Origin of the sequence: Psychrobacter pygoscelis (assembly GCF_004335015.1) — a bacterium.
Taxonomy (GTDB): Bacteria; Pseudomonadota; Gammaproteobacteria; order Pseudomonadales; family Moraxellaceae; genus Psychrobacter; species Psychrobacter pygoscelis.
In genome coordinates this window covers 1-57,671 of sequence record NZ_RQRU01000008.1, presented here as the reverse complement: position 1 = coordinate 57,671, position 57,671 = coordinate 1, and the positions used below count along the sequence as shown (strand labels likewise).

The window sequence follows — 57,671 nt, the reverse complement described above, 5'->3', positions numbered from 1 at the left end:
GGCGAGGCGGTGACACGGTTTGGGGCGTTACTGTTGCCTCGATACCACCCCAAAGCCTAGTCACCGCAGCCCGCCCAGTCGAGCAGGATAACCGCTTCAGTCAGGGCTAAAAAGCATTACGTAAGTTGAGCTATAGCTAATTTTTACTGAATCAGTAGGGTTGGGGTGGTAGGCTAGTGTGGGAGCCCAACGTATAAGTTGAGACCAAAGATTCCATTCTTAGGAACTCTTTTGTGCTCTAGTAAATATTTTCCTCCTATAACAAGCGTTTAGTAGGCAGCATGGAAATAAATAGAGATAGTCAAATTTACGACGATGTTTAATATTTTGTATCAAATGCAAAAAATATTGATGTAAAATATTTTAAGTTATAAAGAGTGATAATGTGAGTCATTTATGAATGAGAAAGATATCGAATTGGCTGCTGAAATTCAACACCTTTCAGAAGTACAGATTGAAGAGTTATATCAAAAATACCTTAATGGTGCAAAGAATGCTGATCTTATAGAAGAGTATGGAATTAACGTTACTCCTAATAAGCTAATTACAGTATTTCCTCCAAGGAAGCTTTTAAATGAGTTATGTCCTTACTGTAGTGTACCTATGTATTCAAAGCGTAAAAGTAAAAGCTACTCTAGTTGGGATACTATACCAATTGAATGTTACAAATGTGAGCATAAGCTTTTTATAGACACTAATGACTACAATAGAAGAGAGTGTAGGTGCGAGAATTGCTTAACTATTCGGCATCGAGAAAGATTAGCTAAAGAAACGAGACAAAGAAATGCTATTCGAGAGGTTTATAATTTAGATAGATACGAACCTGTTCCATATGATGATTTGACGTTCTTTCAAAAAATAGTACTTCTTACTCTATTTAGAATGCAAACGGATGAAGAGTTTGACTATATTTTATCTCTAGATGACCCTCGTAGGACTATTCAACTTTCACCTACATCTCTTATGGATACGGAATGCATCAAAAATCTACTCAAGTCAAGAGTGATTGTTGTAGATCCAGATTCAAGTATAACTGCATTTTGTGAAGAAGATGATTTTCAGAAATTCTATCTAAGGCAGGTACGTTGGGTCGTTAATATTTCATTAGAAGGAACTTATCGTAGTAGTCTAAGTGAGGTTTATAATAAGACCTACACTGAACTTAGAGAAGCAGTACGGATTGAATGGGAGCATAACTTACATGATTTAATTTATAAATTGTCTGTAGAAGAAGTTTTACAGTATTTATATGTAAAATCTGACGAATTGCGATTAAATTTTACTGCTGAAAAGAAAACAAGAGAGGTAGTTAATCAATTATTAGAGAATTTTGCAGTAAGCGAGATTTATTACTTTGTTAAAAAATCAGTAGAAGACGCGCATATTTTTTATACAAAGGGTCAGGCCCAAAGCAAAAAACATGCAGCTAATATTATACCAAATAAAATGCTTACTTTAGGCGAAAGAGCGATTAACGAAAATTGGTCTACATATAAATATAATCGCGACTCTCGAGCACCAAGATCTTATTTAAGCCAAATATTATTTGATTTTGTCTTACAAGATAAGGATGCAGGATTTACTAAAGCTATTGGTAAATATTGGTCTGAAGAATTATACCCTAGATATTTTTTTCAAGAAGAATTAGAAAATAGTAATAGCTTATATTGTTTAGATTGTGGTTCTACACTTATAGATATAGCTATGGAGGATGCGGTACTTAAAGCAAAGTGTAAGAGTTGTGGTATAACTAAGGAGTATGTTTCTCACAGTTGAGTCATCTAAATCACATGAAGAGAAGCATAGATGTATCAAAGTGAAATCTCAAGAATAGTTCGATAAAATAAGGGCAGGTTACGCTATCGCTAACCCACCCTTGTATCTAGGCTTCTTGCAAACGGTTCTTGCAAATATAGTCAATTAAGCTGACTGTCTTCTTATTACATCAACCAAGTTATTTCTTTTTAGTAAAGTTGGCATAGCAAGACTGAAGCGACTTCGCCACGACTTTGGTAACTAGCTTCGCGCGGTATTCTTTATCGATAGCGGCATTGGTCATATCGACGATAGTGACTTGTTGCAGCGCTTGCTCGCTGACGCAGCTACATACCTTGGTTTTTAAGGCTTCTTCTTGTTCTGAGTTCATCGCAACGCGGGCAATACGCCAAGCGTTGTTCTTTTCAATCTCACTTCGGCAAGTGTTATCGACAGCCGCTTTGAATACATTCATGCCAATATTCGATGCTGTACCGACCGCATCGCCTGCGTTGGGTGTGCCGCCAGTCGTAGTACAGCCAGATAAGACAAGGGCGGCAAGCATAGCGATTGAAGCAGAGATTGAGGTTAAGCGCTTGTTCATAGGGTAATCCTTGATTATTCATTAATAAGTGTGGCGAGTTGGACAATGTAATCCGTCTATTTAACCTTCGGAATTATACTACTTTCCACTGGTCTATGGCGTAAGCATAGGTTTTAAGATAGCGAGTGACGGTATTAGCGTTTTCGTCGTATAGGGTGGTTTCGCATTCTGTAGATAGCTTACATCGCCACAAAGTTGGGAAGGGCTTCAATGCGGTTAAGCCAATCGAGTAGATTTTGATATTGAGTGAGCGCCAGTCCACCGTCTGCTGCACTATGGGTGTAGGTATAGAGGCTAATGTCTGCCAAACTTGGCGCATCGCCTAGCACTCCCAAACAAAAGTAGGGTGGGATAATAGATACATTTGGCCGTTGATGCCTACGGAATGCCTATTAGAGTCTTGTAATGACACCTTCTAAGACTGAATTGAACCGCAAATGGTTTATCCGATAAAAATACATAAATAATCATAAATGCTAATGATATTGACAATAATTATTATTTTAACTATGCTCCCACAACATTTTATAAAATCTAAAAATTTGCGCCAATACTTGAATATCAAGTATATCTTTAAAATAAATTTATTAAAAATTCAAGTATAAATAATACTTTTTAAAGGTTTTGTGGGCTTTTATATATTAATAATGTTGTTCAACAATAAATTTTACTAACAATTCATTTAAGGCTTCTATATGCAATCAAGATATTTTAAGTATTCACCGTTAATTGTTGCTATTAATACAGCGCTATTTATGGCGATGCCTACACATGCAGCAGAAGTAAGTACTATAGCTAACTTAGATAGTTTAGATAACTTAGATACTATTGATAGCACAGATAAGGAAAGTGAAGATATTCCTTCGGTCACTTTGCCTGCCGTCGTCGTCACATCCAACCTTGCAACTGATATTACTGAAAATACAAATGCGTATACCATACCTATTACTAGCACTGCGACAGGATTAGCATTATCAACCAAAGAAACACCACAATCATCTAGTGTTATTACCAATCAGCAGATCAAAGACAAACAATTAAACACTTTAGTAGATGTACTAAATAATACACCAGCCATTCAAGTGAGCAAATTTGATAGTACACGGCAAGGATTCTCTGCTCGTGGTTTTGAGATAAATCACTTCCAAGTTGACGGTATGAATGTCAACTTTATCCAACAAGCAGCCATGAGTGAATATGGTGCTAATACAGCGATGTATGATCATGTTGAAGTGGTACGTGGTGCGACAGGGCTTATGAGTGGAGCAGGCGATCCTTCTGCTAATATTAATTTGGTACGCAAACATGCCAACAGCACCGTACCATCCACAGAAGTATCCGCCACTGCCAATCGCTTTGGTAACTATGGTGTGTCTATAGACCATAGTAGAGCGCTGACCCAAGATGGTGATATACGTGGGCGTGTCATCGCCAGTTATTCAGATGGTGACACCTTTATTGAGCGTGAAAACAAAGGAAATACGCTTGCTTATGTGACTATTGATGCGGATATTGGTGATAATACCACTGCCAATATTGGCGCAGCTTACCAACATAATAAAAATCATAACGTCATGTGGGGTGGGCTTCCAAGCTATCTAAGTGACGGAACACATGCTGACTGGGATGTCAGTAAAAATGATAGTCCCAATTGGGCAAGGTGGGACTCTGATGTTATGCAGTACTTTGCAAATATCAACCATAATATAAATGATAACTGGACTGTAGCTCTAAAAGGCAGCTATCAAAATGCCACAAGTTCGCCTAAGCTGTATTATCATTATGGCAGTACCGTCGATGCCGATACTGGCATAGGACCTCGACCCCACGTATATTTTGCTGATACAGAACGCACTCAAACCAATCTTCAAGGCACACTGACAGGTGACTTTGAAGCTTTTGGACAACCACAGCAGGTTATCGCTGGTGCATCTTATAATAACAATGATCTAGAGTCCTACGATTACCAATTTGATAAAGAAAAATTAGCACCAGCCAGAAACTTTTTCACATGGGACGGTAGTTATCCTGAACCCGCATGGGGCAATACTAAGCAAAGCTCTGATGCTACCTTTAGAGAATCAGCAGTCTTTGCGGCGGCTAAAGTCAGTTTAGCTGAGCCAGTATCGTTGATTTTAGGTAGCCGACTGTCTAACTATACCGCTAAGGGCACTCAGTTTGATACAGATGTCTCAACGGAAGCCAAAAATGTAGTAACACCTTATGCAGGGGTTAACTACAAACTTAATGATGCTCACACACTATATGCCAACTACAGTGATATCTTTAAACCACAGACACAACGGGATATCAATGGTCACTACCTCGATCCCATCACTGGTAAAAATTATGAAATTGGGCTAAAAAGCAGCAATGCTGATGGTAGCTTAACCAGCCAAGTAAATATATTCAAAATCCTACAGGACAATGTCGCCCAAGCAGATGGAGATAAGAAAATTACAGGTACAACGCCACCTGAGCAAGCTTACTATGGGGCAAAAGGCACAACCAGCACAGGGGTAGAAGTTGAAGTCACTGGTAAGCTTAGTGATAATATTAATTCGACCTTAGCCTATAGCCACTATCACGCTAAAGATAACAAAAATCAGCCCATCAGCACCACTATTCCCAACACCAATATCCAGCTATTCACCTCTTATGACTTATCGGACAAAATAAGTGGACTGACTGTGGGGGCGGGGGTAAATTGGCTAAGCGAATATCACTCATTTGGAACCAACCCAAAAACTCAACAACCAGAAAAATATAGTCAAAGCCCTGTCACATTGGTCAATGCCATGGCTCGTTATGCTATATCTGATAATTTGGGCATTCAAGTTAATGTTAATAATTTACTTAATAAAAAATATGTTGTCAGCAACCCTTGGGGACTTGATCAAATTTCCTATGGCGAACCAATCAATGTGATGGGCAAAATCACTTATAAATGGTAGTGACTCAGTCTTATTAAGCGACAAAGAAGGTAAATAGACAGCTTCTATTTGCCTTTTTTCTGCCGTTTTTGAGTCTTAACTTTAATAATCTTAGCTCTCAACCACCATTAGCCTGATTATGATACATTCCTCCCGTTTACTTATCTATAAACCTTACCTAAGACTCGCTAGTCGTATTATCCTAGCGATCGTAGGTAGCTATGGTATTGCCACCCTAACAGCACTTGCCTTTTTGGGGCTACCCATAGACCGTGTATCTGCTATTTATTGGGGGCAAATAGCCAGTGTCATTATCTGTGCTGCCATAATTATTTTAATATTTTCGGTGCAGCGTTTATGGCTTGCATGGGCAATTATCGCCGCTATTGCCAGTATATTGGGGTTGTTTTGTTACCTCACCATTTAGTCCTGTATTTAACCCTTTATTTAACTTTCATTTATTCTCTCTGGTTTACACTTTATATAAGCCTCTCTAGGTAGTCTCATGACAAATACAGTACCCTCGCAAAGATCTCAAGCCAAAAAAGCCAAAAGACAGCCTAAACCTAAAGGCTATCGGCAAATTATGGCTGAGGTACATACGTGGTTTGGTTTATTGCTGGGCTGGCTGTTATTTACTATTTTTATCATGGGGACTGTCAGCTATTTTAATGATGAGATAACGGCATGGATGCATCCTGAAATCCCTTCTGTTTCACAGTCTACCTCTAACACTTCCTTGTTTACTTTAGATAGACAAGATAGCACCACAGCATTTACCCATACCGTCAATTATTTACAACAGCATTATCCCACTGCCAAAAGCTGGTATATCAAGAAGGATGCGCGACATTCATATCTGGATCTTTATATAAAAACCGCTACAGATGATGTCAACTTGCAATTTAATCCCACAACGCAGACTGCTTATATAGCCAGAGCAAGCGAAGGGGGTGATTTCTTCTATCATATGCACTTTGATTTACGCTACATACCTTATATTTGGGCACGGCTTATCGTGGGCTTTGCCGCCATGATGATGTTGATTGCCATCATCACTGGCATCATCGTCCATAAAAAAATCTTCACCGACTTTTTTACCTTTCGCTGGGGCAAAGGACAACGCTCGTGGTTAGATGCACACAATGGGTTATCGGTGCTACCGCTACCGTTTCATATCATGATTACCTTTACCGGTATCATCACTTTAATTAGTTTATATATGCCTTGGGGTCTGCATTTATCAAAGATTGATGAAGATAAATTGTCTGATCAGCTTTATTCTTATCGTTCTGCTGACGCCACCGAATGGCAACCTGCGCCTCTGGTAGACATTGCACCTTTAATCACCGAAACCAAAGCGGATTGGCAACAACGCAATCCTAATTATGATATTAGCCGAATACGTATTAACCATCCTAATACAGATCAAAGCGTCATTATCCTTGACGGTGAAGCGAAGCAGCAGCTATCAACTTTAAGGATCTTTCGTATTTATAACGGTATGACTGGGCAGCTTATGCAGCAAAGTGATCCACCGCCACTGGCAGTGACCACGCAAGCGGTTATGATTGGCTTACATGCAGGACGTTATTCCGACGACTGGTTACGGTGGTTGTATTTTTGTTTAGGGGGGTCGGGCTGCGGTATGATTGCCTCAGGGTTGATATTATGGACGGTTAAACGTCGTCGTCAGCTCCCCAATCCTGATAAACCTTATTTTGGCTTTTGGTTGGTTGAAAAGCTTAATATCACCGCTTTGGTGGGGTTGCCACTAGCCATGGTAGGCTATTTATGGCTCAATCGCTTATTGCCTGTGCAGATGAGTGCCCGAGCAGACTGGGAAGTACATGGATTTTTTATCATTTGGGGGTTCGGTTTTTTATTGGCATTAATCACGCCCAGTCATGACGCATGGCACAGAGGTTTGGCACTGGTAGCGGGGTTATTATTACTCACACCTATTATGAATGCCATTACTACCGATCAAGGGTTGTTGCATAGCATCCGGCAATACGATGTTTTGTTTATTAGCTTTGATGCGATGTTTGTTGTATTGGGGCTATTATTTGCTTATATGGCGTATAGAGTATCGTTAAAACAGCGTATAACGGCACAAGTTAAGCCTAAAAGCAGTCAATATAAGCACAGGCAGCGTCAGCCAAGGGGTGAAAACAATGTCTAGCATAGTGGCTTATGTGTTGTTGCTGTTATTAAACCTAGGTGGCATGTCATTGTTAATGATGACCAGTAAACGCCATCGTGCTAAGTTTTTACCAAAGCTACAGTGTATATTGCCGTTTGGGTCACTAGCTCTGCGTAATATGGGGCTGTGTTTGTGTTTGCTGGCTTTTGTACTTACCTACTTTACCAGCCATACTGGTTATTTTGTAGTGGTATGGTTTGGCAGTTTGAGTCTGGCAGCAGGAATAGTCTATTTATATATGGTGTTATATGAGTTGTCAGGGGTGAAATAAGAGAGTCGTATAGCGTTACTTAACAATATTCATTTTTTTGTTCTGACATAGCATCTAAAACTTTAACTTAGCGAATTTGCCTCATTTCACCCAAATTATTCGTGAGTGGTCTTTTAGTAGTACAAAGTCTATATCTGGTTTAAAAGAATCAGCCGGTGTTTGGGAATTAACGCAGACTAATCTTGACGACTCTAAAGTAAATTAAACTTTAACAGTCAATTAAAATACTTGAACCAAATTTGAAACTGGGTTAGGTTTAAGAGGTAGTTGGTTGTCATACAATTGTAGAATCTTACTAATCATTGCTCTTTTTTTTAATAGATGAGCTAATAACAGTCATTGTATTAAGAAGCGCTGAGTATTGCGGTTGTTACAACCATAATCCCTGCAGGGAAGATAGGGATCAATCTAAAGTTTCAAGTATTAGCAAGTCTTGACGCGGTAGTATGCTTGGTAGTTACAGTTTGTTCTCTATCAATAATTCCCAGCACTATAAACTATAAAACTTATTTCAAGGATGAAAAGTATGCTCGGAAAGATGATGCACCGCCCGCTATTAATTAGCCACTTAATCCAACACGCCGCTCGCTATCATGGCGATACTGTGATTACCTCACGCGAGACCGATGGCAGCACCACTGTTACCAACTGGGCTAAGCTGCACGACAACAGTAAGCGCCTTGCCAACGCATTAGCGGCGCTTGGTTTGGAGCAGGGTGATCGAGTAGCCACCATTGCTTGGAACAATCGCCGCCATCTTGAAATCTGGTACGGGGTGTCCGGTAGTGGTATGGTCTGCCATACTATCAACCCAAGACTATTTCCCCAGCAGATTATCTATGTCATTAACGATGCCGAAGATCAGGTGTTGTTCTTTGAAAAAACCTTTTTGCCACTGGTTATTGGGGTAAAAGAGCACCTAAAGACAGTAAAGCATTTCGTCTGTATGACTGCGCCTGATGAAGAGGTTAGAGCGCAGATTCCTGAAGTAATATTCTATGATGACCTCGTGGACAATCAGTCTGCCGAGTTTGATTGGCCGGAGCTAGACGAAAATGCGCCAAGCTCCTTATGCTATACCTCAGGCACCACCGGCAATCCTAAAGGCGTGCTCTACACCAACCGTACCACAGTGTTGCATAGCTTCTGTATTAGTCTACCTGATTCGATCAGTCTGTCGGCCACCGATGTGGTGCTGCCGGTAGTACCCATGTTCCATGCTAATGCTTGGGGCTTACCTTATGCAGCAGCAATGGTCGGCGCGGCTGTCTCCTTGCCAGGGCCTAATCTTGATGGTCATAGTCTGGCAAGCTTAATTGACAAAGATGGCGTGACTTTGGCGGTTGGTGTGCCGACTATTTGGCAGACTTTGCTGGCCGCTGCTAAAGAGACGGGAACGAAATTGCCAAGCCTCAAACGTAATGTAGTCGGTGGTTCATCGTGTCCATCTTCTATGATTCGTACGTTTCATAATGATTTTGACTGTGAGACGTTGCATGCTTGGGGCATGACAGAGACCAGTCCTCTAGGTAGTGCCAACCAGCTAAAAGCCAAGCACAAAGATCTGTCTGATGAAGATAAGTTAAAGGTGCGCTTGTCTCAAGGCCGACCACCGTTTGGCGTAGAGCTGCGTATTGTGGATGCAGAGAAGAATAATAAGCTGCTACCAAATGACGGTAAGACTCCCGGTAATGTACAGATTAGAGGTTACTGGATTGTAGATACTTACTTTAATAAAGAACAGTCAGCGCTTGAGCCTGATGGTTGGTTTGATACTGGGGACATTGCCACGCTTAACGAAGATGGTTACCTAATGATTCGAGACCGTGCCAAAGACCTTATTAAATCAGGTGGGGAGTGGATATCATCGGTTGAGCTTGAAGACATTGCCACCACCCATCCTGCTGTCGCCAGTGCCGCAGCCATCGCCGCCAACCATCCTAAGTGGGACGAGCGCCCCGTTATCATCGCGCAGTTAGAACCTGGCCATGAAGTCACCGAGCAAGAGCTTATCGATCATTATCTGGGTAAGATTGCCAAGTGGCAGATCCCAAATGCTGTGGTCTTGGTCGATGCTATTCCTATAAGTGGGACAGGTAAGATGCTCAAAAAAGACTTGCGTGAACAGTATGGCAATCTTCTTATTGAGCGTGGTTTGGTAGACTAATTAACAAAACGATCTAAGATTAATGCAAAGCAGCCTATCTGTATGATGGGCTGCTTTGGTTTTATATGTCTATGAATTATTAGCAACTTTAGGACTATGGCTGTAAAGTTTCGCCACTTCAACTGTCAAGCTAGCTACCAGCGTCTAGCAGCTATCATCGCAAGCGCTCGCGTAAATGTTATTCCTCTTTATAGCATGATTAATTATTGAAACCAGCAGCTTGTTTGCTATTCTATAAGGCTTATACTTTTAATTTCTAAGGCTATAAAGCTCTAGAGCCGCCCCTAAGTAAGCCTATTAAGATGAATAATTTAATTATAGAGGTACTGCCATGTTATTTATTGAGCTAGATGAAGGTGATGATACTTTAGATGATATCAAGCGTATTTGCCGACATATTGCCGAACATCGAGAGTTAATTTACCTAATGAGCGACAGCCAAGCTGATGATCTTTCGGTCATTCTTGCCCCTACCTTACATGCCGATCAAGACGAAGACAGTAAGCGCGCTCACTGGCAACGACTACTAGCAGAGTTTGAGATGAAAGATGCAAAAGGTGAGCCGATACGCTTTTACCGAGAGCCAACAACCAGACGATTGTACTTTGCTAATCAAAAAGGTATCGAGGCGATTGCTAAGCAAATAGAGGCTGAGCAGCGTACCGCAGGTCACCATGAATCGAATGTAGCTTCACATTAACCAAGCCCAAAATAGCGCAATGCGTAAAACCCAGCCATACTCAAAACAATTACCAGTAGAGTTTGCCGAATCATCAGACTTAAGCCTATGGCCAATATACCTGCCCAAAAGTAGCTACTGCTTAGTAAGGCATTGATATTGGCAAGGCTTAAATCATTATTTAAGCTGTCATTTAAGTTATTGGCTAAACCATCTTGAAACATAATAGGCATCACCATTGCGGTTAAGACACAAGGCGCAGTAAATACCAATAGCCTTTTGAACTGAGGATAGAGCTTTAGATTGATGGAGCTAGCAAAAAAGGCATAGCGAACGGCAAAGGTGATACAAGCCATCATAACAATAGCGAGGGTAAAGTAAGTAGAGGTAATCATGTTGAGGCTCCGCTATCTTTAATTGCTGCCCTACTCAGCATCGTACCTACCGCCATACCGAGTAGGGCAGAGAACATCAAACCGTTGCTGATATGTAATATCTCAAAGAGTAACGCGGCAATAGCGCTGACCACGACAGCGATAAGTAAAGCTTTGCTCTTTACCATTGGTACCACCATCGCGATAAAAGTCGCAACAATCGCAAAATCAAAGCCGAGCTGGTCGATATTGCGAAGCAGGTGTGCTGAGACTATGCCCATCAGGGTGGCAAGGTTCCAGATCACGTAAAATACGAAGCCTGCGACAATGGCATACCAATAGTCAAACCGGCCGGTCTTGAGCTGATTAGCTTGTGCGACGACAAACATCTCATCAGTCAAAAGAAAAGCAAACAATGCGCGTTTATAAAAGGGTAGAGTAATGATGGCGTCTTGGTAAGTAGCAGAATATAGCACATGTCGCACGCTAATCATGCCTGTGCTGTTCACCAGTGATAGCAAACTACCACCAGCTCCTAATATGGCAATACCAGAGATTTGTGCTGCGCCAGCGAACACTAGCAGGGACATTAATTGTGCCTGAAAGCTGCTGAGACCTGCTTCAATACTCAAGGTTCCGCATAATACGCCCCAAGGAATGACCGAGATAGAGAGGGGTAGTATCGCCATAGTCGCTGATAGGGCGCGTTGTCTTTTACTGATTGCTGATTGATAGGACGGCTCAATTGAATAACTCATAATCCCTTATTATTTACAAGATTAGCCAGAGCGGCAATGTTAGCCAAAACGGCAGTGAATGTTAGCAAACACCATCGTCTGCGGATAATATTAGCATTATTAGAGCGGATCGACCCACTTCTTTAGTGATGGATTGGAGAAGGGCTGCTATTATTGTGGGCCGATGATTATAGTATTATGCTGCTGTTATTCAAGAAGATGTTAGATCCTCGTAGAGGCTAGCCATAGACTTTATGATTGGCGTTTAATGATAGTTTAAATAGTGCTAGTCTAAATATACTCATTAACTCATGTTGACTCCGATATGCTCCCTCATTCGGCTAACCCAACCGCTCTACTAACAAAGACTATTCTGTCAATAAGGCAATCTTTTCTGATAAGTAGCTTACTTCTGGCCAGTGGATTTTGCTTAACCAGTAACATGGCAATGGCTCATGATAATGAGCACATACTGCCACCTAAGTTAATCGATGATCTGGTAGAGACATATTGTCCGATAGCTGCCACAAGCATCAAGGAGTCTTCTGCCCTTAGCTATCGATGCTACGAAGACACTGATGCCAATACTGAGTACGTACTGGATTATAGTATAGATTTTATACCGCTAATTTTTACAGACTTCAATAAAGACGGTAATGTGGATCTAGCGTTAGAGATTCGCTCTTCAGGGCCGTTAGGTGGTAGTGCTTATACGACCAGTAGTATTCATTATTTACTGCTGGATGGCGAGCAGCAGCTTATCAGAGACTATCAGGTTCTGTTGTATGCGCCGTTTAGTAAGCATATCGTTAATTATCAAGTAGAAGATGGGCAAATCAATTACCAAGCCGAGCCTAACTTTCGCCCTTCTCCAGAAGCCTATGATGACAGTGGTGAGCTACTAGTAGCGCCATTAGACTTTGCGGTGAATTGGGTGGATGGGGCCCCAATAAGTACGGAATATCAGCACAATTGTCAGTTGGCTAAGGCTGCCGATAAAAGAATCTTTACGGCAAATATAGGCGTGACTCGCTATCGTGATATCGGTATGCACGACTACTTACAAGAGATCACTGAAGAGACGCAGCTTAATAAGCTTATGATTTCAGCGACGATGTCAGGGTGTGACAATCGTAAAGTAAGCTTCTTTATTAAGCCTACGACTGAGCAATCGTTACCGGTATTAGCAGATGTGGTGCAGCAGCTGATACCAATATCTAACTATGCTGGTCAGCTCAATATGCTACTTAGGCTCGACAGACAGTCTCAGTTACGCTTCAACGAGAGAATACCACTATCTGATCAATGGTCAGCTTTGGTGCGCGTAGAGCGCAGCTCGAAGGCAGCGAGTATCACTATTGACTTAATTGAGGGCGAGTAAGGGCTTTGGGAGTAATTGTGATTGTATCTGAGTCTGAGTCTGAGTCTGTGAGGTTGGCCTGCAAATATATAGTTATCAAGAGTATAGAAAAAAATTATAGAAATAAAAAAATCAGCCAAGAGTGTCTTAGCTGATTTTTGAGATGACGGTTAAGTCAGATTATTAAACGTTTTTACCATGTTGCTTTTGCTGAATGTCTTTGGCGAGCTTGTAGCATTCGTTGATATGATCAAAAGCAATCTTTTTGAAGATCATATAGCCCATAGTTGCCGCAACCATCTGACCACCTAGGGGGATGAACTTAGTTACTTGTTTGGCGACAATACGTCCACCAAAGCCTTGAACGGTCTTTTTAACAACACCGCGAGTGGCCATTAATCCAGCAAAGTCAACGGCACGGTTTTTAAGCTCTTTCCAGTGTACATCGCGCGACTCAAGATCAATGGCTGATTCACGACCTTCGATAAGGCCAAAGCGCTCGCTAATCTCAGGTAACAGGCTAGTTAGCAGACCAGCGTCAATTGCCACATCCACAAATGGTACTGGTACGACAGCAGCGCCTGCTGAATATTTAGCACGCTTTTTGACTAAAGCTTGGCACTGCGCTTTTACTTTTTCTAGATCTAAATCTGGGTCGATAGTATTGGGTAATTTTTCAGCAGAAGGGGTAGTTTGCATATTAATTTTCCTCATAAGTTTAAAATGGGATAAATCTAACAATAGTATTGTATAAAAAGCTCAGCTCCTATATTAAGGCTGGCTATAACACCAACTTTAAATTAAACAGCTAAAACTATTAATAATTCACTCATTCTGTTATTTTACTGATTTTTATGCGTCTTACTATCATTGCTTTGTATCAACTGAGCATATTTTGCCTTGCTCGTTATTTATTATGTAAATATGCGTTTTATTTTTTTAGCTAAAACCCGTGCTATAGCCAATATCTCCCTAGTTACAGTATTGAGGCAAGTCTCGCGCTAGCAAATATAATGCTGTGATATTCTGGTGCAAATAGATGATTGAGTACCACTAGTAAAGTCAGTAGAATAGCGCCATGCTAAAATTAACCCCCCGCTTTACCGGCCGCGTGCCTGATGATCTTCCTGAATCTCTTAAATCCCTTGCCAATGAAGCGCCCACTCTAGCGCGGCTTTATGCCGGCCGGGGTATTACGGCCATAGAGGATATGACCACTGAGCTGGCGCGATTGCTGCCTGCCGAAGGGCTACTAGGATTAGATGCGGCTGTCACAATATTGGATGCTGCCATCGACAATGGCCTGCGCATATTGATCGTCGGCGACTTCGATTGTGATGGCGCAACCAGTACCGCTTTGATGATCCGTGTGCTCAGGCAGATGGGGGCAGATGTAGAGTTCATTGTACCGGATCGCTTTAAATACGGCTATGGCCTCACCCCCGAAATCGTTGAGCTGGGTATCGAGACCTATCATCCCGATATCATCGTGACGGTAGATAATGGCATCTCTAGCCATGACGGGGTCGAGCGTGCTAAGCAAGACGGCATTACCGTAATCATCACCGACCACCATTTGACCACTAAGCCGACACCAGCAGCTGATGCCGTGGTCAACCCCAATCAGCTTGGCTGTAGCTTTGACAGTAAGTCTCTGGTCGGGGTTGGGGTGGCCTTTTATCTACTGGGCCGCTTGGCTAAGCTCCGCCGCAAAGCCGGAAAGTCTACGGTACAAGTCAGTCATCATTTAGATTTAGTAGCACTTGGCACTATTGCCGATGTCGGGGTGCTGGATCAAAACAATCGCACCTTGGTCTACCATGGGGTACAAGCGATTCGCCAAGGCCGCTGTTGTCTCGGGATTTTAGCCTTGCTTGAGCAGGCAGGCCGCGACCATAAGAAGCTTACAGCGCAGGACTTTGGCTTTGTCCTTGGGCCACGGATTAATGCCGCAGGACGCATGGATAATATGCGTATTGGTATTGATTGTCTGCTGACCGATGATTTGGCTGAAGCGCAGCGCTTAGCCTATGAGTTAGATGGCCTTAACCGCGAGCGCCGATTGGTCGAGGGTAAGATGCGTGAGCAGGCGGATGAGATATTGGTCTCGCTACAAGGTGGCTCGGAAACTGCGCCGAAAGCAGATGAAACACCGACTGATGACGGACTTATCGTTATCGCAGCAAAAGAGGCGGCCAAAGCTGCCCCCAAAATACCAGCAATGGCTGACAGCGCTCGCAGTATTATCCTCTATCAAGATGACTGGCACCAAGGCGTCATCGGTATTGTCGCTGGCAGACTCAAAGAGTGCTACTATCGACCGGCAATCGTCTTCGCCCCGGCCAATACGGACAAGACCGGTACGGACGATGCGATTAAAGGTTCAGCACGCTCAATCCCTGGTGTGCATATCCGTGATGCTATTGAGCTGGTTGCTGAGACCTATCCGGATTTGATCAGTCATTTCGGTGGTCATGCTATGGCAGCGGGGCTGACTCTAAAGCGTCGCAACTTTGAGCGCTTTGTCACAGCTTTTGAACAGGTAATGGCTCAAGTGGATGCTTCAGTATTTTTAGAAGAAGCCTTTACCGACGGTCAGCTACAAGCCGAGGACTTCAGTCTCAGCTTTGCTGATATGCTGAAGAACGCCAGTATTTGGGGGCATGGTTTTGTGCCGCCCGTATTTGATGGTATCTTTGAGGTTCTTAGCTTTCGTATATTAAAAGATAAACACTTAAAGCTGTCACTGCGCTATCCTGATGTTCAGTACCCGATTGAGGCGATTTGGTTTAACTTCGATACCAGCGTTTGGGATTATCAAGCACAGCAAGTGCATGTCTTGTTTGAGCTTGATATTAATGAGTGGAATGGCAACCAAAGCGTTCAGTTAATGGTGAAAGACTTAGCAATAGTCAATTAATAGTATCTTTTATCTCGCCACCTCCTTCGCTATTTCCTGCTTAGTTAGGAGACGGACAAGGGTAGCTTGAGCGGTTCTCTATCACCTATCACTTGATATATTACTATCTTGTAGTATCGCTATTTTAAAGTATCCATACTGCTGATGCGCTGCTTGTTTTAATGTTTTGTCAGCTCAATCTGCGGAAATTGCCAATCATAGCGAATAGCCAGCATGCGGATGGTAAATATAGTGAGCATCGTCGTAATCTCTGTCACCCATTCAGTGATACCAAGGCTACGCATAATAAAGAATAATATCCCCCCAGCCAGCGCCGCAGTAATATAAATTTCTTGCTGTAATACCAGTGGAATCTCATTACAGATCATGTCGCGAATGATACCACCAACGATGATGGTAATGACCCCAAGTAGTAGCGCTACTGGAATATTTGCGCCCATACTATTGGCGACTTTGATACCAATCAAGGTAAAGGCAGATAAACCGATGGTATCTGATAACTTTAAGAATTTATCGACACGGCGTGAGCTTGGGTGAAAGAATATCTGCATGATGAGTGATGATATCGTAATGACGATCAGATAGCTCATATCGACCATCCAGAATAGGGGGTGCCGATCTAGTATGACGTCACGTACTGTACCGCCGCCAATCGCCGTTACCATCGATACTAGCAAGCAACCAAAGACGTCAAAGTTCTTATGCTTGGCTAGTATTGTCCCAGAAACACTACAGGCAACAATGCCGATCATATCGAATAAAAACAATAACGAGCCTGGATTAAAGGTAGTGATGACCGAGGAATCAAGGACGGTATTAAACATGCGCAAATCTCACTAACAAGTCGCTATCTATGCTTGAATGCTGCGTTGAATTTTAACTGAATGCTGGTTAACTATTAATCAAAGTACAGATTAGGGCTTAAGTCCATCACTTGACGAGACGAATGGACGGTAGGTGCCAATCAAAGCGTAGGGCTAACATACGAACTGCGAATATGGACACCAACATCGCAAACTCACTCACCCCTGTCCTAACCCCCATCTTAATTAACAATAAATATAGGCAGGCACCAAAAACGCTAGCGGTAATGTAAATCTCGCGCTGCAACACCAGTGGAATCTCATTACAGATGACATCACGAATCATCCCACCGATAATCGCTGTCCAGACGCCCATCATCACCGCGATAATAGCAGAAGAGCCCTGAGCTAACGCCACCTTAAAGCCAATGACACTAAATGCTGCCAAGCCGATGGCGTCAAACAGACGTAGTGCTCGGTCAATCTTATGATATAAATGAAAAAACATCTGTAAGGCTAATGAGGTCAAGGTGATGACAATAACGTAGTTTAAGTCAGTCATCCAAAATAGCGGATGCCGATCCAGTGCCATATCACGAAAAGTCCCACCACCAATAGCATTAGCCATGGATACTAAGATACAACCGGAGATATCAAAGCCTTTATGCTGGGCCAGTAGCGTACCTGCAATTGCACAGGCAATAACACCGATCATATCTAGCAAGTAGAGCAAAATATCAGGGAAAAAAAAGTAAGTAGGCATGGCGGATAGCCGTCAGCAAAAAATGGGGTATGGTAACAAAAACTAAAGAGTGATGTCATCGTTATTATAATTTTGAGGGTAAGTTATTCGAGACAGTGAAGGATCATCAATAAGCTGATAGCTATCATAATAACTACGATGCCCAAAAGTTGCTATGGATGAAAGTTGCTATGGATGAAAGTTAGAATGCCTAAAACTACGGAAATACCCCCAAACCTAAAACACCAAATAAGTAGAGCTAAGCTGCCATATTAAGTTTCTGAAGCGGCGTAAAGCCATTATTAGCCATATTAGGTCCTTCGGTACTATAGTGAAGCAACCCAGCTTCGGCCTGCTGTCTTACCTGATCTAAACTATCAAACAGCTCTTGGTTAAGCCAATCCTAACGCACTGTCTTGTTAAAGCGCTCAACACAAGCATTTTGTTGAGGATTACCAGGCTCACTATATTCAATACTTTATAGTAGGGTTGTTATTATTTTAAGTTATAAAAAATTATTCAAAATGATATATAAAATTGTACCGCAAATAACTGTTAGTATTAAATTTTTACTGTAATAGGCAATAAGCAAACAAACTATACTGGCCACTATTTCAGAAGAAAAAAAGATAAAACGCTGTTCCTTTATAAAAATTGCAGGAATAGTAATTGCTCCAACTATAGCAACAGGCAAATACTCAATAATATCTTTTAGCCAACCAGGCCAGTAACTCGAAGATATTAACATTGGTATAGTTCTAGGGATATATGTGACTAAACCCATTAATAAAATAGTAATGAAGATTAAACCTTGTTTTTCTTCCATAATATAAATGCACATCCAATAGCTGTGGCTATAAATATATTTAAATAAGATTCATATGCTAAGCTTAAAATCGACATAGAGATAATGGAGATAATAGCTACGAATAATTTTTCTCGTGTATTTATAAGAGAGATTAGTACATATAACATCATTGCAGTTAAAGCATATTCTAATTTTAAGTCAATTATATTCTCAGATAGAGTGGATATTAATGCTCCTAGTATTGAACCTAGAACCCAAGCTATATGGCAAAAAGTATTAAACGATATTAAAAATTTAGCATTTAGTTGTTCATTGTTTGCCATCATGCTATGAACAGCAAATGACTCATCTGTAAGTCCAAATCCATACCATAAACGTAGTTTTGTACTAATTTTTATATTATCAAGTATATTAGACATATAAACTGACATGAGCATATGTCTAAGGTTAATTAAAAAAGTTGTTAGAACAATTGTTAATGTAGATGCATTACTAGCAATTAAGGCAAGAAAAGTAAATTGAGCAGCTCCTGCATAAACAATAAGAGAAAGTAATATAGGGCACCATATTGGTAACCCTTGACTGACTGCTGTAAGTCCGAAAACAAATGAAACAACAAAGTAACCAGTAATTATAGGAAAGCCATTTCGACCAGCTTGTTTTATACTATTGTCGAATATTATGGACATAAATTAGATATCTCTTTCCATAGTAATTTCATCTACTCGAATTGTAAAACCTGCTTTATGCCAAAATAACCTAGCAACAGAATCATCATTTTCGACAAAAAGAAAAATTCTTTTTACTCCTCTTTTTTTAATTTCATCGTAATTGAGGCGTACTAAATTACTTCCAATATACATTTTTCGATAATTTTCCAATATTGCTATGTGATTTATTGTTACTCTAGTGCCCATAATGCCAGAAGTTATTGCGCCAATAATTTCACTATTATGTTTAGCAATAATAATCACAGGTTGAATCTTTGGATATTATTTTTTTTATCAAAATGAACTGCAGCAAATGGATGTCCATCACTATGAATACCTTCAGGAGTAATTTCTACTTCTTGATTAGCTTCAATTTCTATACGGAGTTTATGGGTTTGGCATTGCCAAGTTGTATTTATAACTCTTTGGGAATTAATGACTTATAAACTGCAAAATTAACTTGAACTAGAGATTCGAGCATAGGATTTTTAATAAAGTCTTTATCTATATCTTCAAAATGCCTCTCTATATCTCCAACATATTCATTCATGGATTTAGATTACAGATGTGCTCTGTGTTCAATCGGTGTTAATTTTTATGTTATAGCATTAAAATTAAAGTCACTATATCTACGATAGCGATTGACTTTAAATTCTACCATTAATTGGAATTATTTTAATAGCATTTTTTTAGTTAAATAATATACAATAAAATCAAGATGATACTTCTATAAAAAATATATTTTATCAATTATAGTTATTTTCACTATTCATTATCTTGCAAATTCACTTGATTATATTCTGTTTGAAATTGAAAACTACCAATAGAGTTTTGATTTTTTTGCTCTACTGGTGGTTGTGCTGAGTTATCAAACTGTTTTTATTGATTTTTTTAGATTCTTAACAAACATACTCATCAACTCTTTATCTATCTCCCTCGTTAAAAATTCCTTAAGATTATCAGTAATAATTTTTTAAGTCTGATAACTTTTCATCATTTTTTCAACTACTCAATTACAAACGCTCTAATGAGAATCTTTTGTCGGGTTAGTTTTTTATCTAACTTCTACTTTTTTGCTTTATTTTGTGTTCAAACTCAGCAATTTGTTGCTCTTTAATGTAGTTTGGCTAGACAATCTATCCTTGAAGTTGCTCATAAGTAGACTGCGGAGCTTATACAATTGAGAACCTCTCAGCGCGTGAAGGTGAGCTTGCAAGTGGTCAAATGAGGCTACTAACTATAGAGAAAAGTTTAAACACTGCTCAGGAGGCATGTAAGAGCGTTTATGAACTTGAGAGTAAAAATGATAAGGAACTTTATGCTAAGTCACTGGAAAATGCAGTTGACGCTATGTTGAATGATCATCGAGTAGTTATGACTCCAAAGCAGTTGGGAAGTTTTAGAGAGCGTCAGAGTGAACTGACTAAACGTAATCGAGAGATGGAAAATCCTAATAACTATGGGTTTAGACCTTAGCTTTTTCACTTATCTGCAAGTAAAAAATAAAAAACTTCCTTTTAGCTTGATATCTTTTTAAAGCTTTTGTCCGTTTTAGGAAAATCAGCATAACCCTTTAATATCAGAGCATAGAGAGGTTTTTTTAATTAAATAGTAGGAGGTTTACAGGGTTATAGTAGGGAAATGCCCTCAAATCCAAATTGCTAGCCACTTCTTGCAAACAGTACCAAACCAGTGATAATTAATAAGACGCCTATTATCCCAATGAGAGAGGGCAATGGGGTTCCTAATAATAATACGCCGCCGATAAGCGCGAATATCACCTCACTGGCTTGGGTGGCATCGACGCTGGCCACTTCTTTGGAGGAGTGGGCGTGCTCACGCGCAAACAAAAAAACACTGGTTGCAATGACGCCTGATAGTAGCGCTACCAAAAAGGTATTCAGGATTTGTGAGGTGCTAGGAAGTGGCGGATGCAGAAAAACCCCCAATAATAGCCAAAACGGTATGCTACCGAGTGTCATTAGCCAGACCTTATTAAAAGCATCGCCTAGCAATACGGTCTTGATCGTAGGGATTCGCTGAAGCAAAGGTGTCTTTTTAGCAGTAGTAGCGCCAGCAGCCATTGCTAATAAAGCGGATGACTGCTCTGCAAGTTGGCTCTGAGATTGACTGTGATTGACTGTTTTGGTGTTATGCGACGCTTGCCAGACCAGCTGATTACCAATCGGATAGCTAAAAGCGGCTATTAAGGCGGGCAGTGCACCCAGTAATAAGGTCGTTACTATAGGCTGAGTAGCAGTGCCTAACGTGGTAGCACTACTCGCAGCGTGAATTGCCTCATTAATATTAACCAGTACCACGCCCAAGAATATCATCAGCGCATAGACGATAACTTGCCGCTCAAAGCGTTGACCAAAAGCGCGTAACACGAAGAGACTAGCGACTACGGTAAACATAAAAGTCGAAGCCACGACCCAGCCGCTAGCATGATCTGCCGCAAAGCAGATACCCGCATAAAAGAGTCCAAAGCCGATACTTCCGGTCAAACACCAAAACAGCCAGTGTTGGATAAAAACCTTGGTAAGCTCATGCAGGCGTGAGATGCCGTGCTGCACTATGATAATGATGCTCAGCATCAATAGCATGAACAAATAGCGCAGGCTCGCTGACCAATACCAATGTCCTCCAGCTGAACTCATTAACTCATTGATAATGAAGGTTGAGCTAAAGAATGCTCCGGCTACTAGGCCCAGTAACACCAGTTTAATCAATATTACCTTCCTTTAAGCTTATTTTAAGTCTTTTATAGTTTGAAGCGCTGTAGCCAAGTGGCGGCCTTGATATATTAGCGCAATCGTCCGCATTGAATTATTTACCCTTGGCATCTGCCCAAATGATCTTATGCAGCTGTAATTGGAAGCGCACCGGAAGAGCGTCTGCCACTATCCACTCAGCAAGCTCACGAGCTAGATTCGGTACAGTAGGAATGTCGCCTTCTGCTACTTGTGAATCATCCACATTGAACATCGGCGAAAACCAAACCGCCGCCACCTTTTTGTCGAGCTTATAATCAGCGACTTTTGCTTTTGACCAGTCGTAATCAGCACGGTTCATAATCACAAACTTAAGCTGATCATGTGCGGTAAGATAATCAAGATTAGACCATAGATTTTTACCAGATTCACCACTACTTGGGGTCTTAATATCCATGACTTTACTGACCGCCGGTGGGACGTTTTGCACCGACAGTGCTCCTGCGGTCTCAAGCGATACTTCGAAGTCCTTAGCGAGTAAGCGCTTGATTAAATGAATAGCGTTGGGCTGGGCAAGAGGCTCACCGCCAGTGACACACACTCGTTTGCAAGGATATTGCTCAATGTCAGCCATAATAGCATCAAGGGACAGACGCTCACCACCGCTGAAGGAGTAGGTAGTGTCACAGTAGACACAGCGAAGCGGACAACCTGTCAACCGAACGAATATCGTCGGCAATCCGGACGTTAAAGCCTCACCTTGTAAGGAGTAGAATATCTCGGTCATTCGTAGGCCTGCTTCAGGGTCAGTAACAGGGATAGCCTGACTGCGAAGAGGGGAGATTGTTGGATTCAAAAGAGTAGCCTTATATAAAAGTGTCTATAAAATTAACTAACTGTCTAAATGTGTGGCTATTTGTATAAAAGGCTTCGATGATAAGGTCGAATAGATAAGTAACAACATTTAAAGATTATCCCTAAAAGTAGCGACATATATAGGGAAAGCTCTGGATGCTATTAAAAAAATTTAGCTTAAAACCATTAGTGGTCTGCTGCCAAAAGTAACATATAGCTACATTTATATAAAAGTATTGGCGAATGAAGGTCTTATTATAACGATTAGTTTATATATAGGGTGTAGTACGCCAATAAAAATGATCTATATAAACGAATAAAAATTAAGTGGTTATTTATAATATTAATAAATAGCTTCTAGTAAGTATAAGTAGTTGTTAGGAGAGAATTATGAAGAAATTTGCAGTCGCATCATTAATCGCCGCGGCGACAATCGTGGCTAGCCCTGTAGTGATGGCAGCTTCAAATAATGGGTCGAGTAATACGTCAAGCGATGCCGCTAAAACGGTATCTGTTAAGTTCGCCAAAGGCGCCAGTTCTGCCAATTATAGTGGCAAGATTAAGGGCAACAAGTATGACTCGTACAATTTTTACGCCAAAAAAGGTCAGAAGCTGAATGTAACGCTCTCTGGAGGCAACGTTGAGCCTTATCTTTTTAACAAAAAACTGAGTGAGTCGGTCAATGTTGGCCAGTACTCTCCGGAAGTCGATAGTAACGGCGCCTATACTCTACCGTATTCAGGTCAGTATGAGCTACGCATATTGCAGCCTCGCTCACAAGCTAACCAAGGTAAATCACCTAAATACTGGTTAAAGATTGCTATTCGCTAAGCTGCTAACTCGTTTAATTATCAAATCCGTGGGTAATGACGAGAGACGAAGAAAGATAAAAACACTATCAATATGATAGTGTTTTTTTATTATATATGCCCGAAATCAACAAGCCAATGATGGCCATCAGTATGGTAGGGACAATCCAACTGAGTCCGAGCTCTGCCATGGGTAGCTTATCCACTAATGCCTGCCAAGGTAGTTTCACAGGTAGAATACTAACTAAAAAGTCGTTAAACGCAAAGAGTATAGCGGTACCGACGCCAAGCTGGTAGGTCAATCGATGTTCGGCTATCAAAGGATGGAGTAATGATAGTATGACGAGAGTAATACTAATCGGATATAAAAATACTAAGATAGGCACAGCGACGGCTAAGATACTGTCAAGACCAAGGTTAGAAAGTAATGCTCCAGCGATTGTGAAGATCAATACATAGTGCCTATAGGCAATATTGGGATAAAGTCGACTGGCAAAATTTGCACAGGCATTGATAAGGCCTATACAGGTGGTTAGGCAGGCCAACATGACGATAACACCAAAGACAATAAGACCAGTACTACCCATTAACTGCGTGGCGGCAACCGAAAGTAAGATAGCGCCATTTTCAAAGCCCTCAGGCCGAAACATTGCCATGCCAATCCAAGCAAGACAAAAATAAATCACGCCCAGACAAAGACCAGCAATCAATGAAGCTTTAATCATAATCTGGACCACATTCTCATCTCTCGCTGAGACTTGGTGGGTATTGTTTTGCTTCAAAGTATCGTTACTATTAGTTTGAGAGGCAGACTGATGTCTTGCTGTAATGGCGTTAGCTAATACTGTGCCAAATGCTAGCGCTGCTAAAGCATCCATCGTAAAGTAGCCTTCGATAATCCCAGTTGATAGTGGGTTTTGGGCGAACTTTTCACTGGGTAGGTGGGTATCAGGACTAAGGTATAAAAATGCCAATCCACACAAGATAGTAATAGTGATTAGTAAAAGGGGGGTCAGTATTCTACCAATCACATCAACCAAATGCTTTGAGTGTAAGGCAGAGAAATAGCAAATACTAAAAAATATTATCACGTACAGTATTAAGCTTAGCTGATCTGGAAGGCTAATAATGTGGCGAAATCCCATCTCATAGCCGACATTGGCAGCTCGAGGAATACCATACATCGCGCCAATAGATAAATAAATCAAGATGGCAAAAATATAAGCAAAAATGGGGTGGACGCGGCGACCCATCCCTAATAAACCATCGTTGGATTTAGCAATCGCAATCAAGGTTAGCATCGGCAAGGCTATGGCCGTAACAATAAAGCCAATCACTGCAGGGGTAAAGTGACTGCCTGCACTCATTCCTAACATCGGTGGAAAAATTAGATTGCCAGCACCGAAGAAGAATGACAGTAGCATAAAGCCATAAAGTAAAGACTGACCTGACTTGGGTTGATAGGATCTGGAAGTAGGGGTAGCGGAGGGAGTGGAGGGCATAACCTGTAGACTCTTGTTGATGGTTAGGGTAAATATAAAGTTGCAAAAAGAGCGCTAGTATACAAAATGGCATAAAAAAATCGTCATGCCATTTGGATAAGTGGCTATGACGAATTAATATTAGAGATTGTAATATATAAATTTTTGAATACTTAGTGCTATAGGACAGTAGTAATCAGCCCTAAATACCGATTTAGCAGGCTCAATATTACATACCGAGTAACCACCTCATGACTATGGTAGCAACTGCCCTATAGCGTACTGATTAAAAGACGACTAGTCTAAACGCAATAGCTCGTTAATGCTGGTTTTAGAACGCGTCTTTTCATCGACTTTTTTAACAATAACCGCGCAGTACAGGCTGTGTGAGCCATCTTTTGCTGGCAAGCTACCAGATACCACGACAGATCCTGCAGGTACGCGGCCATAGTGGACCTCACCAGTCTCGCGGTCATAAATCTTAGTAGATTGACCGATGTAGACACCCATGGAGATGACCGAGCCTTCTTCAACGATGACACCCTCAACGATCTCTGAGCGCGCACCGATAAAGCAGTTGTCTTCAATGATTGTAGGGTTTGCTTGTAGAGGTTCAAGTACACCGCCGATACCAACACCGCCTGATAAGTGGACGTTTTTACCAATCTGGGCACAAGAGCCAACAGTCGCCCAAGTGTCTACCATAGTGCCTTCATCGACATACGCGCCAATATTGGTATAGCTCGGCATCAAGACGACACCTGGAGCGATGAAAGAGCCACGGCGCGCGACAGCAGGTGGTACGACGCGAACGCCAGCAGCTTTGAATTGCTCAGCAGTCCAGTCAGCAAACTTAGTCGGGACCTTGTCATAGAACTGCAAGTCTGCACCTGAGGGCATAGGTAGGTTGTCATTTAAGCGAAATGACAGCAATACTGCTTTTTTGGCCCACTGATTGACGACCCATTCGCCGTCCTTTTTCTCAGCGACGCGTAGGCTACCACTATCTAACTGCTCAAGCACTGAATTAACAGCGTCTTTGACGTCTTGTGGCATCGTGGTGGGGCTATAGTCAGCACGGTTTTCAAAGGCTTGTTCGATGGTTTGTTGTAATTCAGTTGACATAAAAATCCTGATAAATAAAAACGGGTTGAATGAGATGCTAATAGTAAGGTGGGGTTATTGTCGCTAATTTACCAGTATTTGGCAAATTAGCAGCAAAAAATGTCGGACGGATTCATCTTTTTTGCCATTGGCTGGTTATCGCTGCAATAGCCAATCAGCGATGTCTTTATACACCACTTCACGATCGACCTCGTGTAATGGCTCATGGCGCATATTAGTATAGAGTCTCTTGTCGATATGCTTAAAGCCTTGAGACTGCATACGCGTCACCAAAGCACTAATGCCTTTTCCCATATTACCTACAGGGTCATCACTACCACTAATTATTAGCATAGGAAAGTCGCTATTAATGGTCTGTGCCCAGTCTTTTGCCAGACCTTGGCTCATCAAGCTAAATAACGCTAGAAAGCCATTATTGGTAAAGTCAAAGCCGCATAATGGGTCATTCTCAAAGTCAGCAATGTTCTTGGGGTTCTTACTCACCCAAGCGAACTGTGATTTGGCTGTCTTGTCTTTTAGCTTGGCATTAAGAATGGCATTGGTGGTCTTGGCAAATACAGTATTGGTCTGCTTAGGTTTGACCTTATTAAGCACTCGAATGACAGGCAATAGTGCTTTGGCTAGGGGGTCAGTGTCACTGGTGCCCATTAATACGGCACCTGCAAACTCACTACTGTGGTGCTGCAGTACGGTGCGCACGATAAAAGAACCCATTGAATGCCCCATTAAAAAGTGTGGCACGTTAGGGTAGTGGGCTTTTAAGCTATCGGCCATGATAATGACGTCTTTTAGCAAGGTCTGCATGGGGTAGTCACGCTCAAAGTAGCCGAACTCAGCGGTATTATTAACCGTCTGACCATGCCCGAGCTGATCATAGGTCAATACTGCAACTCCTTGACCTGCTAAATACTGAGCAAATGCCTCATATCGGCCACTGTGCTCAGCCATACCATGTACAATCAGTAGGGTAGCCTTGATGTCACCTTCTGGTTTAAAAAAAGTGTGATGCAAGGTATGAGTCTGGTCCGAAGATAAGATAGAGGTGGTCATAAAGACGTCCTTAAGTTGTTTTTCTTAATATAGTCGATCTAAATAAAGTAGAGTCGTTGTATCAGGATATAGCCTACTGGCAAGTTACGGGGCTTATAGTCCAGGTTATTATTTAGAATTTTTATCTTAAACCTTTATTTTGATTCTAGCGGTCAGCATAAGTATATTTTTATATATCTGAGTTAATCGTTAATCAGCTATTTCATGTGCCAGTTTTAAAGGGGATTGACGATATAAACAGTTGGGACAACCAATATCCTGCCACTGGTAATAAGAAAAAAGCAGTAGAGAGTCAACTGAGAAGCTGCTGGCTTATTCAATCAAATAAAGCATTGTTTAGAGTTTATTAACCTATCGTAGATTTATAGCAGGTTCACTGACGATAACTTAACTTTAGCAGAGCGCCTTTACTGTATTAATTTAGACTTGTATTTAGGCAGCTTTCCGGTATTATTGCATAATTATGTATTTATTAATAAATTTTTGTAACAGCAATATGCTACGTTATTTTTCAGGAATAGATGAATGATATTACTTCGTAAAACCTCGTTATTCGTTGCCTTAGTGTCAGCGAGTTTAGCTATGGCAGCTTGCTCTAATTCTAGCACTGAGAGCAATACGACAGCCACCAATACGGACAACGCCGCAGTAGCGACCGATAAGCTAGAAACTAAGTTTGCAACGCTTGCTACTGGCGGGGCATCAGGACCGTATAACATTATCGGTACTTCATTAACAGAAGCTTATAATCAAACCTACGGCGTCAACTCTAAGACTCAGACTACGGGTGCTTCTGTTGAGAACATGAACCTGCTTAATCAAGAGAAGGTTGAGATGGCGTTTGTCATGAGCGACGTCCTTAGTGATGCTATAAAGGGTGAGAATAACTTTTCTGCACCAATTACAAACGTTCAGCAAATTGCCACTTTGTACCCTAATTATGTACAAGTAGTGACTTCTAAAAAGTCAGGCATCAAGAATTTCGAAGACCTAAAAGGCAAGCGAATTGCTGTAGGGGCACAGAACTCTGGTGTTGAAGTTAATGCGCGCAACCTCCTAAAAGGGTTTGGCATGACTTATGACGATGTCAAAGTTGACTATTTAGGCTATGCTGAAGCTGCTGATGCACTTAAGTCTGGCAAAATTGATGCCGCGTTTCTTACGAGTGGACTACCAAACTCTTCTCTAATGGAGCTTGAGCAAGGTTTTGACTTACAGCTGGTTAGTATTGACCCCGCTAAAGTAGCAGAGATTGCCAAAGATCAGACTTATTTTATTGCCAAAGAAATCCCAGCAGGTACTTATGGTAATGAAGCAGCGATTCCGACAGCAGCGATCATGAATGCTTTTGTGGTTCGCTCTGATCTGTCTGAAGATGATGTTTATAAACTCACTAAAACCTTCTTTGATAATCAAGAAAAGCTTAAGACTGCTCATCAAGCAGCAGTTGGCATTAGTCTTGAGACAGCTCAGCAAGGTATGGTTGCCCCCATCCATCCGGGTGCAAAAAAATACTATGATGAGCAAGCTGCTAAGTAAAGTACTACGTTGATGAAAGATAAGAACCGGTACGGCGTAATGCGTAGTACTGGTTTTTTTATTCAAATAATCGCTGTCGCTATTGTTATTATCTTACTATTACTATTGTGGCCAACTCAGAAGAGCATTCAGCTAAGCTTTGATCATCAGTCTTGCTATATAGATAGTACGAGCTTCGATCTAAAGTGGCTGCACTCTGTGGAAAAGCAGTGGTGGATAGAGTCTTATCGTATTGAAGGCGACCATCTATTACTTACTGACACCTACCTACAGACTTTCGGTGCAGGGACACCCTCTACTGAAGCCGTTGATAATAATAACCGCCCAGAGTATGCAGGCTATGTCCGCTATCGCATTAATACGGTACTGCCTTTTTTGGATTGGATGGTCTCTTCTAACATTAAAGCTACGATAATAGTTAATAATATTAAGGCTGATTCACATTACCCAAAACCAGATAGACAGCTGCGTGTATTCAACTGGGTCGACGACTATACCAATATTCACATAGCGCCCAAGCGAATATCACTTTGGACGCGATTGGCTAAGGAATCCTGCTATGACCATAACGCCTTCTGAACTAAAATCTGCAGATGCTAATGCAGCAACTGCAGATAAGCAGCAAGAAATACTAGAAAAGTTTGATCGAGAATCCATTACTCGTAATGTTAGTAACCGCTATGTCAAATGGTTCATTGCAGCCATTTGTATCTTTTATGCCATATTCCATCTATATATTACCTTCAATCCAATGCCTGCTTTATTACAACGTGCTATCCATGTGGGCGTTGGTTTTGGTTTGATATTTTTAATTTATCCAGCCACTAAAAAGGGCGCTAGGTCGAAGGTAGCTTGGTTTGATTGGATTTGGTTTTTATTGTCTTTGCTAGGAGCGGGCTATCTCATTTTTGAGTACCAAAATATCGTTACGGTACGCGGTGGAATACCCAATCAGCTCGATATTATTTTCTCCATAATAACTGTACTGTGTGTGCTAGAAGGGACGCGGCGGATTACTGGTATTATCTTACCGCTATTTGCTTTGGTATTTTTGGCTTATCCTTTTTTTAGTCATATGGACTTTATGCCAGATAGATTACTTACGCGGCCTTACGATATGGGAGATATATTTGGTCAGTTGTACCTAAAAACAGAGGGGCTATATTCCACTGCTATTGGTGCTTCTGTAACCTTTATTTTCCTGTTTATTCTATTCGGAGCGTTTTTATCGCGCTCGGGAATGGGGCAACTATTCAATGACTTAGCCCTTGCCCTAGCCGGTCACAAGCAAGGAGGACCAGCCAAAGTTGCTGTCATCTCTAGTGGCTTTATGGGTAGTATCAATGGTGCAGCAGTTGCTAACGTGGTTGGCACTGGTGCCTTTACTATTCCACTCATGAAAAAAGTCGGCTATCACAAGAACTTTGCAGGCGCGGTAGAGGCGAGTGCTTCAGTAGGCGGACAAGTGTTGCCGCCTATCATGGGCGCAAGTGCCTTTATTATGGCGGAGACGACAGGGGTCAAATACAGCACCATTGCTTTAGCGGCCTTACTACCCGCCTTGCTCTATTATTTAGGGGTGATAGCACAGGTACATTTTCGCGCGGGTCGCCGCGACCTAAAAGGCATCGCTAAAGAGAGCCTACCACAGCTGAAAGATGTGATGAAAGCGCGCGGTCATATGCTATTGCCCATTGTGTTTTTGGTATTCTTGTTAGCCCGTTCAGTGCCTGTAGGATTTGCCGCCGCTTATACCATTGGCTTTACAGTGGTCATGAGTATGCTGCGAAAAGAGACGCGCATGAGCTTTACGGATGTGCTCGGTGCTTTAGAAGATGGTGCTCGATTATCACTTGCTGTGATGGCGGCTTGTGCGGTGGTGGGTATTATCATTGGTGTGGTCAGTCTCACAAGCTTCGGTACGGTGATGACTTCCTCAATCGTAACCCTAGGTGCTGGCTCATTGTTGCTGACCCTTATTCTCACTATGCTAGCATCGATGGTGCTAGGTATGGGACTGCCATCGATTCCTGCGTATATCATTACTGCGACTATGGCTGCACCTGCTTTGGCAGGCTTTGATATCCCTATTCTGTCAGCGCATATGTTTGTCTTTTATTTTGGTATCTTTGCCAATATTACTCCGCCAGTTTGTCTGGCTGCCTTTGCAGGCGCTGGTATTTCAGGTGGCGATCCTATGAAGACGGGTTTCCAGTCATTGAGACTGGCTTTAGCTGGCTTTATCGTGCCATTTATGTTTATCTACAATCCGACCATGTTGATGATAGACCCCACAGGGCTTGCCGTCACTGCCAAAGAGTTCCCGTTACCGCCAGTATTTGATATTGTTACCGTAGTGGTCACCTCTGTGATTGGCGTGATTGGTCTTAGTGCAGCGTTAGAAGGCTTCTTTAAAGGTATGATGAATCCTCTAATGCGCGTCGCTCTTGCTATTGGTGCCTTGCTGCTCATCTATCCTGAGCTAATGACAGATTTGGCTGGCGGGATTATCGTATTAGGGGTTGCTGCTTGGAATATTAAGGCCAATAAGTCAGTATCCACAACCTCTACTATTTAGGGCACAATGTAAAGCAAGTATAGACGGTGTAATGAGATGTAATGAGAAAAGAGGTCGTAATAGGCCTCTTTTTTTGTGGGCAACCATTTAACAGAGACCAGCTACTTGGCGACTCTTTCGTATAGACCGTTAGCAATGGCTTTAATAACCACCGCTTGATTGTGAATAGAGCCATTGTACTTTGGCAAGTCCATATCACGGCCGCGGCGATTATAAAACCAGTGCATGGAAGGCTCAGGTAGCACAGCCACATCAGGATAATTGTCAGTAGGTATTAAGATGAGGTTGCCAGCCAAAGCTATTTTGATATTGGGTTTATAGTCAAGAATACACAGACCCCGACTCGTATTCGGCGGCAGCTTCCAGCGGCGAAAGTGGGGGTTTATTAGGGTTAGGTCGCCCACATCTGACTTGAGAAAGATCGTCACTCGTTAAAGACATTACCTGTGAGCTCTTGGTAGATAATGCAGTGACAGATAAAGCAGGCGATCGGTGATTTATTAATCGTGAAGGTACTACTTTAACAGTAGCAAGGGTCTTGTTGAGGGGTAAAGTCGCTGCTCATGGTCCAGCCCTTAATAAGAGGGAAGAAAAGAGCGGTTGTCCCCTGCGATTTATAAAAGAGGCAGAGGATTTAGAATATAGCACTATCTAAGCTTGTGAAGTAATGGCTCTTGCTAGAGGCCCTAGTCGACAAAAGTCTTAATCATAGCTAAAGTGATTGAGAGTTGGCTTTATGCTTCAGGGCTTTAAGCTGCGCTAATAGAAGGTCACGCCTATAACCTCGAAACTCTTGCCCACCGCTTTCACGAACCTCTAGACCCTCGATGGTACTAGCGGCATTCATCGTGCCAGCGTACTTACCTTGATGATCTAATACGATAATATAAGGATAGTAAAAGACAGCGTCGGGATCTAGTCCAGTCATGGCAATCGCCTCAGCGCCATTAGCATAGCTATTATCGATATGAGCCACGACAAAACTATTGGCGACGAAATTGTTGAGTGCGATGGCATCTTGAATGTCTTTGGTTGAGATGTCTTCCTGCATCAGCCATTCTGAAATATCGCCTTTACTATCTCGCCACTGGTAATCAAAGGTGCAAAACTGCCCCTGAAAATATCGGTCTAAGACGTGACACCAAATACACCACTCACCGCCATACGAGACCAAGACATTTTTGTTTTGTTGGTCAGCCGCAGCAATGGCTTTTTTTAGAATTTCAGTTTGATCACTGCATTCATCAAAGAGTCTGGCCTCACCATCCCCACAGTCTTTGGAGATGACTTGCGGATAAACACTAATAGGGAGAGTTTGTTGCTCGATTTGGATACTGTCATTAGCTTCAGAGGTAACCGAAGCGTGAATAGTTGGTGCGTTATCTACGTTGTTTGGCTTAGAGCTACAACCTATCAATAGGGGTGGTCCTACAAGTAAAATAGTAGCGGCTTTATAAGAAAAGCTGATTAGATTATTAGAGGAGATTAGACATTGAATGAGGGAGCTTCGCCAGTTTAATACCATAACAGCCTTGTTTTTATTATTATAATTTTATTCACGAGGATGAAAAAGGCCAAGTCTTACTGTGGTAAGAATTGGCCTTAAATCTAGCATACTACTGAGTGTCTATAAATTTTAGACAGAGACTAACAACCAAACTTACCTTCCGCTTCTAATACTTTTTTGCTACGAATCGGTGCAGGGCAGTCTTCTCCATAATACTGACGGTCGGCAAAGTAGCTGGAGCGCACCATAGGACCAGCCCAAATACTAAAGAAGCCGATTTTTTTGCCGTAATCCATATAGCGCTGAAACTCATCAGGGTGCACGTAGCGATCTACAGGCGCGTGGCTTTTACTTGGTGCCAAGTACTGACCGATAGTGATCATATCGACATCGTGGGCTTTTAGATCATCAAGTAGGGCGTAGATCTCTTCTTCGGTCTCGCCTAGACCCACCATAAAGCCGCATTTGGTAGCGATATCAGGCCGGCGAGCTTTGTACTCTTTGAGCAGATCAAGCGAGTGCTGATAGTCAGAGCCAGGACGAAAGGCTTTATAAAGGCGCGGTACTGTTTCGATATTGTGGTTAAACACATCAGGCGGCGTTTCTGTCAGTAGGTCTAGTGCAATCTCCATGCGGCCACGGAAGTCAGGTACTAAGATCTCAATCAAGCAATTAGGACTAAGCGCTTTAGATTCATTAATCACATCGACAAAGTGCTGAGCGCCGCCATCTTTTAGATCATCGCGGTCCACCGAAGTGATAACCGCATACTTTAGCCCCAGTCCTTGGATCGTCTCAGCAGTATGGCGCGGCTCGTCCGCATCCAGCTCATTAGGTCGACCGTGGGCCACATCACAGAAGGGGCAGCGGCGGGTACAGATATCTCCCATAATCATGAAGGTCGCCGTACCATCGCCGAAGCATTGCGGCAAGTTCGGGCAGGCCGCCTCTTCACATACGGTATAAAGCTTTTGTTTACGCAGGGTCTTCTTAATGCGATCGACTTCGGCAGGGGAGGACATCTTAACGCGAATCCAATCTGGTTTCTTCGGCGCTTCGATGGTGGGAATGACTTTAATTGGGATACGCGCAACTTTGTCATAGCCGCGTAGCTTCTCACCTTTTACTGCTTTTTTGGGCTTTGGTTTGGCTTCGGGAATATGGGTCTGGACGGTGGAGATTCGGGTAGCTGTGTCACGAATAGCAGTATCGCTCATAAAATTATCCTAACCGCTTAAGGTAAGCCTGCTATAACTGGCTTATTATAAATGGGTATTTGGGTAAAACAGTCGATCGATTGGATCAGAAAATGTGAAATTAAATAATGCTGGTCAGTATAACAAATTTGCTCAGCACTCGCATTAATAGACATGGTTGATATTAAGTAGCTTTCGCGTAAGTACAGGCTCGCACAAGAGGGGTCATCTAGGCTGGATTGAATTTAAGGACAAGGCAAGTTTAAGTCTGAGACCTGTTAGGTACGTGCCAAGGGTTCAGGTAATCCTTCTATATAAGGTGATATCAACAGTAATGAATAGCGATAATCATAGCAAATAGATTTGGCAAGGTAACAGGAGTATCAGAAGACAAGCTTGCTATGCCATAAAAACTATTCGATAATAATTCTCATTTGTAATTTATTAATTAAGATTTTAACTATAAATTATCAATAAAAATAATATGAACCATAACTTATTATTCACTAATTAGGCACTGCTATGACTACTAATAACAACCGTTACGTTCGCTGGTCATTGCTATCAGGAATAGTAGCCTCCTTATGTTGGAGCATAGGCGATTTACTATTAGTCGGCTTCGCTGTTGACCCCAATAATTATCCTTTATTTTCTACTACTTATGCGGAACAAGTCGATGTAGAGCTGGCTACCTTAATGCTAGAAGGCTCAAGAAGGCGGCTACAGTGGGGTGCGATGATAGCCGTGGTCAGTCTGCCATTTTATTGTTTTGCCCTCTATGCGGTTTGGCAGCTTATCAAACGCTCAGCGCGAAAACATGCTGTGAGCCTTATACTACTTTGGATAGCCTCTTTGGTCTTTCATCCGCTTGGTCATGCAGGCTTTTATTACTTGGGAGAGATTTATAAGGCGATTCAAGCTACAGATGCTACTACTCACGCGGTATTGTTACATACCGCAAAAGGATTTGAGCAAATACTAATGCTTAATTGGATGCTTGCGCTAGGAATATTAGCTTGTGTTCATATCTATCTGGTAATATTAGTCTATCAGCGTCATACCTTGCTACCGCGCTGGGTAATTGGAGTCAGTCCAGTATTGCTATCGGCTGTTATTTATTTTGTATCGGTATTACTGCCGCAGCCTCTGCGCAGTTGGATCGGCGCAGCGGTATTTAATGAGGCCAATTTTATCTTTTGGATGACATTGTACATCTATGTGAGCCAGCAAATTCGTCATCAGCGTTTGGACTTTAACCAGACTACTAATCGCTAAAAGACACTAATTGATAGTCATTCTTAACTATAATAGCAATCAATACCACTATTTCAAAAGTAAATAGTGAATATGGGCTTGTAATTACGGGCTATTACAGATTGCTCATTAACATTTTAATCGTTTTAAGCTATTCTATGCACGATTCCAAATCCTTCATGCATACTTAACGCAGGTGGTCATTCTGACTGCCCACGCGGTATGCGACCGCTAACCTACGAGGATAACTATTGTGTTAGAAGCTTATCGCAAACATATTGAAGAACGTGCAGAACTAGGGACAGTTCCACTACCATTGACCGAATTTCAAGTCGCTGACTTAACTGAATTATTAAAAAATCCACCTGCTGGTGAAGAAGAATTCCTAATGGATCTTCTGGTTAATCGCGTGCCTGCTGGTGTTGACCAAGCCGCCTACGTTAAAGCTGCATTCTTGGCAGCTATCGTCAAAGGTGAAGCGACCTCACCACTGATCGATAAGAAAAAAGCAATTGAGATTCTAGGTACTATGCAAGGCGGTTATAACGTCATGCCAATGGTCGACGCATTAGACGATCCAGAGCTGGCCGATGATGCTGCTGAAGCCCTTAAAAAAACGCTATTGGTATTCGATGCGTTCAATGACGTCACTGACAAAGCAGAAGCGGGTAACGAAAAAGCTAAAGAAGTTATCCAGTCTTGGGCGGATGCCGAATGGTTCTTGAACCGTCCAGAAGTACCGCAGAAATCTACTTATACTGCCTTTAAAGTGACCGGTGAGACTAACACTGATGACTTGTCACCAGCGCAGGATGCATGGAGTCGCCCTGATATCCCACTGCATTCACTGGCTATGCACAAGAACTCTCGTGATGGTATCCAAGCTGACGAAGAGGGCGTTCGTGGCCCAATGAAGCTTATCGACGAGCTTAAAGAAAAAGGCTATCCATTAGCTTACGTCGGTGATGTGGTTGGTACTGGCTCTAGCCGTAAATCTGCGACCAACTCAGTACTTTGGCTTATGGGTGAAGACATCCCTAATGTACCAAACAAACGCGCTGGTGGCCTTGTACTAGGCGGTAAAATCGCCCCGATCTTCTTTAACACGATGGAAGATTCAGGTGCCTTGCCAATCGAAGACGTCAATGTTGATGGTATCGAGATGGGCGATGTGTTCGACATCTATCCGCACGATGGCAAGATTACTAAGCATGACTCAGACGAAGTACTGTCTACTTTCAAATTGAACTCACCAACACTACTTGATGAAGTACGTGCCGGTGGCCGAATCCCATTGATCGTTGGCCGTGGTCTTACCAATCGTGCTCGTGAATATATGGGTCTTGGTCACTCAGAGGTATTCGCTAAGCCAGATCAGCCTGCTGATACCGGTAAAGGCTATACGCTCGCGCAAAAAATGGTCGGTAAAGCTTGTGGCCTAGAGGGCGTACGCCCTGGTATGTACTGTGAGCCTAAGATGACCACAGTCGGTAGTCAGGACACTACAGGTCCTATGACTCGTGATGAGCTAAAAGACATGGCTTGTCTAGGCTTCCAAGCAGACCTAGTGATGCAGTCTTTCTGTCACACTGCTGCTTATCCAAAGCCAGTTGACGTTGAGACTCAGCACACACTTCCTGACTTTATCATGAACCGTGGCGGCGTCAGCTTACGTCCGGGTGATGGTATCATTCACAGCTGGCTCAACCGTATGCTACTTCCAGATACCGTAGGTACTGGTGGTGACTCGCACACGCGTTTCCCAATGGGTATCTCATTCCCAGCTGGTTCTGGACTGGTTGCATTCGCTGCCGCGACGGGTGTTATGCCACTAGACATGCCTGAGTCTGTCCGCGTCCGTTTCGTCGGTGAGCGTCAGCCTGGTATCACCCTGCGTGACCTTGTACATGCTATTCCGCTACAAGCGATCAAAGAGGGCTACCTAACGGTCGATAAAAAAGGCAAAATCAACGAATTCAACGGCCGCATCCTTGAGATTGAAGGTCTTGAAGATCTAACAGTCGAGCAAGCGTTTGAGCTATCTGATGCTTCTGCTGAGCGTAGTGCTGCTGGCTGTACCATCACCTTGTCTGAAGAGTCGGTCACTGAGTACCTACACTCTAATATCACGCTACTTAAGTGGATGATCTCTGAAGGGTATGGCGATGCACGAACCATCAGCCGCCGAATCGAAGCGATGCAAGAGTGGCTAGCGAACCCAAGCCTCATGCGAGCAGACGCTGATGCAGAATACGCTATCGACATGACTATCGACATGAGCGAGATCAAAGAGCCAGTCCTTTGCTGCCCGAATGATCCAGATGATGCCAAAACGTTGGCAGACGTCGCAGGCGAGCACATTGACGAAGTATTCATTGGCTCGTGCATGACCAATATCGGTCACTTCCGCGCCGCAGGTAAACTGCTCAAAGAAGTACCAGCAGGAAGCCTCAAAACCCGTCTTTGGATTGCGCCGCCGACCAAGATGGATGCGCGCCAGTTGATGGAAGAGGGTTACTACAACGTCTACGCTCAAGCCGGCGCTCGTACCGAGATGCCAGGTTGCTCGCTATGTATGGGTAACCAAGCACGTATCGCTCCGAAGTCTACTGCGGTATCGACCTCAACGCGTAACTTCCCGAACCGTCTAGGCCAAGGTGCGAATGTATTCCTAGCCTCAGCTGAGCTTGCCTCAGTCGCTGCGGTACTTGGTAAGCTACCGACCAACGAAGAGTATCAGCAATATGCTGGTATGCTTAACAGCATGGGTGATGAAGTGTATCGCTACATGAACTTCGATAAGATGGTAGATTACACTGAAGAAGCGGATAAGATTGACGTCGCTCAATTGTCATAAACTTCTGATGTTATAGAAGCGTAGCACTTAAAAAAACCCGTCTCAATCATGAGGCGGGTTTTTTTCGGCTATTTAACCACTGCTATTTAACTACCGTGCAAACGATAAAAGAGCAAAAGCTTGGCCTTAATATCGGGGGTCTTTAGACATTGAGAAATATGCGTCGCAAAGGTAGGCGCTCGTGCATGACTATGGCCATGCCTCGTCCCTCGGCAGGAGCAAAAACTTTGGTATTGCGAATCTAATAATGACTTCAATAGTGTCTTACTGTTTCCATTCTCACCCTAGGCAGGAGCAAAAACCTTGGTATTGCGAATCTAATAAAGCCAATTTATGAATGGAATGCAATACACGCAGTAGCGCCTCTTATTACCCTGATAAACAGGCTTAGGTTTATTCATAATCGCGCTAATACCCTTATATAGCTGCCGTTTCAATGAAAAAAGTTATACATAACTCTTTTAAGTTGTTATCTGCGCATGAGCCTACATTGATATACTCACTCAACTAAATTTATCACTAAAGTCATAAAGAGAAGTAAATTTTATGGATTACCAATTTTCAGATGTCATCAATAGCATAGAGCCGTCATTTATACGTGAGATGCTCAAACTAACGACCAATAAAGAGATTATATCTTTTGCCGGTGGACTGCCAGATCCACAGTTGTTTCCCTATGAAGACATAAAAAACGCAACCAATAGTATGTTTGCCAAGCATAAAGAGTCCTTGTTTCAGTACTCTACGACAGAAGGTCACCAAGGCTTAAGAGACTGGATTGCCGCAAGGTTTTCAAAGGCTCACGATGTTGAGGTATCTGCGGATCAAGTGATGATCGTATCGGGATCGCAGCAGGCCCTAGATTTAGTGGGTAAGATATTTATCAACCCTCAGGATACAGTTGCTGTTGAAAGCCCAAGCTATTTGGGCGCTATTCAAGCATTTAAAATGTACAGTCCCAAATTGCAAGAAGTGCACTTAGCGACGGATGGTGTCGATATTGAGCAGCTGCAGCGCGTTATGGCGAGTGAAAAGACAAAGTTCTTTTATGGCATTCCTAATTTTCAAAATCCTACAGGCATCACCTATTCAGAAGATAAGCGTCGCCGCGTGGCTGATGTACTCAAAGCGTCCGGTAAGATTATGTTAGAAGATGACCCATATGGCGGGCTTAGGTTCCCAGGGACTAGCGACTCGACCCAATCGATTTATTCACTAGCGCCAGATAATGTCATTTATATGGGATCGTTCTCGAAGATATTCGTGCCTGGGTTTAGATTGGGCTGGGTTATTGCCCCCACTAAGATTATCACTAACCTTGTCATCGCCAAACAAGCGGCAGACTTACATACCAATTCCTTCGTGCAAGCCATACTTTATGAGTATGTTAAGACTCACAATCTTGATGAGCACATTGATCTGATCAAAACAGATTATGCCAAAAAGAAGCAGTATATGGTGGAGGCAATCAACACCCACATGGGGGATGCAATCGATATATACCCAACCAATGGCGGTATGTTTATCTGGATGAAAGTACATGGAGTAATCGCCTCGGATCTCATGCCTTACGCGATTAAACAAAATGTGGTTTTTGTACCAGGCGAGGCTTTTTCGCTATCAAAAGGCTATCAAGATCATATGAGGCTGAATTTTACCAATTTAGATTACGACCAGATTGATCAAGGGGTTATTAACCTGAAACAGGCTTTATTAGCTTATCGTCAGGATAATCCGCTGGAAGCTGCTAGTTAAATCGTTTGCCAATTAACGGAGCTGGCAATTAACGGAGCTGGCAATTAACGGAGCTGGCAATTAACGGTCAGCCAATTAGCGCTCCTATTGCTGAGCGTTATAAACAGGCTTGCGCTTTTCCATAAAAGCGCTGATGCCCTCTCTAAAGTCATCTGACTCTGCCAGCATCGTTTGCTGCTTTACTTCCATATCTAGTGCTTCGTTGAGGCCCATGAAGGCATGCACGTTGAGCATAAGCTTCATAGATGCTAGAGCTTTACTCGGTAGATTACTTAAGCGAGTGGCTAATGCCCAAACGGTCTCATCAAGCGCATCACTACTAACGACCTTATTGAGTAGATTCAGCCGCGCCATATCGTCTGCCGTAACTTTATCCCCGAGCATTACCAGCTCTGTGGTCTTTGCTGCGCCAATCAGTTGATTGAGCAAGTAGATACCACCAGCATCCGGAATGAGACCAATATTGACAAAGGCTTCAACAAATTTGGCATTGTCTGCCGCAATCCGGAAGTCACAAGTTAGCGCTAGATTCATCGCTGCACCAGCGACTGCACCCTCTAGCTTGGCAATGATAGGCTTGTGAATTTCGCGCAGCTTCATGCTCACTTCACCCACGCCATTTACCATGAGGTTCAGCTTATTCGCTAGGGCTTCCTTCTCCAGACCATCTGCTAGCATCTCACCGATATGACCACCACTTGAGAAGTTACCACCTGCACCTTGTAGGATAATTACTCGAACGTCTTCATCTTCATCGGCTTGGATAAGTGCCTCCATGACCCCGTGTTTGAGTCGGGTGCTAAAGGCGTTTAGCGTTTTTGGGTCGTTTAAGGTGATGGTCGCGATGTGGTCTTTGACTTGGTAACCGACGAGAGCGTTTGACATAGTTTAAGGCCTTTTAAGTGAGTCAATTGGTACGTTTTACAGTTTGATTATTGGCTGGTTAAATTGGTTCATTACTATATCAGGTTGGGGATATAAGGGAAGTTGGTTTTTTTGGAAAAGGTACTTTATCGTTATAAACGACGCTGGGCAAAATACTCAGCTTACGCGTACTATTAACCTTTACTATTAATATAGCTTCCAAAGAGGCAACAAATTGATTTACCTAATCTTAGATGTTTTCTATAACGATATCGGTGAACAAAGCACTGCCAAAGTATCTGGTATTCGCTTCCAAGGTATCGAGCAGAACGAAGTTTTGAGCGAGCATATTGTCACAGTAGACAATGTTGCCCCTTATGAATCAGGGCAGTTCTATAAACGCGAAATGCCTTGTCTGCTGGCGTTACTAGAAAAGATTGACGACCCTTATGATGTGATTATCATCGATGGGTATGTGTTTTTAGATGGGGTGAGCAAGCCAGGATTGGGCAAATATCTCTATGATAGCTTAGCCGTTAAAAAGCCAATCATTGGTATTGCTAAGAACCATTTTTATGATATTACTGAGGACTATGCCGTTTGGCGGGGTATTAGTAAGCATCCGCTATACGTGACGAGTGTCGGTATGGAAGTTGATAAAGCTAAGTATTTGGTGGCGAATCTAGCCGGTAAGCATAGGATGCCTACTATGCTCACCGCTGTGGATCAGTTGGGGCGGAATTGATCGGTAATGAAGATGGAGTTTTAAACTGTCTGTTGGGTGTCGCAAGCTTCACCCAACCTACCTTTAAATCTCTATTTTCCGCTAAAAGCCTCTAACACCGCTACAAACCTATCAATCTGCGCTTGAGGCGTCGCCCAAGATGTCACAAATCTGACCACGCTGCGGTCATCATCCAGCTTTTCCCAAGTATAAAAAGCAAAATAGTCCTCAAGATAATCAATCAGCGCTTGCGGCAAGATGGCAAAGACCTGATTGCTTTGCGTTTTGACGAATAGCTCACAACCCTTGCCTTGTAGGGCTGTGGCTAGTTGCTGCGCCATCGAGTTGGCATGACGACACATCTCTAGGTATTTATTGTCCCTTAGCAAAATGTCAAACTGCAATGCGAGCAGATAACCCTTCGCCAATAAGCCACCGTGCTGCTTCAGATAAATATTGAAATCTATGGCTAGCTGCTTATTCGGGATGATGATTACCTCACCAAACATCGCTCCCATCTTAGTGCCGCCAAGCCAAAATATATCGGCAAACTTAGCAATATCCGCTAAGGTAACTTGGGCTTGCTGCGCGTCACTGGCCAGTGCCGCCCCAAGACGCGCGCCATCGATAAATAGGTACATATCGTGATCACGGCAATAGGCAGACAGCTGCGCCAGCTCGTCGTAGCTATAGACCGTTCCCAGCTCAGTGGCATTGGAGATATAGACGGCCTTGGCACGGACGACGTGCGGCTTAAAGGCATGGCGTTGGCGAATCTCTTCAATCGCTTCGACGGTTAGCTTACCATCGGTCGCGTGGGTGGTAATGACCTTATGACCGGTGGCTTCAATCGCGCCCGCTTCGTTGACGGCGATATGACCGGACGTACAAGCGATAATGCCGTCAATAGGAGAGAGCATGGCGGCGATACAGACCAGATTGGCCTGCGTACCAGTGATACCAAAATGAATGGCGATGTCGTTATGCTGGTCGTCATTACCTAGCTGCTGGCGTAAGTTCTCGCGAACCTGCTCAGAGTAGTCATCAAAGCCGTAGCCAGTATGCTGCTGCAAGTGTGAGTCTTGAAGAGCGGCTAGAATATCAGGATGGGCGCTTTCGCTATAGTCGTTTAAAAAGCTATAGATCATAGGGGTCTCTCTTATTATTTAAGTGTGAATTCTTAATTGTTGGAGCTTCAATGACCACCAGTCTTTAATGACAGTCATTTTGAAGGTTGCCGCTGCTTAGAGCGGCATAAGTTAATCATAAAATTTTCAAAAGTTATAAAAAGGCTGCGGTTTAATACAGAGAAGTAGCATGTCATTAATCAAACTTACCGACGCTATCGGTTACGATGCCAAAGGTTGCAGCGCGTTTGCTAGTCTCTTCTGCCCAAGCTCGGTGGGTAGCAGGCTCGAGCATCGTGTTGTTGTACTTGAATACTGCCTTAGCTTCTATATCGAGTATGGCTTGCGCCTCGTCATATACAGTGGCAGGGACACGAAACGCTTGATGCACCAGTGCAATCTGCGATGGATGGATGACGGTCTTGCCAACCAATCCAAGCGAGACATCCTGCATTAGCTCTTGCATAAAGAGGGTAGGCTGGTCGAGATACTCAAAGACAGGAGCCGTTAGGTAAAAACCATAGGGCACAAAGCAGCCTAGCAGCTGAGAGATTAGCGTACCGATGGGAGTGTTATAAACACTAGTATTCTTAGGTCGGCGTAGGCGCAACGCCGCGAATAGATCGTTGCCACCGATACGTAGGGCGAATACGGCTTGGTCAAAGGCTTCTTTAAGAGCGACGGCCATCTCTTGATTGTGAATTGGATTAAATAACGCACCAGTCTCGAGTGTCGGCATCAGCAGACTGTGCGGCGAGATGTACTGACAGGCCATGCGCCAATTCGATAGGCTAGTCATATCGACTTTGGGCAGCACAAAGCCGTCAAGCAGGTCGATATGGTCAAAATCCGCCAGCTGTCTGAGCATCTGCGGATGCCGTGGCCGCACAAATACTAGCGGTCGATCAAAGGCGTCGCTTGTGGTATTGGTAGCTGCGCTATTATCACCATCAGCCGATAATGTCTGGAGGTGCTGCGCCCAAGTTGTCAGTAAGCTTTGTAGTTGAGTTAGCGCTATCTCTACATCCGTCTCACTTACTGAGTCTTCTAAGCATATGATGACGCTATTGATATTGCCAAGCTTAACACGGTTAATCACTTGCCAAATATCAGTGCGCGTCGCTGGCATATAAAGGCTTGCGCCAAGGGCGTAAGGATGTACCGAACTACGACGCAGCTCAGTATGTAGAGGAGTAGGGTTGACGATATCCGCATGCTTGGTCGTGTCAAACATGGTTAGGGTCGGCGGCTGGCTGTATGACATAAAGGGTGCTAGGCTCTTGTAAGGGTATCGGAGGTATTGAAAATAGTCGTGGCAGATTAAAGGCGCATAATAAAGGATAGCGCGGTTATTATGCCAGTGAAAAAATAGACTGATTTAGCAATTAGAACAAACTAATTGAAATCTATCATTAATCACGTTTTTTGATAATCGTCACGGCTTGATAAGGTAGAATCTGCTCACCAACTATCTGAACATCAACATGCTTTTGCGAGCACAAATGCCGCAGTAAAGTCGTGTCGGGGTGCTCGGCACTAGCAAGTAACACGCGCTCAGGGTCACGCCGCAGTAGCGCTCGTGTAGCTTCAGCAATGGTCGGCTTAATGCGGTTCATATTGTCGATGTGATAGCGCATCGCAAGCTTGTCAATAACGGCTCTAGTGCTGTACCGAGGCTGCTGATGTGTCGGTAGTCTCGTGGCTATGAAGTCCGAATTATTTAGCGATAGCCGCGCGGACTCAATGGTGTCGATGAAGTCGAGACTATGGTCAAATTTAGCTAAGTCGTGGTATAGCACGCTGCGGTGCAGACCTTGGGATAAGTCCGCTGATGGCTCAGTAAAGAGCGTCCTTGATATCAGTCCTGATACCGTACTGCCTAGTAGTCCTGACGGAATCAACCAATCATCGTTACTCGCAGCCAGCCAAGCCACACCCGCGGGGTCAGCTAGCGTCACTAACGGTATCACATTGTTATTATTGGACTGGTTTTGATGAAAGATATTGCTGTGACATTGATGCTGGTGGTCAGCGTAAGTCGCAAGACTGCGTACCAACTCACCGTAGATAGCACCTTTGCCGGTCCAACCATCGACGAATATGATGGGGCTATTAGGATGTGTATCAAGTAGCATCTGCATAGCGACAGGGTCAAGACCACGATCACGGATGATACTCATACCATAGTGACGGCTGGGCAGCGAATAAGAGGCGCTTGAATCAGCCAGTGCTCGCTGTAATAAAACCCCAATAGGCAGACCCGCTCGCACCAAGCTGACGATTACCAACGGCGCTACTGTTGTCACTTTATCTTTGAACAGTTCATGCAAGGTATGGGCGATATTGCTAATATCCGACGCCATCCTGTCGCGCCCTTGCGCCAAGGCTTGACGGTATAGCTGCTCGTGGGTATCGCTCGGCGCTTTCTCTAGGGTCAGCATGTCTGAATAATGCTGAGCGCCGGATTGGATCAACGCTTCTTTTTGCCGCACGGGTACATTGGCAACGCTGTCTTTATCGACGATATCGAGAAATAATGTGACGTCGTCACTGTGATAGCTACCTGATTGAACGGTAAGTTTGGGTGTCTTGATTTGCGTCATAACATTATAATCAGTAAGGGGTAGAGATTTAGAGGTTGCGAGAAGCTTTCCTAGCTTATCTTAATTGACTGTTCTAACACAGCTTTTCACTCAAGTGACTGTCTTTTAAAGCGCTCATGCAGTTGACCATGATTGGGAGTACCGTACCAATCTAATAACTGCAAAAATGGCAAATCCGCTAAGCTATCGCCAAAGCCAAAACTTGGCCGCTTGTTATCGAGGCAATGCTCTAATAAGAACTGTACCGCGTGCTGCTTATGAATGCTGTGCGGTAAGATTGCCATATTATTAGCATTGAGATGAATATAAAAGTCGTCAGTTATATTGGCGCTTAATTCAGACAGTTGAGTGGCAAAGTCGGCTAACGCTTGATGGTCTCGTTGTGAGTGTTTGACCGCGAGATAGATGATGAGCCGCTCATCACAAAAAATGTCGTCATGGACTGTCAGCTTTAGCTCAGCATTCTGAGTATCGTTGAAAGCTGCGATAGCATCGATTAATTGGCTTAGCTGCTCTTGTAGCGGGGCAAGCTCAGAGCGTATTTGCGCTTGCCAGTCAGGCTGCCGTGTCCCGTCTGGCTGGATAATAACTGCACCGTGGGTCAAAACTTGCCAACTATTAAAGGGTAATTTAACCCGCTTAATCTCTGTAGTGTCTCGGGCAGTGACTGCGATAAGCTCGGTGCTGGCAAGCAGCCAATTAAACATCGTGGCTTGGCGGATACTCATAAAGCTAAGCGGCTCATTTTGCTTATTTACTGAGGCGCAAACCAGCTTATCGGCATCGCTAGTGGGCAAGTCCCAAACATCTATTTTACGCTGGGTCTGAAATAATGTGTCGTCCAAATCCATTAAGGCGTAGGGTAGAATAATCTTGTGACTGGGCTGAAAGTAAGTGGGCATAGCCGTTGGGGAATTTTGCATCATTCTGGGTTTATTATTCCAATTGTTTCATTGTTCAATGATAAATCTCTATGGTGCTATCTTCGTACGGTTAGAGCATCTATCAGAGGTATAGACACAATATGTCTAAGCCGAAGCGAGTTCTAGCAGCTCAGGTAGAGGGTGGCATTAACCGCTAATGGGCGAAGAGCGCCGCAGCAGTATGATCAAAATAGCACTATTATAGAACCAGTTAGGGTTATAGACACCCTAATGGCGAGAGTTTGTTAATAGCGTGTTATTCACACTTTTGACACTTCGTTGCCCAGTCCGTGGGAGAGCTTACTGTGGCTGCTCTCTCTTGAGTCGCTATTGGTTTGGACTTATCGTCTTCTGACGTTGCTGCATAAAGGAGCAGCCGATGATGATAAATGAGCTGGACTAAGAACTCGTCTTCAGCAAGGCCAATCTACACTGTCGACTCTTGTAGCATTAGATGGGTATCGGTGTCTAGATTGAGCGTGAGCATCGGCATTACATTTCCATCATGAGTAGCCATGACTGCAAGTACCCAATTAACTCACGATTGGCAGAACAGTCGCTAAAGCTGGTAGCGTCATTTCATACTAGCACAAAGCTATTAAAGAATGATTACTAGCCTATTATTAATCCTTAACCTCATCGCATCGACACGTTCTAAATAGTAGCCAACATTTAAGCAGTAGCGGTACTTAGAATAATGAATGCCGTTAGGGGCTAATGGAAGTGGTATTACTCAGCTTTTAAAATCTTTTCTCAATTGACAGGCCTCTTATTTGCTCCGATTGTCCCTAATCGCTAAGAAAGACTAGAAAGCTAAGCTGGTTTCTGTTAGTTTGCCACAATTATTTTGACGCTATAGCCAATCTGCATCAAGCCTGATATGTTGAGCAGTAATTAACAGAATTTATAGCTGACCATCGATATAGTATAAGGCACTCGCTATGGAACGAAGGCACACCCCTATGGAACACAGAAATATCCCTATGGAAGAAAGACCGGTATTTATGCCTAGAGTAAATAGTGACAATCTGGTTAAGACGGATATGGTACATTTTGAGCGTCATGTTGGGTTTTCAAGCGCACAAAAGCGCAAGTCCATCAATGACCACCATTCTGTCATTCGCAAAAAATATGGCTTTAAAAAGGTTTTAGAATTATCTAGTAAGTCTAAAGATAAGCTGAGCGTGCCACTGAGTGGCTTTTATTTAAAGCTGACAGATCAAGATACTGGTCAACAATATAGCGTCGAAAATATCTTTCAAAGTAGTAAAGTATTTGAGCATGGTGGCCCTTATACAGATTTACTGACGGTGCCGCCTAGAAAAGCCAGAAAAGATGAGCGACTACAGAATTCAGGTAAATTAATTGGCTACAAGTTTCAGGGTATAGAATGGGATGTCGGGCCTTTGACAGCATTTTATGATTGGCTTTATGTGAATGCGCTGAAGCAAAATTCTCAGCTGCACGATGAGCTTATGCAGTATCAGGCCTTTACCGATATGACGTTTAATCCAAAGCGCGCTGTCCATTGTGAGGCATATTCGCTCGCTATGTTTGTCGCCCTTAAAAAAAGAGAGCTACTCGATAAAATCGCTGAGCCGATAGATTTCTTTAATTTATATAGTGAGTTTCCAGTAAGTAATACAGAGTATCTATTTGAAGGAGAATAGAACCCGTGAGACCATGAGCTAATCTGAGTAGCTATGTTTAAGTGATCTTATCTTATCTCAACAGCCCCTACCTCTAAATAGGAAGGGGCTATCTCATGTTATAAAAACATTTTTATGTTCGCCGTTAGTCCTCAGACCTGCGGACTGACCACCAGTACATTATCCAACTCTTGCCATGTAGCATCCACGCTAGCCGCTGGCGTCTCCACACACAAGATAATTAAGTCCCAATCATTAGGATTGACGTTATAGACAAAATTGGTCATACCCAGGCCATAATTATCGCTAAAGCTCATCATAGTAGTAATGGCACCGCCGAGTGCTATCGGGGAGCGAGTTAGGGCGCTGAACTTTACCGTAGGATTGTGGCTATGACCATGGCTATCTTGATCTTGGCTCTCTAACTGCTGTTCTAAATGCTCTGCCAGTAAGAAAGGTAGCCAAACAAATTCATTGCTGCCCAATACTAAAATACGTCTAGGCAAGTTGGCTGCGTCAAATTTATCTTGATGCGCAAAACGAGCAAAAGCTAATTCAAACTGTGCTAAATAAGGCGCAAAGCCATCGGTGCTGTCTAGCGTTGGCTGCCGTCCCCAGTTTCCTGTATGCCCGAGTGGCTGAGTACCTGCCTCTGTGGTATCAACACTAGGCATGGTAATAGATTTAGGGTTTGGGGCGTCGGTCCAATGCCAAGCACCCGCTAACAAGTGATGACGATGGAAATCAATTCCGACCAGCCTGTCTGCGATATGGTCATCCGTATCAGAACTACCTAACGACCAATCGACCAAGGTGGTGAGACGAACTTGCTCAAGTTGAGTTAGACCAGCCTCGCGTAAGGCAGTGACAACATTGACACAGGTATTGCCCGTGGAAGCTTCGTCATCGACCATGATAAGGGTTTTGCTTGCTAGTAACTGCGCTCGAACGGCTGCGTCATCACTTTGATAGATCAAATGGCTGCTGGCATGACTATGGTCTTCGCTAAAGGTGGTGAAAAGCGTGCCATTAGCTTGTGCGTGACGGGTAGAGTTGAGCAGTATCGCCTTAGCATAGCGTGATTGTAGGGCTTGATGAACCCCTGCCGATAGCCCTACTGCTGTCTCTGCCATACCGACGACGAGGATTGGCTCTGGTAGGTTATCAGGAAGTAAATTAGCTAAGTCAGTAAAAGCACGACGCATGATACTGGGCGCAACTGGAATATGGCGACCTAAGACTTTGGAGACGAATAAAAACGCGCGCTTAGGATTGATGCGCTGAGCGAAGCCGAGTAAGTCATCCAATTGATAGGGCTGCTGTGAGCTTGTGGTTGGCTTGATTTGGTAGGTCAGGTCAAGATTGCCTCGGGGCAGGGTGATGGTGGTGTGGTGCTGGTCTAACATTTAATTTCCTTAAGTTTTACGCACTTTTTCTAAAATACTTATCGATTTTTTGTATCACTTTACCCCTCACAGCCCACTAGCCACAACGCCCCTCGGCTTTGTTTGCTTAATTGTGGAGTGGTTAACGGTGCGGACGATAGCAGAGACTGAGTGCCATATTGAGTATGGGCATTAGTACTGATACTGGGACTATCTGTTAGGCTAATGCCGGCGCTAGTGAGTAGGGCAGATAATAGCTGAAATTTTACCGCATAGTTCATGTTTTGCGCATGCTCATGACTCAGACTAGCAGTCACCATACCGATGACCTCACCCGTCGGTAGCAGTAATGGACTGCCACTAGAGCCAGGCTGAATGGGTGCGGTAAATTGCAGATAGCGAATGTCATTGCCAAAGCCAGTCAATGCTGAGATACACCCTTGCGTCACTTGCAACTGACTACTGATTCCTGATAGGGGATACCCTAGCGTGGTGATGGTCTCACCCAAGATGTCGTAGCAGCCCTGAGCTAGAGGTAGGTAGCAGGGCGGTAGTGGCTCAGCAACTTTGATAATCGCTGTATCGCTACCGATATCAGCGAGCACCACTTGCGCCTCACGGTCCGCTTGACCTTGCTGACGAATACCAATTAGGGCAGCAGATTCGATGACATGATAGCAAGTCAGCAGATGATAGGCATCAATAGCAAAGGCCGTACCTGTCCAAATCTCACCCGGTTGGACTTGGCGCGGCGCTCGGTGTAACTCATTTGCTGCACCGTTTCGCTGCTGACCTTGTTGCTGACTTTGCGCCTCTTGGATCAGTGCATGAACATTTGGCGGCCTCACATCGAGGCTGACCTGAACGCGTTGCTCAAGGCTATTTAGACCTTGGGTCGAAGTTTCTCCCAGTGCTCGGCATTTAAACTGGCCATTACGCTGGTATATCTCTAGCACAATGGCAGCTTTGACATGGCGCTCTGTGGCTTTAAAGTCATACTGAACCGCGTCATTATCGATGCTCAAGTGAATACTACCCAGCTCGACTGCTGGCAGGTTGAGACTTGGCTCATGATAGACGTAGGCAATAAGCTGAAGGAAACTTACCCCTTGCTCATTAAATAGCTTGGGTAAGTCAAGCTGCCAAGTGCTAGGTTGATTAGAGTGATCCAGACGCGCCCAGTCTTTAGGTTCGTGTAGATACGCCGGACTACAGGCGGCTTTGCGGTTAGTATCTAAAGGCAGCCACAGCAGGCCAATTTGTTGACCAAATTGTAGCGGGTCTGAGCTGCTAAATGATATCGAACATTGTCCTTGCGAAATAACAGTATTCGCTCCCAATACTAGCGTCGTCTGATCAGTCATATGCTTGGCAGTCCTTAAGTCGGGTTATTTTTATCCGGTATCATTTTTATGAACATTGTGGATTATTGTAGGGTTAATCTAGTCTAGCGGTTTTTAAGACGTTGGCATGTGATTTAAACTTATTAGTCAGGTAATATTATCAAAATATCTTTTGCTCATTTTAGTGAACCCATGTACAGTGGGCAGCGTATTTATAGAGGTAGAGAGATGAGTAATATCAATAAAATACCGACATTTGGCGAGCTGCTAAATGCAGGAATTCAAACGATAAAAAATTTGAGCAACAGAAACACGATTGGTCAGACAGTATTTTTTCGGGAGTTTGAAAAGCTAGCGAAAATTGTACCGGAGCATAAAAAGCTCACTTATATGAGCACTTATGATATCCGCAACGAGTGCCGTGAAGGCACACCTTGTTATGATGAATTGGTAGATTTAGTGTTGTTGTGTTTATCCGCTATTGGACTCATCAAAGAAAATTGCTTTAGCCTAGTGCCTAATCTTAATCAAAATTTTGCTAATTTTATTACCTTTGACGAAAAAGTAACACCTAAGAATATCATTAGGATAGATCCGCTTGGCAAAATTTACTTTTGGATGACAGGCAGCAATTTTACGAAGTATATTAGTGAGGGTATTCCTAATAATGATTTTATTGCAGATTTAGATAGGCTTGATAATAAAGCTTTTGCAGATTTAAAAAAAGCCAATATTGCTGCTTATGGCAAAAACGGTGATCCTCTGCTAAATCATTTAATTGACGAGTCCATGCGCCGAACGTCTATCTTTATGAATAACTATGCTGATGCCACCATTGCCAATGACTTTGTCAAAGTAACGCCGGACATGATTATGGTGCAGTTGGAGAGCTTATCACCTCTACAGTTTGAATGGTTTTGCTTAAAGCTGGTTGAGCGTTCTTTAGAGATTGAAAGTCCAGAGAGTAATCTCACAGCTCGTCATACAGGCCGATCGAATGATAACGGTATTGATGGCCTTATTAGCCAAGATTTTCCTAGTGGCGAAGTTCACACTTATTACATCCAAGCCAAACTATATAGTGCCGGTAACAATGTCTCAAATGGTGAGTTAAGAAACTTTATAGGCGCCTTTCCTCCGCAATATACGACTCATCACGGTATATTTATTACCACCACAGGTTTTACTAGACCTGCTAAGGATTATGCGGATTCTATTGATACCCACAGCCTTATTCTTATTGATCAAATGGGATTAATTGAGCTTATGATGGAGCATAAAGTGGGGCTTAAAGAGGTCAATGCAAAGCCAAAGCTATTATTGGATAGTGAGTTTTTTGAAAAGATTAAAACCTATTAATACGGCAATAATTTTTAAGATAGTATGATTAATGACTTATAGCGTTACTGAGATAGTAAAGGGGTAGTGGTGACATAAATAACTCACATTGCCACTACCTAGTAACCATAGTCTATGATCTAAAGTAGGGTGCGCCAAAGCTATGTCAATCATAGCTTATAAATTCCTTAAAATCCTGCAAGGTCTACGTCGGGTGTAGCGGTTTGATAAAATAGGGGCATAATAGATTTGGAATACAACAGCAGATTATGGTTTTTATCAACAGTAACATCAGTCTTGATGACAGCGAAGTAGACATTAGCGCCATCCGTGCACAAGGTGCGGGTGGGCAGAATGTCAATAAAGTCTCATCGGCCATTCATTTGCGCTTCGATATCAATGCCTCAAGTCTGAGCGACCTGCATAAGCAGCGCTTACTCGATAGCAAAGACAGCCGTATAACCAAAGATGGCGTGCTTATTATCAAAGCGCAGCAGTTTCGCACCCAAGAAAAAAACAAAGCCGATGCCTTTGAGCGTCTGCAAGAGTTTATCACCAAAGCCATCCACGTGAATAAAACCAGACGACCTACCAAACCAAGCCGGAACGCTCGGCGTAAACGTGTGGATCAAAAAACCCAACGTGGCAGAACGAAGGCGCTTCGGGGTAAGGTTGATTATTAATAGTTGGTTGGATATTAGGTAAGGGCATATAAGGAAACTGTGATTCGGAACTTAGCTAGATATTGATTGGCTGGTTTACAAAGTTCTAGAAACTTACCACCGCGAGGTTTCTTAAAGGGCGTAAAGGTCTGTTCATGTCAATTAGCAATTCCTTGACAACCATTATCGGTTAAGACTTTAGTACTGTCAGGTAACCAAAATTAGGACAAGTGTCTTTATAAAACTTAAAGTCGTAAACAGCGCCGCGACAAGTCTGAACGTCTAGTATTAGTCCTGTTTTCCAGTGCACAATAACTTGAGCTTTTTAGCTGTGTTGTTTTTTCTTATCGCTGTAGTCATCTCTTTGATTTTTTTAGTTGCTCAATCGGGGTTTCGGTAGCATCAACGATAACCACTTACTAATCAATGTTGGCATCGACTCTGTTAGGAAACTTTTTAGGCAATTCAAACTTGCCCGAATCTGTGAGTATGTCTTTTACCACGTATCAGTTTTAAACAGGATTAACCATACTAAAAAGTGTAATACTTGCGTATAAATAATAGGACAATTAAATATGAACAACATTTTTTATTGAAGGGTGAAGGAAATCTATATCAGTACCAGCCATGTATAACTACTATCGAGGATAGTAGAAGCTTTATAACTTACTTTAAGCTTAGCACCGTGATGTACATTTAGACTTGTAAAAAATAGAATTAATCTTCTAATTCCAATACGCCCGAATGCGATTAATCTTACCTTTAAGTCCGTGCTCCTCGCGCAAGTAAGCTTTAATCGGCTTAAAGTCTGCCTTACCGATAGCGCCCCAAGCGCAGTCGATCTTTTTATCTTGAGCTTTGATAAGATCAATCACCGCTTGCGCCAGATTATCAGTGTCTACCGTGTTGATATAGTGGATGACTAACTTATCTTGTAACCCATCAGACAAAACAATTTGCTCCATATAGTCAAAGTCAGCCTTGTCATTGGTAATGGCAATAACGATAGGCGTAGTTTCGTGTTGCCAGCGCTCCAGCATCGCTGCAACCGATGGCATGGAGGTCTCATCACAGATAAATAGCGGCTGACCCATGGTCATAAGCTTAATGGTTTCTTCGTAGTCGTTATCAGCATAAATAATATCGCCTGCTTTTAATGACTTTGCCCACTCGCTTCCGGGGCTGCCTTCGTGAATATAGATATCGACCTCACCTATTAAGGCGGTTGTTGATTCTGGCAGTTGCGGCTTATGCAGCTGTCTTAGGGTATAGTAGCGGCCTTCGTCTCGACCTGCTACTTTCTCCTCCAGCTTGTCCCGCTGCGCTTCAGGCAAGCGTTTTAATATTTCAAAAAATATGATGGAGCCTTGCTTTTTGGCAGTGGCGATAATCTTGTCGCTAAAGGGCAGTTGTGTGATGGTAGGCTGTAGTTGTTGCCAAATCTGTCGAGGCAGCTTATAGATATCAATATCAGTTTTAGCGTTATCTACTTGATCATCTTTTTTACTTAATGTGGTTAAGACAAACCGATAAGCAAAGCCGGGGTCATCAGTTGGCAGAGGCACATCACTGGTCAGATACAGCCTGAGCATATTGGGGGTGACATACTCGCTTTTACTCACAGTGAAGTAGTGGCGAGTCACTTTGCTGGGTGTTACCTCTTCCATGTTACCTTGACGTATCATTGCTTCATAAAACAGATAGTAAGCACGCTCTATGAGAGACACATCCTGAATGCGAAACGGCACAAAGACATTTTGACTGGCAAGATGCTGTTTGACAGTATCGACTGGTATTTCAGCAGCTAACGCTTCGCTTGCAGGGTCGGTTTCCGACTGCTGTGGCTGCGCATTTTCGTGTGACTGCGCGTTAAGCGTGGCATCATCGAGTACCACATCATCAGGAATATATTGAACCAATACTCCCTCTTGATAGATCTCTGTAACTATCGGCAAAGCTTGCTGATGGCTACGCGCGTCAGTGAAAGCATTCATTACCTGCAGCAGCTCGGTACGTCGATAGGTGTGAATATAGTCGATTACCTCTGCTTTATCCTGCGCGTCTTCACCTATAAGCGGCGTGCGCTGCTGATCATCAAAGCTGGTAAATAGCATCCGATTACTAATCTCTGAGCCAAGCGTCTTAACTTTGCTAAGTGTCGCTAAAATATCCATTATCTTGCTCCATTATTAGTTATTGATTGCTATAGCCTCTATTTAAACTTTCGCATCATTACTAAGAAATACGCACCGCCAATAAGTGATGCCAAAATACCTGCAGGTATCTCATAAGGAAATATCGCATAGCGGCCGATCCAGTCTGCCGTTAGCATCACTAATGCGCCAAGTAAGGCAGCTAGTGGCAATTGCTTGTCTATCTGCACCGCGCCAAATGAGCGTGCCAATTGCGGCACCATCAGCCCAATAAAGCTGAGTGGTCCGACCGTCACGGTGGCAATGGTGCTTAAAATAGCTACAAATACCAGCAACCCTGCTTGACTAGCCTTAACCGATAACCCTCGTCCCTTTGCCACAGGCTCGGTTAGGGTGAGTAACTTAAGCGGTTTAATCGTCAGCCAGCTGACCAGATAAGTAAGAATGGCCAAGCCGAGTAAAATATAGGCTATCTGCGGCATGATGTGATAGGTCGTGCCCGACAGCCAGTTTAAGATGGCTTGTAGTCTGGGGTCTTGGCTAAAGCCAATAATGACATTAAAAGAGGTGGTCAGCGCACCAATGGCAATCCCAATTAATAGTAGATAGCTGCTATGCACTTGACTGGCTAACCACAGGATAACCATTAAAGTAATCAAAGCGCCTAATACACCAAAACCTAGCACCCCTATAATTGGCAAATTAGGAATAAACATAAACGAGAGCACCATGGTAATAGATGCCGCCGAGCTGATACCTAGCACTTCAGGGCTTGCCATCGGGTTGCGGGTCATCTGCTGTAATACCACACCCGCGATGGCTAAAATCACACCAGTCGAGGCAGCGCCTAAGCTACGACCTAACCGGAACTGCATGATATAGTCAGGGTTAAAGGAGAACTGCCAGCCATGAGCCGTTTGAACGAATACTAGGAAGTAGCCAAATAGGAAAATTAGAGGAGTGATGTACAACCACCAGTCAATTTTGCGGCGCTCTAGTACAATGTCATAGGCGTCTTCAGTCTTAGTTTGTTTGGGCTGCTTAAGGATAAGCCAAATGATCAGTGGTGCACCGAGCACGCCAGTTAATGTACCCGCTGGCAGTGGGAATGGCAACTCGACGTAGTGGGTAAATATGTTGATTAGATTGTTAGTGAGCCATAGCAGCAAACCACCAAGCAAAAACCCAAACAACAGGCGTTGACGGATATTGCGCACTTGCATGGCGTTGACCATGGTGGCTGCACCTAAGCCGACAAAGCCAATGAGGCCGACTTTACTGACTACCATGGCCGTCAATACCGCACAAAGGATAAAGACCCCGATACGCAGCCATTGCACCGGTAATCCTAACCTTGTTGCTTGCGCGTCGTCGAGTGACATGAGCATGAGCGGTTTGCTCAGTAGCATCAAGATGGGCAGAGTAACTAGGCTTGCGATAATCAAATGTTGCAATGGTTGCCAGCGGTCTTGGTACAACAGGCCGCTGCTCCAAAGGGTTAGACTTGCAAAATACTCGGTATCAAATATCATCATTAGGCTGATAAACGAGCTGGCAAAGATACTGACTACAAAGCCTGCGATGATCAGCACTAGAGGGTCAAGTTTGCTGGGCAAGGCTATTAATACAACAACACCTAGGGAGATTAACGAGCCAATAAACGCCACCCAAAAGCTGCCATAAATAGCCCAGCTTGGGAAAAATAGCATGGCTAACACCATGGCAAATAATGCCCCGCTACCAACAGCAAGGGTACTATCAGAGGCAAGGTTGTTTCTCACCACTTGTTGGAGTAACACGCTGACCACAGCCAATAGACCACCACAAAAAAAGGCCATTCCTGACTCAGCTAATAAGATAAGCTGGGTGATCATGGCTTTGGGTTCAAGCATGGCAGGATCAGTCAGTAAACCATCAAGCGGCCATTGCCATTTTAAGTCGATCAAGTAGGTAAATGAGGCTAAAGTGATGAGGGTAAATAGCGCAATAAGTATGCTGTATTTAGCTGAAAACTTGGATTTTGCGGCAGGTAAAACTGGAGACGTACTCATTGGGCTGCCTCCGTAGCCGTGACAGCTTTGCCTGCTAGGTATTCGTAGCTAAATTCGTTTGTGGTTTGGGTAGTGACGGCGCGTTCAAGACTTTCGGCGAAAGTGACCATAGTATACATACCCCCTCTAACCCAAACAGGATCTATAAAATATATACAAGCATTTGGTTTAAAGAAAGGTGAGTTCTGCCAGATTTGACTATTGATAAAGTTATATTTAAATAGTTCAGAAAATGGCTTCTTGATTATTAAGCATGTGTCGTCAGGTAGCTCATATAAGGAATGAACTGGTTTAATTAGCCAGCCAGACTCATCAGGTAAACCGAGTGAGATTAATTCTAACCCCATCATATCAGCTGCTAATGAAACTGCATTGCTTACAGGTGTAACCACTATTTCTCTATTATCCAAAAACTCAATAACAATAATCTTTCTATTATCTCCTATGTATTGGCGTATCGTATGACCTGCTTGAATTATTCTGTTATGGCTGTCTCTAATATAGCGCTCGGCTTGGTCAGTTTGATTAGTACTATTACCAATTAATCGTACTATATTAGCGTATTTACCCCAAGAAGGTACTTTTCCACGCTTATTGGTTTGCATACCAAAATCTATCATTGTGATGGGTAGATGGGTATCCTCAAGTCTCGTAGATAATTTATAAGTAGTTGTATCTATCATTAAATCTAATTTAAGTTGTGACATAACCTCCTTACTAGGTTGACCTCTAAACCCCACATCAATAATCTCAAGTGAAAGTCTAGGCTTGCTCACTATCTGTGGATATAGCTTTTTATCTCCCATGGCAGTTGGTGGGTGACCCATTTCAATCATAGTTGCCACCACCCCCCACTCAGGTGTATATACTTTCATTCCATCAGGGAAACCCTTCTGCATATTTGTTTGATTTTGTGTAGTAATATGTGCTTTAGTAGACAGTAGTAATACAAGACATATACTTAAGAGTAGTAGGCATTTTTTTCTATTTTTTATCATAAATTTTACAAAACTAATTTTTTAAATTTATAATATAATAATGTTTAATTTCATCAAGACCC

Annotated in this window: 50 protein-coding genes and 1 pseudogene; 20 read left to right on the top strand and 31 right to left on the bottom strand. The window is 43.1% G+C overall.

The genetic code is table 11. The features are described 5' to 3' along the window. The first annotated feature begins 396 nt into the window (after window positions 1-396). Window positions 397-1,776: a hypothetical protein gene (locus EGV92_RS13240; RefSeq protein WP_131669784.1), complete on the top strand. Its 1,380-nt coding sequence runs from the start codon at window positions 397-399 to the stop codon at window positions 1,774-1,776. Between the two features lie 178 nt (window positions 1,777-1,954). Here the strand turns inward: EGV92_RS13240 and EGV92_RS13235 are convergent, their stop codons facing one another. Continuing rightward, complete coding sequence (locus EGV92_RS13235; protein ID WP_131669783.1) at window positions 1,955-2,359, bottom strand: hypothetical protein; 405 nt, start codon at window positions 2,357-2,359, stop codon at window positions 1,955-1,957. A gap of 179 nt (window positions 2,360-2,538) precedes the next feature. Continuing rightward, complete coding sequence (locus tag EGV92_RS14290) at window positions 2,539-2,667, bottom strand: glutathione S-transferase family protein (protein WP_278248270.1); 129 nt, start codon at window positions 2,665-2,667, stop codon at window positions 2,539-2,541. Window positions 2,668-3,054: 387 nt separating this feature from the next. Between EGV92_RS14290 and EGV92_RS13230 the strand changes: the two genes are divergently transcribed. The 6 genes from EGV92_RS13230 (at window position 3,055) to EGV92_RS13205 (ending at window position 10,636) form a co-directional block, all read left to right on the top strand. Further along, entirely contained in the window at window positions 3,055-5,313 is a 2,259-nt protein-coding gene (locus EGV92_RS13230; RefSeq protein ID WP_131669782.1) for a TonB-dependent siderophore receptor, read from the top strand. Between the two features lie 118 nt (window positions 5,314-5,431). Further along, window positions 5,432-5,719 (top strand): DUF3649 domain-containing protein, encoded by a 288-nt coding sequence (locus tag EGV92_RS13225; protein WP_131669781.1) that lies wholly within the window; start codon window positions 5,432-5,434, stop codon window positions 5,717-5,719. 78 nt (window positions 5,720-5,797) lie between these two features. After that, a complete protein-coding gene (locus EGV92_RS13220; RefSeq protein WP_131669780.1) occupies window positions 5,798-7,477 on the top strand; it encodes a PepSY-associated TM helix domain-containing protein in 1,680 nt (559 codons plus the stop codon). After that, window positions 7,470-7,769, top strand: a complete 300-nt coding sequence (locus EGV92_RS13215) for a DUF3325 family protein (protein ID WP_131669779.1) — start codon at window positions 7,470-7,472, stop codon at window positions 7,767-7,769. The genes EGV92_RS13220 and EGV92_RS13215 overlap by 8 nt, the downstream gene beginning before the upstream one ends. A 526-nt stretch (window positions 7,770-8,295) precedes the next feature. Beyond that, window positions 8,296-9,936 carry a long-chain-fatty-acid--CoA ligase gene (locus EGV92_RS13210; protein WP_131669778.1) on the top strand — a complete coding sequence of 547 codons (1,641 nt, stop codon included), beginning with the start codon at window positions 8,296-8,298 and terminating at the stop codon, window positions 9,934-9,936. A gap of 331 nt (window positions 9,937-10,267) precedes the next feature. Further along, a complete protein-coding gene (locus tag EGV92_RS13205) occupies window positions 10,268-10,636 on the top strand; it encodes a hypothetical protein (RefSeq protein ID WP_131669777.1) in 369 nt (122 codons plus the stop codon). On the opposite strand, the gene EGV92_RS13200 is transcribed toward EGV92_RS13205, so the two are convergent. Continuing rightward, window positions 10,633-11,010 carry an AzlD domain-containing protein gene (locus EGV92_RS13200; protein ID WP_131669776.1) on the bottom strand — a complete coding sequence of 126 codons (378 nt, stop codon included), beginning with the start codon at window positions 11,008-11,010 and terminating at the stop codon, window positions 10,633-10,635. The genes EGV92_RS13205 and EGV92_RS13200 overlap by 4 nt on opposite strands. Beyond that, entirely contained in the window at window positions 11,007-11,747 is a 741-nt protein-coding gene (locus EGV92_RS13195) for an AzlC family ABC transporter permease (RefSeq protein WP_131669775.1), read from the bottom strand. Before EGV92_RS13195 ends, EGV92_RS13200 begins: the two co-directional genes overlap by 4 nt. Window positions 11,748-12,168: 421 nt before the next feature. Here EGV92_RS13195 and EGV92_RS13190 point away from each other — a divergent pair, with 421 nt between their 5' ends. Then, window positions 12,169-13,107: a hypothetical protein gene (locus EGV92_RS13190; RefSeq protein ID WP_165525628.1), complete on the top strand. Its 939-nt coding sequence runs from the start codon at window positions 12,169-12,171 to the stop codon at window positions 13,105-13,107. Window positions 13,108-13,269: 162 nt separating this feature from the next. On the opposite strand, the gene EGV92_RS13185 is transcribed toward EGV92_RS13190, so the two are convergent. Further along, window positions 13,270-13,785: a hypothetical protein gene (locus EGV92_RS13185; RefSeq protein ID WP_131669773.1), complete on the bottom strand. Its 516-nt coding sequence runs from the start codon at window positions 13,783-13,785 to the stop codon at window positions 13,270-13,272. Window positions 13,786-14,164: 379 nt separating this feature from the next. Here EGV92_RS13185 and recJ point away from each other — a divergent pair, with 379 nt between their 5' ends. After that, on the top strand, window positions 14,165-16,006 hold the full coding sequence (gene recJ, locus EGV92_RS13180; RefSeq protein WP_131669772.1) for a single-stranded-DNA-specific exonuclease RecJ: 1,842 nt from the start codon (window positions 14,165-14,167) through the stop codon (window positions 16,004-16,006). A gap of 158 nt (window positions 16,007-16,164) precedes the next feature. Here the strand turns inward: recJ and EGV92_RS13175 are convergent, their stop codons facing one another. From EGV92_RS13175 to EGV92_RS13130, 10 genes and pseudogenes are all read right to left on the bottom strand, one after another. Next, complete coding sequence (locus EGV92_RS13175) at window positions 16,165-16,830, bottom strand: trimeric intracellular cation channel family protein (RefSeq protein WP_131669771.1); 666 nt, start codon at window positions 16,828-16,830, stop codon at window positions 16,165-16,167. A gap of 106 nt (window positions 16,831-16,936) precedes the next feature. After that, complete coding sequence (locus EGV92_RS13170) at window positions 16,937-17,572, bottom strand: trimeric intracellular cation channel family protein (protein WP_131669770.1); 636 nt, start codon at window positions 17,570-17,572, stop codon at window positions 16,937-16,939. Window positions 17,573-17,810: 238 nt separating this feature from the next. Then, a pseudogene (locus EGV92_RS13165) lies at window positions 17,811-18,029 on the bottom strand (integrase core domain-containing protein); the annotation flags it as partial. A 27-nt stretch (window positions 18,030-18,056) separates the two neighbouring features. Beyond that, on the bottom strand, window positions 18,057-18,377 hold the full coding sequence (locus EGV92_RS13160) for an AzlD domain-containing protein (protein WP_165525627.1): 321 nt from the start codon (window positions 18,375-18,377) through the stop codon (window positions 18,057-18,059). Then, complete coding sequence (locus EGV92_RS13155) at window positions 18,356-19,048, bottom strand: AzlC family ABC transporter permease (RefSeq protein WP_131669768.1); 693 nt, start codon at window positions 19,046-19,048, stop codon at window positions 18,356-18,358. Before EGV92_RS13155 ends, EGV92_RS13160 begins: the two co-directional genes overlap by 22 nt. A 3-nt stretch (window positions 19,049-19,051) precedes the next feature. Next, window positions 19,052-19,333: a GNAT family N-acetyltransferase gene (locus EGV92_RS13150; protein WP_165525626.1), complete on the bottom strand. Its 282-nt coding sequence runs from the start codon at window positions 19,331-19,333 to the stop codon at window positions 19,052-19,054. Next, complete coding sequence (locus EGV92_RS14375) at window positions 19,330-19,488, bottom strand: 2OG-Fe dioxygenase family protein (protein ID WP_423227919.1); 159 nt, start codon at window positions 19,486-19,488, stop codon at window positions 19,330-19,332. The genes EGV92_RS13150 and EGV92_RS14375 overlap by 4 nt, the downstream gene beginning before the upstream one ends. Beyond that, window positions 19,485-19,619: a 2OG-Fe dioxygenase family protein gene (locus EGV92_RS14370; protein WP_131669766.1), complete on the bottom strand. Its 135-nt coding sequence runs from the start codon at window positions 19,617-19,619 to the stop codon at window positions 19,485-19,487. Before EGV92_RS14370 ends, EGV92_RS14375 begins: the two co-directional genes overlap by 4 nt. 1,111 nt (window positions 19,620-20,730) lie before the next feature. After that, window positions 20,731-21,801, bottom strand: a complete 1,071-nt coding sequence (locus EGV92_RS13135) for a multidrug resistance efflux transporter family protein (RefSeq protein WP_131669765.1) — start codon at window positions 21,799-21,801, stop codon at window positions 20,731-20,733. Between the two features lie 97 nt (window positions 21,802-21,898). Then, window positions 21,899-22,570, bottom strand: coding sequence for a radical SAM protein (locus tag EGV92_RS13130; protein ID WP_131669862.1), 672 nt, complete (start codon window positions 22,568-22,570; stop codon window positions 21,899-21,901). A gap of 458 nt (window positions 22,571-23,028) precedes the next feature. Here EGV92_RS13130 and EGV92_RS13125 point away from each other — a divergent pair, with 458 nt between their 5' ends. Further along, window positions 23,029-23,469: a PPC domain-containing protein gene (locus EGV92_RS13125; protein WP_131669764.1), complete on the top strand. Its 441-nt coding sequence runs from the start codon at window positions 23,029-23,031 to the stop codon at window positions 23,467-23,469. Window positions 23,470-23,536: 67 nt separating this feature from the next. On the opposite strand, the gene brnQ is transcribed toward EGV92_RS13125, so the two are convergent. The 3 genes from brnQ to EGV92_RS13110 form a co-directional block, all read right to left on the bottom strand. Then, on the bottom strand, window positions 23,537-24,949 hold the full coding sequence (gene brnQ, locus EGV92_RS13120) for a branched-chain amino acid transport system II carrier protein (RefSeq protein ID WP_131669763.1): 1,413 nt from the start codon (window positions 24,947-24,949) through the stop codon (window positions 23,537-23,539). A 276-nt stretch (window positions 24,950-25,225) separates the two neighbouring features. Next, complete coding sequence (gene dapD, locus EGV92_RS13115) at window positions 25,226-26,053, bottom strand: 2,3,4,5-tetrahydropyridine-2,6-dicarboxylate N-succinyltransferase (RefSeq protein WP_131669762.1); 828 nt, start codon at window positions 26,051-26,053, stop codon at window positions 25,226-25,228. A gap of 135 nt (window positions 26,054-26,188) precedes the next feature. After that, a complete protein-coding gene (locus EGV92_RS13110; protein ID WP_131669761.1) occupies window positions 26,189-27,103 on the bottom strand; it encodes an alpha/beta fold hydrolase in 915 nt (304 codons plus the stop codon). Window positions 27,104-27,628: 525 nt separating this feature from the next. On the opposite strand from EGV92_RS13110, the gene EGV92_RS13105 reads away from it, so the two are divergent. Genes EGV92_RS13105 through EGV92_RS13095 form a run of 3 tightly spaced genes read left to right on the top strand, consistent with a single transcriptional unit; the run spans window position 27,629 to window position 31,220 of the window. Beyond that, window positions 27,629-28,642 (top strand): TAXI family TRAP transporter solute-binding subunit, encoded by a 1,014-nt coding sequence (locus EGV92_RS13105; protein WP_131669760.1) that lies wholly within the window; start codon window positions 27,629-27,631, stop codon window positions 28,640-28,642. A gap of 12 nt (window positions 28,643-28,654) precedes the next feature. Further along, on the top strand, window positions 28,655-29,221 hold the full coding sequence (locus EGV92_RS13100) for a DUF1850 domain-containing protein (RefSeq protein WP_242678754.1): 567 nt from the start codon (window positions 28,655-28,657) through the stop codon (window positions 29,219-29,221). After that, window positions 29,202-31,220, top strand: a complete 2,019-nt coding sequence (locus EGV92_RS13095; RefSeq protein WP_131669759.1) for a TRAP transporter permease — start codon at window positions 29,202-29,204, stop codon at window positions 31,218-31,220. Before EGV92_RS13100 ends, EGV92_RS13095 begins: the two co-directional genes overlap by 20 nt. A 101-nt stretch (window positions 31,221-31,321) precedes the next feature. On the opposite strand, the gene EGV92_RS13090 is transcribed toward EGV92_RS13095, so the two are convergent. The 3 genes from EGV92_RS13090 to lipA all read right to left on the bottom strand — a co-directional run bounded on the left by EGV92_RS13090 (window position 31,322) and on the right by lipA (window position 33,944). Continuing rightward, window positions 31,322-31,648, bottom strand: a complete 327-nt coding sequence (locus tag EGV92_RS13090) for a hypothetical protein (RefSeq protein ID WP_242678753.1) — start codon at window positions 31,646-31,648, stop codon at window positions 31,322-31,324. A 284-nt stretch (window positions 31,649-31,932) separates the two neighbouring features. Continuing rightward, the gene (locus EGV92_RS13085) at window positions 31,933-32,637 is read right to left on the bottom strand and encodes a thioredoxin domain-containing protein (protein WP_165525625.1); all 705 of its coding nucleotides are present in this window, start codon (window positions 32,635-32,637) and stop codon (window positions 31,933-31,935) included. Between the two features lie 230 nt (window positions 32,638-32,867). Beyond that, the gene (gene lipA, locus EGV92_RS13080) at window positions 32,868-33,944 is read right to left on the bottom strand and encodes a lipoyl synthase (RefSeq protein WP_131669757.1); all 1,077 of its coding nucleotides are present in this window, start codon (window positions 33,942-33,944) and stop codon (window positions 32,868-32,870) included. 501 nt (window positions 33,945-34,445) lie between these two features. On the opposite strand from lipA, the gene EGV92_RS13075 reads away from it, so the two are divergent. The 3 genes from EGV92_RS13075 (at window position 34,446) to EGV92_RS13065 (ending at window position 39,789) form a co-directional block, all read left to right on the top strand. Next, window positions 34,446-35,198, top strand: a complete 753-nt coding sequence (locus EGV92_RS13075; RefSeq protein WP_131669756.1) for a DUF6796 family protein — start codon at window positions 34,446-34,448, stop codon at window positions 35,196-35,198. Window positions 35,199-35,430: 232 nt separating this feature from the next. Then, complete coding sequence (gene acnB / locus EGV92_RS13070) at window positions 35,431-38,034, top strand: bifunctional aconitate hydratase 2/2-methylisocitrate dehydratase (protein WP_131669755.1); 2,604 nt, start codon at window positions 35,431-35,433, stop codon at window positions 38,032-38,034. A 546-nt stretch (window positions 38,035-38,580) separates the two neighbouring features. Beyond that, the gene (locus tag EGV92_RS13065; protein WP_131669754.1) at window positions 38,581-39,789 is read left to right on the top strand and encodes an aminotransferase-like domain-containing protein; all 1,209 of its coding nucleotides are present in this window, start codon (window positions 38,581-38,583) and stop codon (window positions 39,787-39,789) included. Between the two features lie 84 nt (window positions 39,790-39,873). Here EGV92_RS13065 and EGV92_RS13060 read toward each other — a convergent pair whose 3' ends face one another. Then, entirely contained in the window at window positions 39,874-40,674 is an 801-nt protein-coding gene (locus EGV92_RS13060) for an enoyl-CoA hydratase/isomerase family protein (protein WP_131669753.1), read from the bottom strand. A gap of 214 nt (window positions 40,675-40,888) precedes the next feature. Between EGV92_RS13060 and EGV92_RS13055 the strand changes: the two genes are divergently transcribed. Beyond that, window positions 40,889-41,398: an endonuclease V gene (locus EGV92_RS13055; protein WP_131669752.1), complete on the top strand. Its 510-nt coding sequence runs from the start codon at window positions 40,889-40,891 to the stop codon at window positions 41,396-41,398. 71 nt (window positions 41,399-41,469) lie between these two features. Here EGV92_RS13055 and EGV92_RS13050 read toward each other — a convergent pair whose 3' ends face one another. The 4 genes from EGV92_RS13050 to EGV92_RS13035 all read right to left on the bottom strand — a co-directional run bounded on the left by EGV92_RS13050 (window position 41,470) and on the right by EGV92_RS13035 (window position 46,033). Next, window positions 41,470-42,525: a threonine aldolase family protein gene (locus tag EGV92_RS13050; protein ID WP_242678751.1), complete on the bottom strand. Its 1,056-nt coding sequence runs from the start codon at window positions 42,523-42,525 to the stop codon at window positions 41,470-41,472. Between the two features lie 175 nt (window positions 42,526-42,700). After that, entirely contained in the window at window positions 42,701-43,768 is a 1,068-nt protein-coding gene (locus tag EGV92_RS13045; protein WP_242678749.1) for an HpcH/HpaI aldolase/citrate lyase family protein, read from the bottom strand. A gap of 148 nt (window positions 43,769-43,916) precedes the next feature. Next, window positions 43,917-45,107: a cysteine protease StiP domain-containing protein gene (locus EGV92_RS13040; protein ID WP_131669751.1), complete on the bottom strand. Its 1,191-nt coding sequence runs from the start codon at window positions 45,105-45,107 to the stop codon at window positions 43,917-43,919. Between the two features lie 86 nt (window positions 45,108-45,193). Further along, window positions 45,194-46,033, bottom strand: coding sequence for an HAD hydrolase family protein (locus tag EGV92_RS13035; RefSeq protein WP_423227918.1), 840 nt, complete (start codon window positions 46,031-46,033; stop codon window positions 45,194-45,196). 959 nt (window positions 46,034-46,992) lie between these two features. Here EGV92_RS13035 and EGV92_RS13030 point away from each other — a divergent pair. Then, a complete protein-coding gene (locus tag EGV92_RS13030) occupies window positions 46,993-47,700 on the top strand; it encodes a DarT1-associated NADAR antitoxin family protein (RefSeq protein WP_131669750.1) in 708 nt (235 codons plus the stop codon). Window positions 47,701-47,831: 131 nt separating this feature from the next. Here the strand turns inward: EGV92_RS13030 and EGV92_RS13025 are convergent, their stop codons facing one another. Next, window positions 47,832-49,085: a phosphoribosyltransferase domain-containing protein gene (locus EGV92_RS13025; protein WP_131669749.1), complete on the bottom strand. Its 1,254-nt coding sequence runs from the start codon at window positions 49,083-49,085 to the stop codon at window positions 47,832-47,834. Between the two features lie 59 nt (window positions 49,086-49,144). Continuing rightward, window positions 49,145-50,428: a S1C family serine protease gene (locus EGV92_RS13020; RefSeq protein WP_131669748.1), complete on the bottom strand. Its 1,284-nt coding sequence runs from the start codon at window positions 50,426-50,428 to the stop codon at window positions 49,145-49,147. Window positions 50,429-50,635: 207 nt separating this feature from the next. Between EGV92_RS13020 and EGV92_RS13015 the strand changes: the two genes are divergently transcribed. Both EGV92_RS13015 and arfB read left to right on the top strand, forming a co-directional pair. Next, window positions 50,636-51,766: a restriction endonuclease gene (locus EGV92_RS13015; protein WP_131669747.1), complete on the top strand. Its 1,131-nt coding sequence runs from the start codon at window positions 50,636-50,638 to the stop codon at window positions 51,764-51,766. Between the two features lie 248 nt (window positions 51,767-52,014). Further along, a complete protein-coding gene (gene arfB / locus EGV92_RS13010) occupies window positions 52,015-52,428 on the top strand; it encodes an alternative ribosome rescue aminoacyl-tRNA hydrolase ArfB (RefSeq protein ID WP_131669746.1) in 414 nt (137 codons plus the stop codon). A 704-nt stretch (window positions 52,429-53,132) separates the two neighbouring features. Here the strand turns inward: arfB and EGV92_RS13005 are convergent. From EGV92_RS13005 to EGV92_RS12995, 3 genes are read right to left on the bottom strand one after another with little or no spacing between them, the layout of a single operon-like run. Further along, window positions 53,133-54,581 carry a siderophore-interacting protein gene (locus EGV92_RS13005; protein WP_131669745.1) on the bottom strand — a complete coding sequence of 483 codons (1,449 nt, stop codon included), beginning with the start codon at window positions 54,579-54,581 and terminating at the stop codon, window positions 53,133-53,135. 38 nt (window positions 54,582-54,619) lie between these two features. Continuing rightward, entirely contained in the window at window positions 54,620-56,611 is a 1,992-nt protein-coding gene (fhuB, locus tag EGV92_RS13000; protein ID WP_131669744.1) for a Fe(3+)-hydroxamate ABC transporter permease FhuB, read from the bottom strand. Continuing rightward, on the bottom strand, window positions 56,608-57,609 hold the full coding sequence (locus EGV92_RS12995; protein ID WP_131669743.1) for an ABC transporter substrate-binding protein: 1,002 nt from the start codon (window positions 57,607-57,609) through the stop codon (window positions 56,608-56,610). The genes fhuB and EGV92_RS12995 overlap by 4 nt, the downstream gene beginning before the upstream one ends. Window positions 57,610-57,671 lie beyond the last annotated feature (62 nt).

What these genes read in the sequence shown, in the direction of transcription:
- EGV92_RS13230 (WP_131669782.1), top strand. Translation starts at nt 3,055, where the DNA reads ATGCAATCAAGATATTTTAAGTATTCACCGTTAATTGTTGCTATTAAT.
- EGV92_RS13015 (WP_131669747.1), top strand. Translation starts at nt 50,636, where the DNA reads ATGAGTAATATCAATAAAATACCGACATTTGGCGAGCTGCTAAATGCA.
- EGV92_RS13065 (WP_131669754.1), top strand. Translation starts at nt 38,581, where the DNA reads ATGGATTACCAATTTTCAGATGTCATCAATAGCATAGAGCCGTCATTT.
- EGV92_RS13100 (WP_242678754.1), top strand. Translation starts at nt 28,655, where the DNA reads ATGAAAGATAAGAACCGGTACGGCGTAATGCGTAGTACTGGTTTTTTT.
- arfB (WP_131669746.1), top strand. Translation starts at nt 52,015, where the DNA reads ATGGTTTTTATCAACAGTAACATCAGTCTTGATGACAGCGAAGTAGAC.
- EGV92_RS13075 (WP_131669756.1), top strand. Translation starts at nt 34,446, where the DNA reads ATGACTACTAATAACAACCGTTACGTTCGCTGGTCATTGCTATCAGGA.
- EGV92_RS13040 (WP_131669751.1), bottom strand. Translation starts at nt 45,107, where the DNA reads ATGACGCAAATCAAGACACCCAAACTTACCGTTCAATCAGGTAGCTAT.
- EGV92_RS13215 (WP_131669779.1), top strand. Translation starts at nt 7,470, where the DNA reads ATGTCTAGCATAGTGGCTTATGTGTTGTTGCTGTTATTAAACCTAGGT.
- EGV92_RS13240 (WP_131669784.1), top strand. Translation starts at nt 397, where the DNA reads ATGAATGAGAAAGATATCGAATTGGCTGCTGAAATTCAACACCTTTCA.
- EGV92_RS13125 (WP_131669764.1), top strand. Translation starts at nt 23,029, where the DNA reads ATGAAGAAATTTGCAGTCGCATCATTAATCGCCGCGGCGACAATCGTG.
- EGV92_RS13210 (WP_131669778.1), top strand. Translation starts at nt 8,296, where the DNA reads ATGCTCGGAAAGATGATGCACCGCCCGCTATTAATTAGCCACTTAATC.
- EGV92_RS13045 (WP_242678749.1), bottom strand. Translation starts at nt 43,768, where the DNA reads ATGTCATACAGCCAGCCGCCGACCCTAACCATGTTTGACACGACCAAG.
- lipA (WP_131669757.1), bottom strand. Translation starts at nt 33,944, where the DNA reads ATGAGCGATACTGCTATTCGTGACACAGCTACCCGAATCTCCACCGTC.
- EGV92_RS13185 (WP_131669773.1), bottom strand. Translation starts at nt 13,785, where the DNA reads ATGCAAACTACCCCTTCTGCTGAAAAATTACCCAATACTATCGACCCA.
- EGV92_RS13220 (WP_131669780.1), top strand. Translation starts at nt 5,798, where the DNA reads ATGACAAATACAGTACCCTCGCAAAGATCTCAAGCCAAAAAAGCCAAA.
- EGV92_RS13020 (WP_131669748.1), bottom strand. Translation starts at nt 50,428, where the DNA reads ATGACTGATCAGACGACGCTAGTATTGGGAGCGAATACTGTTATTTCG.
- EGV92_RS13025 (WP_131669749.1), bottom strand. Translation starts at nt 49,085, where the DNA reads ATGTTAGACCAGCACCACACCACCATCACCCTGCCCCGAGGCAATCTT.
- recJ (WP_131669772.1), top strand. Translation starts at nt 14,165, where the DNA reads ATGCTAAAATTAACCCCCCGCTTTACCGGCCGCGTGCCTGATGATCTT.
- EGV92_RS13095 (WP_131669759.1), top strand. Translation starts at nt 29,202, where the DNA reads ATGACCATAACGCCTTCTGAACTAAAATCTGCAGATGCTAATGCAGCA.
- EGV92_RS12995 (WP_131669743.1), bottom strand. Translation starts at nt 57,609, where the DNA reads ATGATAAAAAATAGAAAAAAATGCCTACTACTCTTAAGTATATGTCTT.
- EGV92_RS14370 (WP_131669766.1), bottom strand. Translation starts at nt 19,619, where the DNA reads ATGAATGAATATGTTGGAGATATAGAGAGGCATTTTGAAGATATAGAT.
- EGV92_RS13225 (WP_131669781.1), top strand. Translation starts at nt 5,432, where the DNA reads ATGATACATTCCTCCCGTTTACTTATCTATAAACCTTACCTAAGACTC.
- EGV92_RS13170 (WP_131669770.1), bottom strand. Translation starts at nt 17,572, where the DNA reads ATGCCTACTTACTTTTTTTTCCCTGATATTTTGCTCTACTTGCTAGAT.
- EGV92_RS13110 (WP_131669761.1), bottom strand. Translation starts at nt 27,103, where the DNA reads ATGACCACCTCTATCTTATCTTCGGACCAGACTCATACCTTGCATCAC.
- EGV92_RS13200 (WP_131669776.1), bottom strand. Translation starts at nt 11,010, where the DNA reads ATGATTACCTCTACTTACTTTACCCTCGCTATTGTTATGATGGCTTGT.
- EGV92_RS13190 (WP_165525628.1), top strand. Translation starts at nt 12,169, where the DNA reads ATGGCAATGGCTCATGATAATGAGCACATACTGCCACCTAAGTTAATC.
- EGV92_RS13160 (WP_165525627.1), bottom strand. Translation starts at nt 18,377, where the DNA reads ATGGAAGAAAAACAAGGTTTAATCTTCATTACTATTTTATTAATGGGT.
- EGV92_RS13035 (WP_423227918.1), bottom strand. Translation starts at nt 46,033, where the DNA reads ATGATGCAAAATTCCCCAACGGCTATGCCCACTTACTTTCAGCCCAGT.
- brnQ (WP_131669763.1), bottom strand. Translation starts at nt 24,949, where the DNA reads ATGCCCTCCACTCCCTCCGCTACCCCTACTTCCAGATCCTATCAACCC.
- fhuB (WP_131669744.1), bottom strand. Translation starts at nt 56,611, where the DNA reads ATGAGTACGTCTCCAGTTTTACCTGCCGCAAAATCCAAGTTTTCAGCT.
- EGV92_RS13005 (WP_131669745.1), bottom strand. Translation starts at nt 54,581, where the DNA reads ATGGATATTTTAGCGACACTTAGCAAAGTTAAGACGCTTGGCTCAGAG.
- EGV92_RS13155 (WP_131669768.1), bottom strand. Translation starts at nt 19,048, where the DNA reads ATGTCCATAATATTCGACAATAGTATAAAACAAGCTGGTCGAAATGGC.
- EGV92_RS13205 (WP_131669777.1), top strand. Translation starts at nt 10,268, where the DNA reads ATGTTATTTATTGAGCTAGATGAAGGTGATGATACTTTAGATGATATC.
- EGV92_RS13105 (WP_131669760.1), top strand. Translation starts at nt 27,629, where the DNA reads ATGATATTACTTCGTAAAACCTCGTTATTCGTTGCCTTAGTGTCAGCG.
- EGV92_RS13235 (WP_131669783.1), bottom strand. Translation starts at nt 2,359, where the DNA reads ATGAACAAGCGCTTAACCTCAATCTCTGCTTCAATCGCTATGCTTGCC.
- dapD (WP_131669762.1), bottom strand. Translation starts at nt 26,053, where the DNA reads ATGTCAACTGAATTACAACAAACCATCGAACAAGCCTTTGAAAACCGT.
- EGV92_RS13060 (WP_131669753.1), bottom strand. Translation starts at nt 40,674, where the DNA reads ATGTCAAACGCTCTCGTCGGTTACCAAGTCAAAGACCACATCGCGACC.
- EGV92_RS13130 (WP_131669862.1), bottom strand. Translation starts at nt 22,570, where the DNA reads ATGACCGAGATATTCTACTCCTTACAAGGTGAGGCTTTAACGTCCGGA.
- EGV92_RS13030 (WP_131669750.1), top strand. Translation starts at nt 46,993, where the DNA reads ATGGAACACAGAAATATCCCTATGGAAGAAAGACCGGTATTTATGCCT.
- EGV92_RS13050 (WP_242678751.1), bottom strand. Translation starts at nt 42,525, where the DNA reads ATGATCTATAGCTTTTTAAACGACTATAGCGAAAGCGCCCATCCTGAT.
- EGV92_RS13175 (WP_131669771.1), bottom strand. Translation starts at nt 16,830, where the DNA reads ATGTTTAATACCGTCCTTGATTCCTCGGTCATCACTACCTTTAATCCA.
- EGV92_RS13195 (WP_131669775.1), bottom strand. Translation starts at nt 11,747, where the DNA reads ATGAGTTATTCAATTGAGCCGTCCTATCAATCAGCAATCAGTAAAAGA.